General features: G+C 74.1%; 52 protein-coding genes and 1 pseudogene (2 of these 53 only partly in view). 28 read left to right on the plus strand and 25 right to left on the minus strand.

All coding sequences use genetic code 11. The features are described 5' to 3' along the window. A protein-coding gene (locus tag IE180_RS17185; protein ID WP_190157753.1) for an asparaginase crosses the window boundary here: on the minus strand, window positions 1-65 show its 5' end (the start). It extends 1,051 nt beyond the left edge of the window; the window shows 65 of its 1,116 coding nt (coding positions 1-65); the start codon lies at window positions 63-65; the stop codon falls past the left edge of the window. A 118-nt stretch (window positions 66-183) separates the two neighbouring features. Between IE180_RS17185 and IE180_RS17190 the strand changes: the two genes are divergently transcribed. The 6 genes from IE180_RS17190 (at window position 184) to thpD (ending at window position 5,291) form a co-directional block, all read left to right on the plus strand. Further along, complete coding sequence (locus IE180_RS17190; protein ID WP_190157754.1) at window positions 184-648, plus strand: Lrp/AsnC family transcriptional regulator; 465 nt, start codon at window positions 184-186, stop codon at window positions 646-648. A 198-nt stretch (window positions 649-846) separates the two neighbouring features. Then, a complete protein-coding gene (locus IE180_RS17195; RefSeq protein ID WP_190157755.1) occupies window positions 847-1,650 on the plus strand; it encodes an endonuclease I family protein in 804 nt (267 codons plus the stop codon). Between the two features lie 330 nt (window positions 1,651-1,980). Then, a complete protein-coding gene (gene ectA / locus IE180_RS17200; RefSeq protein WP_190157756.1) occupies window positions 1,981-2,511 on the plus strand; it encodes a diaminobutyrate acetyltransferase in 531 nt (176 codons plus the stop codon). A 109-nt stretch (window positions 2,512-2,620) separates the two neighbouring features. Next, window positions 2,621-3,886, plus strand: a complete 1,266-nt coding sequence (gene ectB / locus IE180_RS17205) for a diaminobutyrate--2-oxoglutarate transaminase (protein ID WP_373302795.1) — start codon at window positions 2,621-2,623, stop codon at window positions 3,884-3,886. Between the two features lie 37 nt (window positions 3,887-3,923). Further along, window positions 3,924-4,340 carry an ectoine synthase gene (locus tag IE180_RS17210; RefSeq protein WP_093877667.1) on the plus strand — a complete coding sequence of 139 codons (417 nt, stop codon included), beginning with the start codon at window positions 3,924-3,926 and terminating at the stop codon, window positions 4,338-4,340. Between the two features lie 54 nt (window positions 4,341-4,394). After that, window positions 4,395-5,291: an ectoine hydroxylase gene (thpD, locus tag IE180_RS17215; RefSeq protein ID WP_190157758.1), complete on the plus strand. Its 897-nt coding sequence runs from the start codon at window positions 4,395-4,397 to the stop codon at window positions 5,289-5,291. Between the two features lie 246 nt (window positions 5,292-5,537). On the opposite strand, the pseudogene IE180_RS17220 reads toward thpD, so the two are convergent. After that, a pseudogene (locus IE180_RS17220) lies at window positions 5,538-6,379 on the minus strand (sigma factor). A 218-nt stretch (window positions 6,380-6,597) separates the two neighbouring features. Between IE180_RS17220 and IE180_RS17225 the strand changes: the two are divergent. After that, window positions 6,598-7,026 carry an ATP-binding protein gene (locus IE180_RS17225; protein ID WP_190157759.1) on the plus strand — a complete coding sequence of 143 codons (429 nt, stop codon included), beginning with the start codon at window positions 6,598-6,600 and terminating at the stop codon, window positions 7,024-7,026. 59 nt (window positions 7,027-7,085) lie between these two features. Here the strand turns inward: IE180_RS17225 and IE180_RS17230 are convergent, their stop codons facing one another. Then, window positions 7,086-7,652: an HPP family protein gene (locus IE180_RS17230; protein WP_190157760.1), complete on the minus strand. Its 567-nt coding sequence runs from the start codon at window positions 7,650-7,652 to the stop codon at window positions 7,086-7,088. A gap of 190 nt (window positions 7,653-7,842) precedes the next feature. Here IE180_RS17230 and IE180_RS17235 point away from each other — a divergent pair, with 190 nt between their 5' ends. The 6 genes from IE180_RS17235 (at window position 7,843) to IE180_RS17260 (ending at window position 12,678) form a co-directional block, all read left to right on the plus strand. Next, window positions 7,843-8,730 carry an N-formylglutamate amidohydrolase gene (locus IE180_RS17235; RefSeq protein ID WP_190157761.1) on the plus strand — a complete coding sequence of 296 codons (888 nt, stop codon included), beginning with the start codon at window positions 7,843-7,845 and terminating at the stop codon, window positions 8,728-8,730. Window positions 8,731-8,740: 10 nt separating this feature from the next. After that, window positions 8,741-8,998, plus strand: a complete 258-nt coding sequence (locus tag IE180_RS17240; protein WP_190157762.1) for a DUF6296 family protein — start codon at window positions 8,741-8,743, stop codon at window positions 8,996-8,998. A 120-nt stretch (window positions 8,999-9,118) separates the two neighbouring features. After that, window positions 9,119-9,844, plus strand: coding sequence for a flavodoxin family protein (locus IE180_RS17245; RefSeq protein ID WP_190157763.1), 726 nt, complete (start codon window positions 9,119-9,121; stop codon window positions 9,842-9,844). A 112-nt stretch (window positions 9,845-9,956) separates the two neighbouring features. After that, window positions 9,957-10,514 (plus strand): hypothetical protein, encoded by a 558-nt coding sequence (locus IE180_RS17250; RefSeq protein ID WP_190157764.1) that lies wholly within the window; start codon window positions 9,957-9,959, stop codon window positions 10,512-10,514. A gap of 62 nt (window positions 10,515-10,576) precedes the next feature. Then, window positions 10,577-11,851 (plus strand): VWA domain-containing protein, encoded by a 1,275-nt coding sequence (locus IE180_RS17255; protein WP_190157765.1) that lies wholly within the window; start codon window positions 10,577-10,579, stop codon window positions 11,849-11,851. Further along, window positions 11,851-12,678 carry a hypothetical protein gene (locus IE180_RS17260; protein ID WP_190157766.1) on the plus strand — a complete coding sequence of 276 codons (828 nt, stop codon included), beginning with the start codon at window positions 11,851-11,853 and terminating at the stop codon, window positions 12,676-12,678. The genes IE180_RS17255 and IE180_RS17260 overlap by 1 nt, the downstream gene beginning before the upstream one ends. A 75-nt stretch (window positions 12,679-12,753) precedes the next feature. Here the strand turns inward: IE180_RS17260 and IE180_RS17265 are convergent, their stop codons facing one another. Beyond that, window positions 12,754-13,980 (minus strand): MFS transporter, encoded by a 1,227-nt coding sequence (locus IE180_RS17265; RefSeq protein ID WP_190157767.1) that lies wholly within the window; start codon window positions 13,978-13,980, stop codon window positions 12,754-12,756. A gap of 62 nt (window positions 13,981-14,042) precedes the next feature. Here IE180_RS17265 and IE180_RS17270 point away from each other — a divergent pair, with 62 nt between their 5' ends. Continuing rightward, window positions 14,043-14,423 (plus strand): MerR family transcriptional regulator, encoded by a 381-nt coding sequence (locus tag IE180_RS17270; protein WP_190157768.1) that lies wholly within the window; start codon window positions 14,043-14,045, stop codon window positions 14,421-14,423. A 55-nt stretch (window positions 14,424-14,478) separates the two neighbouring features. On the opposite strand, the gene leuA is transcribed toward IE180_RS17270, so the two are convergent. Next, window positions 14,479-16,218: a 2-isopropylmalate synthase gene (gene leuA / locus IE180_RS17275; RefSeq protein WP_190157769.1), complete on the minus strand. Its 1,740-nt coding sequence runs from the start codon at window positions 16,216-16,218 to the stop codon at window positions 14,479-14,481. Window positions 16,219-16,399: 181 nt separating this feature from the next. Between leuA and IE180_RS17280 the strand changes: the two genes are divergently transcribed. Continuing rightward, window positions 16,400-17,092 carry a FadR/GntR family transcriptional regulator gene (locus tag IE180_RS17280; protein ID WP_190157770.1) on the plus strand — a complete coding sequence of 231 codons (693 nt, stop codon included), beginning with the start codon at window positions 16,400-16,402 and terminating at the stop codon, window positions 17,090-17,092. Between the two features lie 565 nt (window positions 17,093-17,657). Here IE180_RS17280 and IE180_RS17285 read toward each other — a convergent pair. From IE180_RS17285 to IE180_RS17295, 3 genes are all read right to left on the minus strand, one after another. After that, window positions 17,658-18,137 carry a (2Fe-2S)-binding protein gene (locus IE180_RS17285; protein ID WP_190157771.1) on the minus strand — a complete coding sequence of 160 codons (480 nt, stop codon included), beginning with the start codon at window positions 18,135-18,137 and terminating at the stop codon, window positions 17,658-17,660. A gap of 14 nt (window positions 18,138-18,151) precedes the next feature. After that, a complete protein-coding gene (locus tag IE180_RS17290; protein WP_190157772.1) occupies window positions 18,152-20,533 on the minus strand; it encodes a molybdopterin cofactor-binding domain-containing protein in 2,382 nt (793 codons plus the stop codon). A 247-nt stretch (window positions 20,534-20,780) separates the two neighbouring features. Continuing rightward, window positions 20,781-21,266, minus strand: a complete 486-nt coding sequence (locus IE180_RS17295) for a hypothetical protein (protein WP_190157773.1) — start codon at window positions 21,264-21,266, stop codon at window positions 20,781-20,783. A gap of 631 nt (window positions 21,267-21,897) precedes the next feature. Here IE180_RS17295 and IE180_RS17300 point away from each other — a divergent pair. Then, window positions 21,898-22,335, plus strand: a complete 438-nt coding sequence (locus IE180_RS17300; protein ID WP_030689015.1) for an OsmC family protein — start codon at window positions 21,898-21,900, stop codon at window positions 22,333-22,335. A 49-nt stretch (window positions 22,336-22,384) separates the two neighbouring features. Here IE180_RS17300 and IE180_RS17305 read toward each other — a convergent pair whose 3' ends face one another. Both IE180_RS17305 and IE180_RS17310 read right to left on the minus strand, forming a co-directional pair. Next, the gene (locus IE180_RS17305) at window positions 22,385-23,077 is read right to left on the minus strand and encodes an RraA family protein (RefSeq protein ID WP_190157774.1); all 693 of its coding nucleotides are present in this window, start codon (window positions 23,075-23,077) and stop codon (window positions 22,385-22,387) included. 385 nt (window positions 23,078-23,462) lie between these two features. Then, on the minus strand, window positions 23,463-24,905 hold the full coding sequence (locus IE180_RS17310; protein WP_190157775.1) for a carboxylesterase/lipase family protein: 1,443 nt from the start codon (window positions 24,903-24,905) through the stop codon (window positions 23,463-23,465). 188 nt (window positions 24,906-25,093) lie between these two features. Here IE180_RS17310 and IE180_RS17315 point away from each other — a divergent pair, with 188 nt between their 5' ends. Next, entirely contained in the window at window positions 25,094-25,486 is a 393-nt protein-coding gene (locus IE180_RS17315) for a hypothetical protein (protein ID WP_190157776.1), read from the plus strand. 152 nt (window positions 25,487-25,638) lie between these two features. Here IE180_RS17315 and IE180_RS17320 read toward each other — a convergent pair whose 3' ends face one another. Continuing rightward, on the minus strand, window positions 25,639-26,010 hold the full coding sequence (locus tag IE180_RS17320; protein WP_190157777.1) for a cupin domain-containing protein: 372 nt from the start codon (window positions 26,008-26,010) through the stop codon (window positions 25,639-25,641). 439 nt (window positions 26,011-26,449) lie between these two features. Here IE180_RS17320 and IE180_RS17325 point away from each other — a divergent pair, with 439 nt between their 5' ends. From IE180_RS17325 to IE180_RS17335, 3 genes are all read left to right on the plus strand, one after another. After that, the gene (locus tag IE180_RS17325) at window positions 26,450-26,809 is read left to right on the plus strand and encodes an SPW repeat protein (protein ID WP_229860532.1); all 360 of its coding nucleotides are present in this window, start codon (window positions 26,450-26,452) and stop codon (window positions 26,807-26,809) included. A 212-nt stretch (window positions 26,810-27,021) separates the two neighbouring features. After that, complete coding sequence (locus IE180_RS17330; RefSeq protein ID WP_190157779.1) at window positions 27,022-27,378, plus strand: DUF805 domain-containing protein; 357 nt, start codon at window positions 27,022-27,024, stop codon at window positions 27,376-27,378. Between the two features lie 185 nt (window positions 27,379-27,563). Beyond that, window positions 27,564-28,844: an ATP-binding protein gene (locus IE180_RS17335; protein WP_190157780.1), complete on the plus strand. Its 1,281-nt coding sequence runs from the start codon at window positions 27,564-27,566 to the stop codon at window positions 28,842-28,844. Here the strand turns inward: IE180_RS17335 and IE180_RS17340 are convergent. The 3 genes from IE180_RS17340 to IE180_RS17350 form a co-directional block, all read right to left on the minus strand. Next, window positions 28,822-29,760 carry a carbohydrate kinase family protein gene (locus tag IE180_RS17340; protein WP_190157781.1) on the minus strand — a complete coding sequence of 313 codons (939 nt, stop codon included), beginning with the start codon at window positions 29,758-29,760 and terminating at the stop codon, window positions 28,822-28,824. The genes IE180_RS17335 and IE180_RS17340 overlap by 23 nt on opposite strands. Window positions 29,761-30,173: 413 nt before the next feature. After that, window positions 30,174-30,734, minus strand: coding sequence for a GNAT family N-acetyltransferase (locus IE180_RS17345; RefSeq protein ID WP_190157782.1), 561 nt, complete (start codon window positions 30,732-30,734; stop codon window positions 30,174-30,176). 105 nt (window positions 30,735-30,839) lie between these two features. Then, complete coding sequence (locus tag IE180_RS17350; RefSeq protein ID WP_190157980.1) at window positions 30,840-32,105, minus strand: hypothetical protein; 1,266 nt, start codon at window positions 32,103-32,105, stop codon at window positions 30,840-30,842. Window positions 32,106-32,548: 443 nt separating this feature from the next. Here IE180_RS17350 and IE180_RS17355 point away from each other — a divergent pair, with 443 nt between their 5' ends. After that, complete coding sequence (locus IE180_RS17355) at window positions 32,549-34,033, plus strand: PP2C family protein-serine/threonine phosphatase (protein ID WP_190157783.1); 1,485 nt, start codon at window positions 32,549-32,551, stop codon at window positions 34,031-34,033. Between the two features lie 186 nt (window positions 34,034-34,219). On the opposite strand, the gene IE180_RS17360 is transcribed toward IE180_RS17355, so the two are convergent. After that, window positions 34,220-35,710, minus strand: coding sequence for a DNA-binding protein NsdB (locus IE180_RS17360; protein WP_190157784.1), 1,491 nt, complete (start codon window positions 35,708-35,710; stop codon window positions 34,220-34,222). Window positions 35,711-35,943: 233 nt separating this feature from the next. On the opposite strand from IE180_RS17360, the gene IE180_RS17365 reads away from it, so the two are divergent. The 3 genes from IE180_RS17365 to IE180_RS17375 all read left to right on the plus strand — a co-directional run bounded on the left by IE180_RS17365 (window position 35,944) and on the right by IE180_RS17375 (window position 41,702). Next, entirely contained in the window at window positions 35,944-37,071 is a 1,128-nt protein-coding gene (locus tag IE180_RS17365) for an aminoglycoside phosphotransferase family protein (protein ID WP_190157785.1), read from the plus strand. 353 nt (window positions 37,072-37,424) lie between these two features. After that, window positions 37,425-39,344, plus strand: a complete 1,920-nt coding sequence (locus tag IE180_RS17370) for an N-acetylmuramoyl-L-alanine amidase (protein ID WP_190157786.1) — start codon at window positions 37,425-37,427, stop codon at window positions 39,342-39,344. 159 nt (window positions 39,345-39,503) lie between these two features. Continuing rightward, window positions 39,504-41,702: a terpene synthase family protein gene (locus tag IE180_RS17375; RefSeq protein ID WP_190157787.1), complete on the plus strand. Its 2,199-nt coding sequence runs from the start codon at window positions 39,504-39,506 to the stop codon at window positions 41,700-41,702. A gap of 124 nt (window positions 41,703-41,826) precedes the next feature. Here IE180_RS17375 and IE180_RS17380 read toward each other — a convergent pair whose 3' ends face one another. The 7 genes from IE180_RS17380 to IE180_RS17410 form a co-directional block, all read right to left on the minus strand. Continuing rightward, window positions 41,827-42,192 carry an RNA-binding S4 domain-containing protein gene (locus IE180_RS17380; protein ID WP_190157788.1) on the minus strand — a complete coding sequence of 122 codons (366 nt, stop codon included), beginning with the start codon at window positions 42,190-42,192 and terminating at the stop codon, window positions 41,827-41,829. 14 nt (window positions 42,193-42,206) lie between these two features. Continuing rightward, complete coding sequence (locus IE180_RS17385; RefSeq protein WP_030688984.1) at window positions 42,207-42,707, minus strand: hypothetical protein; 501 nt, start codon at window positions 42,705-42,707, stop codon at window positions 42,207-42,209. A gap of 349 nt (window positions 42,708-43,056) precedes the next feature. Next, on the minus strand, window positions 43,057-43,467 hold the full coding sequence (locus IE180_RS17390) for an ACT domain-containing protein (protein ID WP_190157789.1): 411 nt from the start codon (window positions 43,465-43,467) through the stop codon (window positions 43,057-43,059). Window positions 43,468-43,496: 29 nt separating this feature from the next. After that, window positions 43,497-44,666, minus strand: coding sequence for a thiolase family protein (locus tag IE180_RS17395; protein WP_190157790.1), 1,170 nt, complete (start codon window positions 44,664-44,666; stop codon window positions 43,497-43,499). Then, window positions 44,656-45,711 carry a thiolase family protein gene (locus tag IE180_RS17400; RefSeq protein WP_190157791.1) on the minus strand — a complete coding sequence of 352 codons (1,056 nt, stop codon included), beginning with the start codon at window positions 45,709-45,711 and terminating at the stop codon, window positions 44,656-44,658. Before IE180_RS17400 ends, IE180_RS17395 begins: the two co-directional genes overlap by 11 nt. Next, complete coding sequence (locus IE180_RS17405; RefSeq protein ID WP_190157792.1) at window positions 45,708-46,679, minus strand: Zn-ribbon domain-containing OB-fold protein; 972 nt, start codon at window positions 46,677-46,679, stop codon at window positions 45,708-45,710. Before IE180_RS17405 ends, IE180_RS17400 begins: the two co-directional genes overlap by 4 nt. 461 nt (window positions 46,680-47,140) lie before the next feature. Beyond that, window positions 47,141-47,941 (minus strand): crotonase/enoyl-CoA hydratase family protein, encoded by an 801-nt coding sequence (locus IE180_RS17410; protein ID WP_190157793.1) that lies wholly within the window; start codon window positions 47,939-47,941, stop codon window positions 47,141-47,143. 172 nt (window positions 47,942-48,113) lie between these two features. Between IE180_RS17410 and IE180_RS17415 the strand changes: the two genes are divergently transcribed. Both IE180_RS17415 and IE180_RS17420 read left to right on the plus strand, forming a co-directional pair. Next, window positions 48,114-49,742, plus strand: a complete 1,629-nt coding sequence (locus IE180_RS17415) for an acyl-CoA synthetase (RefSeq protein WP_190157794.1) — start codon at window positions 48,114-48,116, stop codon at window positions 49,740-49,742. A 375-nt stretch (window positions 49,743-50,117) separates the two neighbouring features. Then, a complete protein-coding gene (locus IE180_RS17420) occupies window positions 50,118-50,933 on the plus strand; it encodes a pentapeptide repeat-containing protein (protein WP_190157795.1) in 816 nt (271 codons plus the stop codon). Window positions 50,934-51,204: 271 nt separating this feature from the next. Here IE180_RS17420 and IE180_RS17425 read toward each other — a convergent pair whose 3' ends face one another. Both IE180_RS17425 and IE180_RS17430 read right to left on the minus strand, forming a co-directional pair. After that, window positions 51,205-51,981, minus strand: a complete 777-nt coding sequence (locus IE180_RS17425; RefSeq protein ID WP_190157796.1) for a GNAT family N-acetyltransferase — start codon at window positions 51,979-51,981, stop codon at window positions 51,205-51,207. 57 nt (window positions 51,982-52,038) lie between these two features. Beyond that, complete coding sequence (locus IE180_RS17430; protein WP_190157797.1) at window positions 52,039-53,460, minus strand: family 2B encapsulin nanocompartment shell protein; 1,422 nt, start codon at window positions 53,458-53,460, stop codon at window positions 52,039-52,041. A 295-nt stretch (window positions 53,461-53,755) separates the two neighbouring features. Between IE180_RS17430 and paaK the strand changes: the two genes are divergently transcribed. Both paaK and IE180_RS17440 read left to right on the plus strand, forming a co-directional pair. Next, on the plus strand, window positions 53,756-55,042 hold the full coding sequence (gene paaK, locus IE180_RS17435) for a phenylacetate--CoA ligase PaaK (RefSeq protein ID WP_190157798.1): 1,287 nt from the start codon (window positions 53,756-53,758) through the stop codon (window positions 55,040-55,042). 24 nt (window positions 55,043-55,066) lie between these two features. Further along, the gene (locus tag IE180_RS17440) at window positions 55,067-55,447 is read left to right on the plus strand and encodes a VOC family protein (protein ID WP_190157799.1); all 381 of its coding nucleotides are present in this window, start codon (window positions 55,067-55,069) and stop codon (window positions 55,445-55,447) included. A gap of 106 nt (window positions 55,448-55,553) precedes the next feature. On the opposite strand, the gene IE180_RS17445 is transcribed toward IE180_RS17440, so the two are convergent. Further along, window positions 55,554-55,852 carry the 3' portion of a fatty acyl-CoA synthetase gene (locus tag IE180_RS17445; RefSeq protein WP_190157800.1) on the minus strand. 1,210 nt of this gene lie beyond the right edge of the window, so the window shows 299 of its 1,509 coding nt (coding positions 1,211-1,509); the start codon falls outside the window, past its right edge; it ends in the stop codon at window positions 55,554-55,556.

Here is a 55,852-nt window from a genome sequence, read left to right on the forward strand (position 1 = left end):
GCGATCGTGCCGCCGGTGCTGATGACGACGATCCGGCGTGCTCCTCCGTCGTTCGTCCGCTTCATGCCTGCCGTCCTCACTCCGTGCCCAGGTGTTCTACGCTCGCAACGGTAGGGCAGGGGGCGCGCAAGGCGATTGCGAAATCAGCCGCCTTTCTGTTTCTTTGTGGTGGATAATTGCGCCATGGACCGAATCGATCTCCACATCTTGCGCGAGCTCCAGAACGACGGCCGACTGAGCAACCAGGAGCTGGCCCAGCGGGTCGGGCTCAGCCCCTCCCCCTGTCTGCGGCGGGTGCGCCAGCTGGAGCAGGACGGGGTGATCCAGGGGTACCGGGCGGTCATCGACCCGGAGGCGGTGGGGCGCGGCTTCGAGGTCCTCGTCTCGGTGGAGGTGAAGCGGGACCGGAAGACGGTGGAGGCCTTCGAGGAGGCGCTCCAGGAGGTGCCGGACGTGATCGAGGCGTACCGGCTGTTCGGGAGCCCCGGCTGTCTGCTGCGGATCGCGGTGGCGGACCTCGCGGCGTACGAGCGGCTGTGGATCGAGCGGCTGACGACGCTGGCCGGCGTCACCGAGGTCAACTCCCAGATCATCATGAAGCGGATCAAGGAGCCGAAGGGGATGCCGGTGGACGTGCGGGGCTCCTGAGGCCCCCGCGACTCCCCCGGGGGCGCGCGCGGTTGCGCCATATGCGAGAACGTCACGGAACAGCCTCCTCCCCGTTACATGACAGGTACCTGACGTGTGCCACTCTCCCGGTGACACGAAGTCAACACGCGTAGACAACGGCGGCGTCGAGCCGCCGTCCGTCGTCCCGCGCGTGCCGTCCCCGGGAAAGGGCCCCCCATGTCCGTTGTGCGGACCGGCAGATGGAAGGTGTGGGCGACCGCCGTCGCCGCCACCCTCGTCGGCGTCACGCTCCCCGCGGTCACCGCGACTCCCGCGAGCGCCACGACCACCGCGTACGACACCACGTACTACAAGAACGCGATCGGCAAGACCGGCACGAGCCTCAAGTCCTCGCTGCACACCATCATCAGCAGCCAGAGCAAGATCTCGTACGACGCCGTCTGGAACGCGCTGAAGACGACCGACCAGGACCCGAACAACACCGGCAACGTGATCCTGCTCTACAGCGGCGTCTCGCGCAGCAAGTCCCTCAACGGGGGCTCCGTGGGCGACTGGAACCGCGAGCACACCTGGGCCCAGTCCCACGGGAACTTCGGCACCTCGGCCGGCCCCGGCACCGACCTGCACCACCTGCGCGCCTGCGACGTGCAGGTCAACAGCACCCGCGGCAACAAGGACTGGGACAACGGCGGCAGCGCGGTCAGCGGCGCGCCCGGCAGCTACACGGACGGCGACTCCTTCGAGCCGCGCGACGCGGACAAGGGCGACGTGGCCCGCATGATCCTCTACATGGCCGTGCGCTACGAGGGCGACGACGGCTGGCCGGACCTGGAGCCCAACGAGTCCTCCACGAACGGCAGCGTCCCCTTCCACGGTCGCCTCTCGGTCCTGAAGCAGTGGAACGAGCAGGACCCGCCGAGCGCCTTCGAGGAGCGCCGCAACGACGTCATCTACACCAGCTACCAGCACAACCGGAACCCGTTCATCGACCACCCGGAGTGGATCGAGGCGATCTGGTAGCCCGAGCGCCGCGGACGTGACGGAGCCGGGCCGGACGCGTCGCGTCCGGCCCGGCTCCCCCATGCCGACCCCTACGCATGACCGCTTCCGTGGCCCCCAAACGCGAAATCGCGGATCGTCTCACGTTTTTGAAAGAGCGACTCCGACAACCCAAATGCGTTACCTAGCCGTTATAAACGGTCACTTTGACCACTTCTGATCGAATTTGCCATGCGCCTGGGAGGTGATTCCCGGCACGGAGGCCGTCGGCGCACCTATCACGCCACCACCGCACCGAACAAGCCCTTCGACCCAGGAAGTTCCGCGGGCCGCTCGGTAGCTTCGGCGCCCATGACCACTGCCCCCCTGTCACCCCTGGTCGGCGGCCTCTCCGTCGGCCCCGCCGAGATCACGGACGGCGCCGAACTCTGGCGGATCGCCCGCGGCTCGGGAGAACTCGACCTCAACTCGCCGTACAGCTACCTGCTGTGGTGCCGCGACTTCGCCGACACGTCCGCCGTCGCCCGTGACGCCTCCGGACGACCCGTCGGCTTCGTCACCGGCTACCTGCGTCCCGAAGCGCCCGGCACGCTCTTCGTCTGGCAGGTCGCCGTGGAGGGTTCGCACCGCGGAAGCGGGGTAGCCGGGCTCCTGCTCGACGCTCTGTCCGCCCGAGTGGCGGCCGAGCACGGACTCGACCGGCTGGAGGCGACCGTCACACCGGGAAACCTGGCGTCCGACCGGCTCTTCCGGTCCTACGCCCGCAGGCACGGGGCGGACCTGACCCGCGAGGTCCTCTTCCCGTCCGCCTCCTTCCCCGTGGCGGGGCACGAGGCCGAGGTGCTCTACCGCATCGGCCCCCTCGCGCCCCCGACGTCCTGAGCCGCCCCGGCGCCCCCGGCCGCCCCGGCCTCCCGGGCCGGCTCCGGCGCCCTGAGCCGGCTCCGCACCACTCCCCCGCATCACACCCTGGAGAAGAGACTCCGTGACCCTGACCGACATCGCCGCCCCCTCCGTCTTCGAGACCGTCGAATCGGAGGTCCGCAGCTACTGCCGTGCCTGGCCCGTCGTCTTCGAACGCGCCAGCGGGAGCCGGCTGTACGACGAGGACGGCCGTCCGTACCTCGACTTCTTCGCCGGGGCGGGCTCGCTCAACTACGGCCACAACAACCCGGTGCTCAAGCGCGCCCTCCTCGACTACCTCGCCGACGACGGCATCACCCACGGCCTCGACATGTCGACGACCGCCAAACGCACCTTCCTGGAGACCTTCCGCTCGACGGTCCTCGAACCCCGCGCCCTGCCCTACAAGGTGATGTTCCCCGGCCCCACCGGCACCAACGCCGTGGAGGCCGCCCTCAAACTCGCCCGCAAGGTCACGGGACGCCAGACGGTCGTCTCCTTCACCAACGCCTTCCACGGCATGTCGCTCGGCTCGCTGGCCGTCACCGGCAACGCCGCCAAGCGCGCCGGAGCGGGCGTCCCGCTGCACCACGCCGCCCGGATGCCCTTCGACGACTACCTCGACGGCCAGCTCACCGACTTCCTCTGGTTCGAGCGGCTCCTGGACGACGCCGGCTCCGGCCTCGACCACCCCGCCGCCGTGATCGTCGAGACCGTCCAGGGCGAGGGCGGCATCAACGTCGCACGGGCCGAATGGCTGCGCGCGCTGGCGGAGCTCTGCCGCCGGCACGAGATGCTCCTCATCGTCGACGACATCCAGATGGGCTGCGGACGCACCGGCGACTTCTTCTCCTTCGAGGAGGCGGGCATCACGCCCGACATCGTCACCCTGTCCAAGTCCATCAGCGGCTACGGCCTCCCCATGTCCCTCTGCCTCTTCCGGCCGGAACTCGACCTGTGGGAGCCCGGCGAGCACAACGGCACCTTCCGCGGCAACAACCCCGCCTTCGTCACCGCCACCGCCGCCCTCGACGCCTACTGGCGCGACGGCGCCCTGCGCGAGCGCACCCTGAGCCGGGCCGACCGGGTCGAACGCGCCCTGCTCGACCTGTGCGGCGACGACGGCCGCGCGGGCCTGGCCGCACGCGGGCGCGGCCTCGTGTGGGGCCTGGAGTTCGCCGACGGGGAGCGCGCCGCGGCCGTGTGCCGGCGGGCCTTCGAGATCGGCCTGCTCCTGGAGACCTCGGGGCCGCGCGGCGAGGTGGTCAAGCTGCTGCCGCCGCTGACCGCGACGGACGACGAACTCGACGAGGGCCTCGGCATGCTGGCCCGCTCCGTGCGCCACTGCGCCTGAGACCGCACCCACAGATCCACCCGAAAGGCCATCGCCCATGATCGTCCGTACCTTCGACGAGCTGGAGAACACCGAGCGGCACGTCCGGGCCGCGTCCGGGACCTGGGAGAGCAAGCGGATCGTGCTGGCCCGCGAGCGGGTCGGCTTCTCCCTCCACGAGACCGTGCTGTACGCGGGCACCGAGACCTCCATGTGGTACGCCCACCACGTCGAGGCCGTCGTCTGCACCGCCGGCGAGGCCGAGCTCACCGACCACGAGACCGGGCGCACGTACACGATCCTGCCCGGAACGATGTACCTGCTCGACGGGCACGAGCGCCACACCCTCAAGGTCAAGCAGGACTTCCGCTGCCTGTGCGTCTTCAACCCGCCCGTCACCGGGCGCGAGGACCACGACGAGAACGGCGTCTACCCGCTCCTCACCGAACCGGAACCCGACCACGGCCAGGCCTGAGGTCCGCCCGTACCCCGCCGACCACCCCGTACGCGAAAGGAAGCGCCCCGCCCCATGACCTCCGCACCCACCCGCCCCGTCGACCTCTACCCCACCCGCGGCTCCCGGGAGGAGCTCATCGGCCGCAAGGACCCCGTCGTGTGGTCCGAGCCCGGCACGCCCGGCCCCTTCTGGGCCCGGGAGCTGGAGGAGTACGACCGCGACGGCTTCGTCACGGTGGAGGAGCTCGTCACCCCGGACGAGGTCGACGAGCTCCGCGCCGAGCTGGACCGGCTCGTCGCCGACCCCTCCGTCCGGGCCGACGAGCGGGCGATCGTCGAGCCCCGCTCCCAGGAGATCCGCTCCGTCTTCGAGGTGCACCGGATCAGCGAGGTCTTCCGCAGGCTGGCCGAGGACCCCCGGATCGTGGGGCGGGCCCGCCAGATCCTCGGCTCCGACGTGTACGTCCACCAGTCGCGGGTCAACGTCAAGCCCGGCTTCGGTGCCAGCGGCTTCTACTGGCACTCCGACTTCGAGACCTGGCACGCCGAGGACGGGCTGCCCCGGATGCGGACCGTCTCGGTCTCGATCGCGCTCACCCCGAACCACACCACCAACGGCAGCCTGATGATCATGCCGGGCTCGCACCGCACCTTCCTCGGCTGCGCCGGCGAGACGCCCAAGGACAACTACAAGCAGTCGCTGCGGATGCAGGACGCCGGGACGCCGTCCCACGAGGCGCTCACCACCTTCGCCGACGCCTGCGGCATCCGGCACTTCACGGGCCCGGCGGGATCGGCCACCTGGTTCGACTGCAACGCCCTGCACGGCTCGGGCGACAACATCACCCCGTACCCCCGGAGCAATGTGTTCCTCGTCTTCAACAGCGTCGAGAACATGCCCGAGATGCCCTTCGCCGCCCCGGTCCGGCGCCCCTCCTTCATCGCCGCCCGCCCGGAAGAGCGGGCGTGAGCGGCTCCGTGCCGCCCGGCCGCCGCCGCTTCCCCACCGGAGCGTCGCTCCTCGCGGTCTCGCCCTGACGGCCGCTCGAACCGCGACGAGGTGACGTCCGCGCTCGATCTCCGCGCTCGATCCGGAACTGGTCGCGGAGGAGCTCCTGCGGTCGCCCACGCACGCGCGTTCCCCGGTCCGGCCCGGTGAGTCCGACGGCCGGCGGCTGACCGGGGGCACGCTCCGGTCCACCGGGCGTGCCCCCGGTCAGCCGCCGGCCGTCGTCCCGGCCATGCCCTTCCGCAGCCGCCCCGGGCTCCGGGCCAGGAGGCGCGAGACGCGCGTCCGGGACGCGCCCGGACACTCGCATGTCTGCGTCCGGGCCGGCTCCTCGACGCCCCGCGGGTGCGGCAGCAGCCGGCCGCGCTCGCCGAGGGTCTCCACCAGCGGGGCGAGGGCGTGGAAGTCCTCGACGCGGCCCTCGCCGACCTCCTCGCCGAGGAGGTCGGCGAGGGCCGCGTCGTCGTCCTCGTCGTCACCGCTGCCGACCGCCGCGTCCAGGGACGTCGACCGGTAGCCGTTCGAGGCCGGCTGGGCCTCGAATCACCTGCGTCCCGGACAGCCCCGTGACGGGCGCCGGCTCCGAGACCCGGGGCGCGCGGCCGAGCCGCGGGCTCAGCCCGTCGGTCGCCCGCGCCAGTTCCCCGCGCCTCCTGGAGCCGGCGCGGAACGTGGACCGCCCAGACGGTGTCGCGGAAGAACCGCTCGGTCTCGCCCCCGGTGCAGGGCGGGGCGAAGGTGGTGACCCCCACCTCGCGGGACAGGTCGAAGCGGTCGATCGCCTTGATCGGACCGATCAAGCCGACCTGGACGATGTCCTCCCGCTCCTCGATCCGTGCGCGGAGGCGGCCCGCCGCGTGGCGCACGAGGGGCGTGTTCCTCTCGATCAGGGTGTTCCGGGCGTACTGGTGCCCGGCCGTTTCCTCCTCCCGTTCCGCGAGTTCGCGGAAGAACGCCCGCGACAGGGTGCGCGCGGCCCGGGGAGCCACCGCGTGGGGCACCTCCAGAACGGGAAGGCCCCCTCGCACCGCTCGTCCCGTACGTCGCACCGCTCGTCCCGTACGTCGTCGCCCCGGCCCCCTCGGCCCACACGGGGACGCTTTCTCCCGATGTGCCCGTTCGGCGGCCCGCCCGCGTACCCCCTCCGCGCGGGCCCACCCCTCAGCCGAACGAACCGCTCCGGAAACGGGCGGAAAGGTATCAGACCGACATGTCCGGGCAGGCGATCCCCATCAGCCTTCGACACATCAGAAAGGAGGGACCCGGGATGAACAGCCGGAGCGCAACCCGGTCCCGTACGACCGCCGGGGCCTCTCCGGCCTCCGCCGGGAGGGCCGGACCCTCACTGCTCCTCACCCCGGCGCAGGCCCGGCGACTGGTCAGCCGCACGCTCGCGGCCCTCGGCCCGCTGCGGCACTCCCAGGTCGACGACCTGCTGCTCGTCACCTCGGAACTGGTCACGAACGCCCACCGCCACGCGGGCGGCCTGACCTCGTTCGGGATCGCCGTCGGTGGTGACCGGGTGACCGTCTCCGTGGCCGACGCCAGCGGGGATCCGCCGCGCCACGAGCCCCGCGGGGAGCTGCGGCCCGGTGGCTTCGGCTGGCCGATCGTGCTGCGGCTGTGCCGCGAGGTGTCGGTGGACACGCGGCCGGACGGCAAGACCGTCCACGCGGCGGTGACGGTCGACCGCTGAGGCCGGACGCCCGGGCGGCCGCGGGGCAGGATCGATTCGCCCGACCGCACCCCCTGGGCTCACCACCAGTAGGCGGGGTAGCGCGGTGCCGCGCGACGGATGCGGGAGGCGGCGAAGGCGGTCAGCACCAGCAGGACGGTGGCGCCGAGGAGCAGGGGGACGAAGCGGCCGGGGGCGGGGGCCTGGAGCACGATGACGACGGAGGTCGCACAGGCCGGCGAGTGCGGGGTGCGGGCCAGCGTGGTCAGCGCCAGGGTGACTCCGGCGGCGAGGGCGGCGGCCCAGGCGCTGCCGTGCGCGGCGACGGCCGCCACGGCGTATCCGGCGGCGGCGCCGAGGAGGTGGCCGACGATCACGCTGCGGGGCTGGGCCAGGGGCAGCGCGGGGGCGCAGTGGACGAGCGCGGCGCTGGCGGCCAGCGGGGGTATCAGCACGGGCTCGTGGATGAGGGCGCCGATGGCGACGAGGCCGAGGAGGGCGGCGGTGGCGGCGCTGACGCTGTGGAAGGCGGCGCCGGGCGCGGGCCGGGCCGGCGCCCGGCCCGCGATCCACGGCAGGCGCGGTTCCCGGGGGGCGGCGGTCGGTTCGGGGGCGGTGTCGGGACGCGGGGCGGCGTCGGTGCTCATGGGATGCGAGGTTTCCGGGACAGGCGGCCGTGGCCGGGCGGTCGGGGACGGGGTGGGGCGGTCGTTACGGGTCCCTGTGGTCGACAGTCGGCCCGGTCTCACGCCCTGCCTGGTGCGGCGGCGTGGCCTCGCACCACTCTAACCAGCGGTTTCGCCGCGGCGCGGGCGGGGTCGGAGGCAGGATCTCCTCATGACCGACACTCCCTCCGCCACGTCCCGCGCCACGCCCGCCTCCGCCCCGCCCGCCTCCGCCCCGCCCGCCTCCGCCGCGCCCTCCTTCCGGCTTCTCCCCGGGGCCGCGGACTCCCCCGTCCTCCTCCACGTGCCGCACTCCTCCCGCGAGGTGCCCGCGGAGGTGCGCGCCGGGATCCTCCTCGGCGACGGGGATCTGGACCGCGAGCTGGACCACATCACGGACTCCCACACGGCGGAGATCGCCGCCGTGGCCGCGGCGGCGGCCGGCACGACGCCCTGGCGGTTCGTCAACGGGCTCTCGCGGCTCGTCGTCGACCCGGAGCGCTTCCCGGACGAACGCGAGGAGATGCTGGCCGTCGGGATGGGCGCGGTCTACACCCGGACCACCCACCGCGCGGCGCTGCGGCCGGCCGGGTTCGACGCGGCGCCGCTGCTCGACCGGTACTTCGTCCCGTACGCCCGGGCCGTGACGGAGGCCGTGGCGGAGCGCCTGGCCGTGGCGGGCCGGGTGGTGATCGTCGACGTCCACTCGTACCCGACCGAACGGCTGCCGTACGAGCTGCACGGCGACGGCCCGCGCCCGCCGGTCTGTCTCGGGACGGACGCCTTCCACACGCCGCCCGCGCTGCTCGACGCGGCGCGGGAGGCGTTCGGCGGGTTCGGGGGCGTCGGGACGGACAGCCCGTTCGCCGGGACGTACGTGCCGTTGGAGCACTACGGCCGGGATCCGCGGGTGAGCGCCCTGATGGTCGAGATCCGCCGCGATCTGTACATGAGCGAGCCGGGCGGGCCCGCGGGACCGGGGGTCGAGGCCCTCGGGACGGCCCTGGCCGCCCTGGTCGACGCGGTGACCCCGACGGGTGGACGTGCCCGAAAAGCGTAAAATCGGACAGATGAACCCACTCCGATACGAGCTGGTGTTCTCCGACGACACGGGGACGGCGGAGGACGTCGTGGTCGTGGAGCGCACGCCGCTCACGGGGTCCGGCGGCCATCCGGTCTACGCCGACCCCACCGGCATCATCCGGGCCGAGATCAGCGACCGGAACGAGGTGCGCATCCTCGCGACCGGGGCACATCAGCAGATCTCCCGGCAGGTCCGGGCCCGCGCCCTGCCCGATCCGGAGGATCCGTCCTCCGCGGCCGCCTGAGGCCACGCGCCCGCCCCCTCATGCGTTCGGTCGCACCGGACTGGCCCGGGGCCCGTCCGGTGCGCAGGCTGGGGACGGGCCCCGGGCCGGGGCCGCCCCCGGAGCGAGGAGACCCCGCCGATGACCGCGCCCGCAGCACCCCCGTACCGGTACGACGACCTCAGCGCGCTGTACCTCAACTGCACGCTCAAGCGCTCCCCCGAGGTCAGCAACACGGAGGGGCTGATCGAGCGCAGCCGGTCGGTGATGGAGGCCCAGGGCGTGACGACCTCGCTGGTGCGGCCGGTGGACCTGGACATCGCGACCGGGGTGTGGCCCGACATGACGGAGCACGGGTGGGCGTCGGACGCCTGGCCCGAGCTGTACGGGCGGGTGATGGCGGCCGACATCCTGGTGCTGTGCGGGCCGATCTGGCTCGGCGACAACAGCTCCGTGATGAAGCGGGTGATCGAGCGGCTCTACGCCTGTTCGAGCCTGCTGAACGACGCCGGGCAGTACGCGTACTACGGCCGCGCCGGGGGCTGCCTGATCACGGGCAACGAGGACGGGGTGAAGCACTGCGCGATGAACGTCCTCTACAGCCTCCAGCACCTGGGGTACACGGTGCCGCCGCAGGCGGACGCGGGCTGGATCGGCGAGGCCGGCCCGGGGCCCTCGTACCTGGATCCGGGCTCGGGCGGTCCGGAGAACGACTTCACCAACCGGAACACGACCTTCATGGCCTGGAACCTGATGCATCTGGCGGGTCTCCTGAAGCGGTCCGGCGGCGTCCCGGCCCACGGGAACCAGCGCTCGGCCTGGGACGCCGGGTGCAAGCCCGGGTTCCCCAATCCGGAACACCGCTGACCGGCCCTTCCGGGGGCCGGGACGTACACCGCACGCACTTGACGTGCACACAAGCGACACTTAGCTTCGCCTTACCTAAGTTATGCCGTCCTCACGTCCGGAAGACCACCGCATGTCCAGAACCGCGCAGGAGCTCAGACCCGCGCAGGAGCTCACCCCCTCCTGGCTCCTCACCGCCCTCGGGCTCGTCGCCACCGCCGGCATCGCGGCGGCCTGCTGGACCGCCGGACACGTCCACGCGGACGCTCCCCTGCTGACGGTGGCCCGCTTCTTCCACGTCGCCTTCCTCGTCGTCGGGCTCGGTTCGGTGCTCGCCGTCGACTGGCTCGCCGTGCTCTGGCTGACCCGGAAGCGGCCGCTGGCCGCCGTCCTCGACACGGCCGTCGCCCTCCAGGCGCCGATCTGGGCCGGGCTCGGCGGGCTCGTCGTCTCCGGCCTCTTCCTCCGCCCCGACCTCCACTCCCCGCTGACCCTGGTCAAGTTGGGCCTCGTCGTCGCCGTCACCCTCAACGGCCTGTGGGCGCACCGGATCGGCCAGCTCCTGGAGGGCCACCGCGCCGGCACCGTCCCCCGTCGGCTGCTCGTCCTCTCGGGCCTCGCCGCGACCATCAGTCAGACCGGCTGGTGGGGCGCCTGCCTCATCGGCTTCCTCAACAGCCAGGGGACGTGAGCCGGGGTCATCGACCCCACCCCGGTTTTGGTTTGTCGGACGATCGTCAATACGATCCGGCGATGATCACGAGAAAACGGCTGGCGACCGGGGCCTGCGCGCTGCTCGCCGCCCTGAGCGCCGCGCTCCTGCCGACGAACGCGGCCGCCGACGAGCCGGTGGCGAAGGAATCCCCCAAGGTCGAGCTGGTCCTCGACGTCAGCGGCTCCATGCGGGCCAAGGACATCGACGGCAAGTCCCGCATGGCCGCCGCGAAGCAGGCCTTCAACGAGGTCCTCGACGCGGTGCCCGAGGAGGTGCGGCTCGGCATCCGCACGCTCGGCGCCGACTATCCGGGCCAGGACCGCAAGCGGGGCTGCAAGGACACCCGGCAGCTCTACCCGGTGGGCCCGCTCGACCGCACCGAGGCCAAGACCGCCGTGGCCACCCTGGCCCCGACCGGCTGGACCCCGATCGGTCCGGCGCTGCTCGGCGCGGCCGACGACCTCGGCGAGGACGGGGCGACCAAGCGGATCGTGCTCATCACGGACGGCGAGGACACCTGCGCCCCGCTCGACCCGTGCCAGGTGGCGCGCGAGATCGCCGCGAAGGGCATCCACCTCGTCATCGACACCCTGGGCCTGGTGCCGGACGCCAAGACCCGGCAGCAGCTCACCTGCATCGCGGAGGCGACCGGGGGCACGTACACCTCGGTCCACCGCACCGAGGAACTCTCCCGCCGCGTCAAGCAGTTGGTCGACCGCTCGGCCGACCCGGTCGTCACCCCCGTGGCCACGCAGGGCGCGGTGCGGTGCGACAAGGCGCCGCAGCTGAAGCCCGGTCTCTACACGGACCGCGAGTCCTTCGGCGAGCACCGCTGGTACCGGGTGGACCTGCTGCCCGGCCAGGAACTGCGCGCCTCCGTCAGCGTGTCGGCCGACCGGGCCGTCAACAACGACTACGGGGTGCTGCTGCGCGCCGTCACGCTCCACGGCCGGGAGATCGTCCGCGGCTCCGAGGCGGGCGACGGGCGCACGGACGTGATCTCGACCGGGCTGCGCTACCCGAAGCCGGAGGCCGACGACGGTCCCGGGGACGCCAAACCCGCCGCCGAGACGGTCTGCCTCCAGGTCAGCAACTCCTTCTCCGCTCCCCCGTCGGTCAAGACGACGCCGGGCATGCCGGTCGAGCTGACGGTGGACGTCGTCGACGGCCCGTCGAGCGCGTCGGACGTCGCCTCGTTCGGCCTCGGCCGCGGCTGGTGGCTGCTCGGCGCGCTGGTGCTCGCCGGCTTCCTGGCCGGTCTGCTCTGGGGCTGGCTGTCCCGCTGGCGCTTCGCTGTCTGGAGGACCAACTGATGCGTACCGTACGCATGCTCGCCACGGCCGCGCTCGCGGGCGCCGCCCTGCTCGGCCCCGTGGCCCCGGCCGCCCTCGCCGACTCGCCCGGCCCCTCGGCGTCCTCCTCCGAGGAGGCCGGCCCCACCGAGGCCGGCACTACCTTCCGCACCGCCGCCCGGTTCCTCCCGGGGCAGCAGGCCACGGCGCAGGCCGCCACGGGTGACTACCTGTACTGGGTGTTCCCCGCGGACACCGGGGAGCGGCCGACCGTGAGGGCCACGGTCACGCTGCCCGACGCGGCGCTGCGGCACGGGCCCGCCACCTGGCGGATCGACGTGTACGACGGGCTGCGGCGGCGTCAGCCGTGCATGTACGGGATGCAGTCCCGTACCGCGGCGAAGGAGGCCGCGACCGTGGAGCTGGCCTGTGTGCTGCGCCCGGTCCGGGCCTCGGCCGACGCCTGGGCGAACGACCCGCTGCCCGGCAGCTACTACGTCCGGCTGACCGTCGCCGGCGGCCCGGACGAGGACCTGGGCCAGCCGTTCACCGCGCGGATCGGGACCGACGTCCTCGACGAGGGCGGCGCTTACGCCACGGACGGTTCCCTCGCCGCGCCGCTCGTCCCGGGGGCGACCACCGCCGACCGGGCGAAGGCGGACGAGGACGCCGGCCGGACCACCGCCGTCGAGGCGGCGGCCCCGGAGGACGGCTGGTCCTCCGGCTGGTGGTCCGACCGCTGGATCTGGACCCTCGCGGGCGGCGTCCTGGCCGCGCTCGCGGGCATCGGCGGCTACGTCCTGACGCGCGGCACGGGCCGCCCGTCCCGGGTGCCGCCGGCCGTCTGACCGGCGCGTGACGCACGGAGGCCCTCCACCGTTCGCGGTGGAGGGCCTCCGTGCGCGCGGCGGGACAGCGGCCGGTCATCCGCGGGCCGGGAAGCCGTGGGCGCGGGCTCCGGTCACCACGGCGATCACCGGGACGAGCAGCGCCAGGACGCTCCAGGGCAGGGCTCCGGCGCCGAGCCCGCCGAGGAGGAGGCCGCCCGCGACGCCGCCCGCCGCCATGGCCGCGTTCCAGAGGCTGACCAGCATCGTCTGGGCGGTGTCGGCGTCGTCACCGCCCGCCTCCGCGACGGCCGTCTGCAGGAGGGTGGGCGCGCCGCCCCAGCCGAGGCCCCAGAGCGCTGCGGCCACCAGGACCAGGGCGGTGCTCGCGGCGGGGACGGCGAACGCCGCCGCGGCGACGGCGAAGAGGATCGTTCCGGCGAGGGTCAGGGACCGAAACCCGTGGTCGATGCGACGGCCCGTGAACCAGATCCCGGCGAGCGAGGCGGCGCCGAAGACCAGCAGGACGAGGCCGGTGGAGCCGGCGAGGCCGAGGTGGTCGAGATAGGCCGCGACGTAGGTGTAGAGGACCGTGTGGGCCAGGACGAGGGCGACGGTCACGGCGAGGACGGGGAGGACGCCCGGGGTCTTCAGGGTGCGGGCGACCGGGGCGCGCCCGCCGCGCGGTTCGCCCGGCAGGTCGGGGACGGCGAGGGCGATCCAGCCGAGGAGCACGACGGCGATCACGGTCATGGCGGTGAAGGCGACGCGCCAGCCGACGGCCTCGCCGAGGAAGCTGCCGGCCGGGACGCCGAGGGAGAGCGCGAGCGGGATGCCGGTCATCGCGACGGCGACCGCGCGGCCCTGGAGGTGCGCCGGGGCGAGACGACGGGCGTAGCCGGCGAGCAGGGCCCAGGCGATGCCCGCGGCGACCCCGGCGAGGAACCGGGCGCCCATGGTGAGGGCGTACGAGGAGGAGACCGCCGTGACCGTGTTGGCGGCGGCGAAGCCGGCCGTCGAGGTGAGCAGCAGGCGCTTGCGGCGCCAGCCGGCGGTGCGGGCGGCCAGGGGGACGGCGGTGAGGGCCGTGCCGAGGGCGTAGCCGGTGACCGACTGGCCCGTCGCGGCCTCGCCGACGCCGAGGTCGGCGCTCATGCCGGGCAGGACCCCCGCCGGGAGGGTCTCGGTGAGGCTGGTGACGAAGACGGCGGTGGCGAGGGCGAGCAGCGCCGGGAGGGGCAACCGGCCGGAGACGGGGGCGGGTTCGGTGCGTACGGGCGCGGAGGTGGCGGAACCGGCCGCCACTGTCGTGTCGTGGGTCATGTCCGTATGCTCGAACCCTCACATCGATGTGAGGGTCAAGCGATTCCCTGGAGGGGCTTCCCATGCGGATCGGCGAGCTGTCCGAACGCACCGGCACGCCGCGCAGACTGCTGCGGTACTACGAGGAGCAGGGTCTCATCGTCGCGGACCGGCTGCCGAACGGCTACCGGGTCTACGACGAGTCGGACGTGGACCGGGTGGCGCAGATCCGGGGCCTGCTCGACGCCGGCCTGCCGACCCGGATCATCAAACAGATCCTCCCGTGCCTGGACAAGCCGAGGGTCATCCACTTCCCCGACGCGACCCCGGAGATGCTGGAGACCCTGGAGAACGAGCGGGACCGGATGACCGCCCGGATCCGCTGTCTGACGCGGAACCGGGACGCGGTGGCGGAGTACCTCTCCGTGGTGCGGGAGAAGTTGGCGGCGGGCCCGTCGGCGTAGACCGGGCGGCCGGCGCGGTGCGCACGGGCGGCCCGGCCGGGTGGAGGAGTCGGCTCTACGCCTCGTACGCCCGGTTCACGGCGGAGAGGACGGCCTGCACGGAGGCGGTGAGGACGGAGGTGTCCAGGCCCGCGCCCCAGGCGGTGCGGTCCCCCACCCGGCACTCGGCGTAGGCGGCGGCCTCGCCCGCGCTGCCGGTGGTGACGGCGTGTTCGGCGAAGTCGAGCACGTCGACGGTGCCGGGGACTTCGGCCCGCGCGAGGGCGTCGGTCAGGGCGGCGAGCGGTCCGTTGCCCCTGCCCTCCGCCGGTGCGGTGCGCTCGCCGACGCGCAGGACGCAGCGGAAGCGGTGCCCGCCCGACGCGTCGCGGTCGGTGCTCCAGGACTCCAGGGCGACGGGGCCCGCGCCCCGGCCGGGCTCCAGGTAGACCGTGCGGAAGATCGCGCGCAGGTCGTCGGGGGCGGCTTCGCGGCCCGTGTCGTCGGTCACCGCCTGGACGGCGCGGGAGACGTCCGGACGCATCCGCTCCGGCAGGTCGAGGCCGTGGTGGGTGCGGAGCAGATGGGCGACTCCGCCCTTGCCGGACTGGGAGTTGACGCGGATGACGGCCTCGTAGCCGCGTCCGAGGTCGGCGGGGTCGAGGGGCAGGTAGGGCACGTTCCAGGGGGCGAGTTCCGGCGGGATGCCGGCCTCGGCGGCGTCCTTGGCGTGCCGGGCGAGGCCCTTGCTGATGGCGTCCTGGTGGGTGCCGGAGAAGGCGGTGTGGACGAGCTCGCCCGCGTAGGGGTGCCGGGGGTGGACGGGGAGCCGGTTGCAGTACTCGACGACGTCCCGGACGGCGTCGATGTCGGAGAGGTCGAGCATGGGGTCGACGCCCTGGGCGTAGAGGTTGAGCGCGAGGGTCACCAGGTCGACGTTGCCGGTGCGTTCGCCGTTGCCGAAGAGGCAGCCCTCGACGCGCTGGGCTCCGGCGAGGACGGCGAGTTCGGCGCAGGCGACGCCGGTGCCGCGGTCGTTGTGGGGGTGGACGGAGAGGATCACGGAGTCGCGGCGGGCGAGGTGGCGGTGCGCGTACTCGACCTGGTCGGCGTAGACGTTGGGGGTGGAGATCTCGACGGTGGCGGGCAGGTTGTGGGTGACCGGCCGGTCGGGACTCGCGTCCCACAGGGCGGTGAGGCCGTCGCAGAGCTCCAGGACGTAGTCCGGTTCGGTGAGGTTGAAGGTCTCCGGGGAGAACTGGAAGCGGATGTCGGCGTCGGGGCGGGCCTCGGCGAGCCGCGCCATGAGCGTGGCGGCCTCGTGGACGGTGTGCCGGACCTCGGCGCGGTCGCGGCCGAGGACGGTGTCGCGCCAGACGGGCGAGGTCGCGATGTAGAGGTGGACGACGGCCCGGGGCAGGCCTTCGAGGGCGGCGAAGGTGCGTTCGACGAGTTCGGGGCGGGCCGGGGTGAAGACGACGGGGGTGACGTCGTCGGGGACGGCTCCGGAGGCGACGAGGCCGGCGAGGTGGCGGACGAAGTCGAAGTCGGCGCGGCTGGCGGAGGGGTAGCCGACCTCGATCTCCTTGAAGCCGGTGCGGACGAGCAGGTCGAAGAAGCGGTGCTTGCGGTCGGTGTCCATGGGTTCGGCGAGCGCCTGGTTGCCGTCGCGGAGGTCGACGGGGACCCAGAGCGGGGCGCGCTCCAGGCGGGCGGCGGGCCAGCGACGGTCGAACTCGGGGACGTGGACGCGGTCCTGGAAGGGGCGGTAGCGGTGGTACGGCATGGGGCCGGGGCGCTGGGGGTTGCGGATCATGGCGGGTACCGTACCCACTCCTCAGCTCCTCAGACAAGTACTCCTCAGACAAGTTCGTCGACTTCGGGTACATTCCTGGCAGCGTCCCCGCGATCCGGCGGACGCGTCCACGGTCCGGACCGCGCGCCCGCGGCCCGGACCGGCGGAGAAACACCGGACCGTCAGAGAATCAGGTGACCCCATGCCGCTCGATGCCCTGCGCCCCAGCCCCCTGGTCGAACAGGCGGCCGAGCGGCTGCGCGAGCAGATCGTCCGGGGCCACTGGCCGGTCGGCACGAAACTCCCCGGCGAGACGACGCTCGCCAAGGAGCTGGGCGTGGGGCGCTCCACGGTCCGCGAGGCGCTGCGGGCCCTGGCGGGCGCGGGCCTCGTGCAGCCCCGGCAGGGGGCGGGCGTCTTCGTGACCGCGACCCGGCCGACGGAGGACTGGCCGGCCCGCCTGCGCAGGGCGGCGGTGACGGACGTGTACGAGGTGCGGATGCTGGTCGAGGTGGAGGCGGCGCGCCTCGCGGCGCTGCGCCGGACCGAGGCGGACGTGACGGCGATGCGGGAGGCGCTGGCGGGGCGGCGGGGGGCCGCCGAGGGCGACGACGCGGCCTTCGTGGACGCCGACATCGCCCTGCACGCGGCGATCGTGGCCTCGGCCCGCAACCCGGTCCTGACCGATCTGTTCGGGGAGTTCGCGCCGGTGCTCCGCGAGGGCCTGATCGAACTCCTGGACCTGCTCGGGCTCCGGGGCACGGACCTGCGGCACGGCGAGGACGCCCACGCCGACGTGGTCCGGGCGGTGGAGGCGGGCGACCCCGAGGAGGCCGCGCGCCTGACGCGGAAGGAACTGGAGTCCACGCTCGCCCTGCTCCAGTCGGCGCCCTGAGCCCGCGAGGCGGTACGGGAACAGGCCGGGCCGACGAGGACGGCCGGCGAGGGGCGCCGGCCGATCGGGCCGGGCCGACGGGGACGGCCGGGGCCCCGCCGTCCTGGACGACCCGGTCGAGCAGAACGGCCGGCCGCTCGCGCCGGCGCGTCGAGCCCGGCGGGCAGCTCCGCCCGGCGGGCGGCCCCTCGACGCGCCGGGCGGGTCTCCGTGGAGAAGTCCTCGGCGACGCGCGCCCCGTCCCCGGTGGGCGCCACCCGCACGGCCCGGCGGTCCTCCGGACCGGGTTCGCGACGGACGGGGCCGAGGCGGGAGGTGCGGCCGGTGCGTCCGGTCGGGCTGGGCTCGGCGAGCCTCGGCTCGGTGCCGGGCCCGTCCCGGACGGGCCCGGCACCAGGACTCGGAGCGGCCGGCCCTGCCGCGGCGTCAGCCCCCGCTCCCCGCCCGCCTCGCCGTGGACCGCGTCCCCGCGGAACGCGCCGCGCACCGGCGCGGTGCCCGCGCTCGTCCTCCCGCCGCCGTCCCTCGCCACGCGGCGAGAACGCCTTCGCGGTGCGGACCGGTCTCATTCCATCCGGCGCGCGCCCTCCAGGACGGCCTGCCGGATGCGGTGGTAGGTGCCGCACCGGCAGATGTTGCGGATGGTGTCGAGGTCGGCCTCGGTGACCTCGCGTCCCGCCTCGCGCGCCCGGCGGACGGTGGCCACCGCGGCCATGATCTGGCCCGGCTGGCAGAAGCCGCACTGGGCGACGTCGAGGTCGAGCCAGGCCTCCTGCATGGGGTGGAGCGCTGCGCCGACGGTGTCCGGCAGGCCCTCGATGGTGGTGATCTCGTCGGTGGCGGCCACGTCGTCGACGCGCACGGCGCAGGGGGTGAACGCCTTGCCGTTGAGGTGGCTCGTACACGCCCGGCAGACGCCGACCCCGCAGCCGTACTTGGGGCCGGTGACGCCGAGGACGTCCCGGAGGACCCAGAGGAGCCGGACGTCGCCCTCGACGTCGGCGGTGACGGCCTTGCCGTTCAGGATGAAGGTGTGCTGCGGCACGGGGGCTCCAGGTCTCAGATGGTGCGGTCGCGGCCGTCGGTGGGCGAGGCCGGGACGGGCGGGACGGTCGGCAGGGGCGTGAAGGCGAGCGGCTCGGCGTGGTTGACGGGGAAGACCGTCGGCATCGTGCCGGTGGCCCGGCCGTAGGCGCAGGCGACGGCGGCCATGGCGCCGGCGACCGCCAGCTCCCCCGCGCCGCCCGGCTTGTCGCCGCTCGGCGGCATCACGATGATCTCCAGCTCGGGCGGGGTGTTCCACTGCCGGGTGTAGAAGTACTGGTCCCAGCTGCCTTCCAGGAAGTGCCCCTCGCTCAGGTGGAGTCCGGACGTCAGCGTGAGGGCGATGCCGTCGGCGATGCCGCCCATCATCTGGGCCTCCAGGCCGCGCGGGTTGACCGCGAGGCCGACGTCGACGGCGCAGACGACCCTGGTCACGCGCGGCCCGGTGTACGCGCCCGGGATCGTGCGTCCGGTGGTCCCGGGCCGGCAGTCGATCTCGGCGAGGATCGCGACGGCGGAGTGGTACTCGGTGTGGACGGCGATGCCCTGGCCCGTGCCGGCGGGCATGCTCCGGCCCCACTTCCCCGCTTCGGCGACCTTGTCGAGGACGGCGCGGGCCCGCGCGTCCTTGAGGAGCCGGCGCCGCATCGCGTACCCGTCCTGGCCCGTCCTCCCGGCCAGTTCGTCCATGACGAGTTCCTGGGCGCAGCGGACGTTGGGCGAGTAGATGTTCCGCATGGAGCCGGTGTTGAAGCCCTTGTCGGTCTCGGCCAGGAGCTGGGTGGTGACGCCGAGGTGGTAGGGGCTGACCTGGGTGAGCTGGAACATCGTCTCGGAGAAGCCGGCGTCGGCGACGGGCAGCCGGGCCGCCTCCGCGGTGAGGACCTCGCCGACGCCGTGCCCGAAGTCGGTGGCCACGGAGGTGTGGCGCTGCTCGTACGTGAGGACCTCGCCGAGCGAGTACGTGGCCCGGACCCGGGAGAGGGACATCGGGTGCGTACGGCCCTGGCGGAAGTCGTCGGTGCGGTGCCACATCAGCTTCACCGGCTTGCCGAGGGCCTTGGAGATCTCGGCGGCCTCGTGGGCGGCGTCGGAGAACAGCTTGCGGCCGAAGGAGCCGCCGCCCTCGGTGACGTGGACGCGGACGGCGGTGGGCGGCAGGCCGAGCTTGAGGGCGATCCGCTCCTGGGCGACGATCGGCGCCTTGAGGGAGGCCCAGATCTCGGCGGAGTCCCTCCGCACGTCCGCGATCGCGCAGTTGGTCTCCAGGGCGGCGTTGCTGGCGAAGTGGAAGGTGAAGCGGGCGTCGACCGCCTTGGTGAGGAGCGGCAGCGGCGGGACGACGAGCGGGAGTTCGGCCCGGCGGAGCTTCTCCAGGACCGTGGCGTCGGAGGCCCCCTCGGCCGTGCCCGGTCCCCAGTCGACCCGGAGGGCTCGGACGGCGTCGACGCACTGGCCGAAGGTGCGGCCGCGGACGGCGACGCCGGTGGAGACGGTGACGACGTCGGTGATGCCGGGCATGGCCAGGACCTCGGCGAGGTTGGCCACGGAGCGGACCGTGCCGTTGATGGTCGGCGGCCGGCAGACCATGGTGGGCAGCGCGTCCGGGACCTGGAGGTCCATGGCGAACTTCTTGCGTCCGGTGACCGCTTCGAGGGCGTCCACCCGGCGCTGCCCGGTGCCGATGACGCGGAAGCGGTCCGGGTCCTTGAGCGTGACCTCCACCGCCGCGTCGGTGAGGGCGGCGGCCTTGACGGCCAGTTCGCCGTAGCCGAGGAGCGCGCCGGCCGGAGAGAGGACGACGCCTGCCTTCGTGGTGAGGGTCCCGACGGCCTCGCCGAGGACGAGGGAGGCCGCGTGGAGGAGCCGTCCGCGGGCAAGGGCGGCGGCGACCCGGAGGGGGGTGTAGGTGGAGTAGGTGGTGTTGGAGCCGCCGGTGAGCTGGTTGAAGAGCAGCTCGGGCCGGGCGTCGGCGAGGGTGACCTTCACCTTGTCCAGGGGCAGGTCGAGCTCCTCCGCGACGATCATGGCGCTGGAGGTGGTGACGCCCTGGCCGACCTCGGCGCGGGGCAGGGCGAAGTGGGCGGTGCCGTCGGTGTCGACGCGGATGGTGATGAGGTTGCTGGTGGGCAGGGCGGCGATGGTGAGCAGCTCGTTGAGGTCGAGGAGTTCGGCCGGTCCCGGCAGCGAGGGGACGAGGGCCGGCGTCGCCGCGGCGGCCGGGCGCGGGGCGAGGACCTCGGCGCCGAGCCGGGCGGCGACGGTGAGGGTGGGCGCGGCCAGGACGTACCCGAGGAACCGGCGCCGTCCGATGTCGGGTCCGCTCCCGCCCGCGGGACTTCCCTCCCCGGTGCCGCTCGTGTGGTCGTCGTCCCGCGCGGAGTGCCGCCTCGCCATTCGGTGCGCCTTTCGCCGTGAACCGGGCAGGCTGCTGCCGGGTGTCCTCAGAGGCGACGATCATCGCTCATGTGCGGTGCCCCCGGGAGCCGTTCGGAAGTGGACGTCCTGCGGAGACGTCTCGCGAGGGGCGCCGGGCGGGTACGCGCCGGCCGTCTTCCAGAGGGCGGCGAGGGGGTGCGGCCGGAGCGTGCGGACGGGCACGAGGTCGCCCTCGACGTGTACCCCGGCCGGCGTGCGCCGCTGGTCACCCGACCGTCTCGCGGCCCTGCCGGGTGCGGCGGGTCCGGCCGGGCCGGCCCGTCCCGTACGGGAGTCGGGCTCCGGGGAGGAGACGCCGCAGGCCCTCCTCCCGGCGCGCGGGCCGCGCGGCCGAGCCGGAGCGCGCGAGGGTCGCGTCCGCGCCGGGGCGCGCGACGGAGCGGAGTCGCCGGTCCGAGCCGCGTCGTGCGCCCCGCTCCCGCCGTGCGACCGAGCCGGGTCGCGGAACGGCCCCACGGCTCCGCGGGCGGGCCCGGGGCCGCAGCCGGGCGCCCGAGCGGAGCTGGGCGCGGGAGATCCGGGCGCGCTGGCCGCCGCCGGCGATGAGGGCGTTGACGGAGGCCATCGGGTCCCCGCCGACCGACCTGGCGAGCAGCGCGCCGAGGACCAGCGGACCGAGGGCCACCGCGAGGGCCGAGCCGGTGGCGGTGACGTGCTGGAGGCGGCGGCCGCGCCGGGCGTCGAAGGTCATGGCCCCAGTCCACCAGCGGGCTTCGGCCGCCGTATCGGTCGGCGTACTCAGCCGCCCGTGCCTCGCTACTCAGATGGCCTCCCGCACCGCTCCTCAAGGGCTCCCGCACCGGTGCTCCTTCGGCGGTCCTCGGGGGGCCGGGCGCGCCCGGGCGTCCCGGGCTTCCCGGGCTTCCCGGTGCAGGACGTGGGGGCGGGGCGACCGTGACGACGGGGACGGGAAGGGCCGGTGCGGCCGGAACTGGAGCGGCGGAGCACGACGGGCCGGCCGTGCTCGTCGTGCGGCACGAGGAGGACGCCGGTTCCGGTCCGGTCGGCGGGCGCCTCGTACGGACCGGGCTCCGTCTCGGCGTGATCCGCGCCCGGGAGGGCGAGGCGCCCGCGGAGCCTCTCGGCGGCCACGCAGGGCTGCTCGTCCTCGGTGGGCCTGCCGACTGCGAGGACGACGGGGCCGCGCCGTGGCTCCCCACGGGAGGCGGAGCCGGAACTCCGCGCGGTCCGGGGTCAGGTGTCCGGGGCGTGGGGTACGGCCGTCCGCGCCCACGCGGACGCGCGGGGCCTCCGAGAGCGGGGCTCCCGCCCCGGCGCGTACCGTACGGGAACACGCACGTGAACGAAGGAGCCTCACCGTCATGGCCGACTACCGGATCGAGACCGTCCGCACCGGGTACCGGAACTGGACCGCCCGCAACGACCGGGGCGCGGAGGTCCGGATGGCCGCCGCCGACGACGCGGACGCGCAGCCCTCGTTCACGCCCGTCGAGCTGCTGCTCGCGGCGATGGGCGGCTGCGGCGGCCTCGTCGTCGACCGGACGGCCCGGGCGGTGGACCACGACGACCTGCGGATCGTGGTGGAGTCGGTGTCGGGGCCGGAGGACGACGGCAGGGTGGGCCGGATCCGGGTGAGCTACGAGTTCGACCTGCCGGACAACAATCCGAAGGCGGCCGAGGTGTTCGCCCGTGGGGTGCGGCTGACGCACGAGAAGTTCTGCACGGTGAGCCGGACCGTGGAGCACGGCGCGCGCGTGGAGGCGATCCTGCCGGACGGCACGGTCGGCTTCGAGGGCTGAGCCGCGGGCGGCGCGGGCGGTTTCGAGGGCCGGGCCGCGGGCGGCCCGGTCACTCCTCGATCGCGCCGCCGGTCCGGCGCAGGTGACGGCGGAAGGTGTAGGAGGGGTCCTCGGCGCGGCCCGCGAGGTACGCGTCGAAGCGGGTCTGGGCGCGCAGGGTCTCCCCCGCCCGGATCCGGCGGGCCTGCTCCCGCTCGGTGCGGAAGAGGGCCCGGGCGGTTTCCAGGACGGCGTCCGCGCGGTCGGCCGCGACGAAGAGCACACCGTCGTCGTCGCCGAGGACCACGTCGGCGGCGGTCACCTCGTGGTCGCCGAACCGCGCGGTGGTCAGCGCGTCCGGGTCCTGGTCGTCGAGGCGGACGGGGCCGGGGGCGTGGCGTCCGTACGAGAAGACGGGCAGTCCGATCTCGATCAGGTCCGGGGTGTCCCGGTGCAGGCCCCAGACGACGACCCCGGCGACGCCCGCCGCTTCCGCCTCCAGGACGGCGAGGTCACCGATGCAGGCCTCGTCGCGGCGGCCCGCGTTGTCGATGACGAGGACGTCCCCGGGCGCGGCGCGCGTGAAGGCCTCCAGGAAGACGTCGACGCTTCCGTAGTGCCGGGCGGGCAGCACCCGGCCGGCGACGCGCTGCCCGGCGACGACGGGCAGGATCCCGGCGGGCGCGGCCCGCAGCGGCTCCCCGAGCCGTACGCAGGCGTCGGCGATCAGCGGGGTGGAGAGGCCGGCGAAGTCCTTGATCATCTGGCGTTCCGTTCCGTCCGTGTCGGGTGCGGCGGGCCGAGCGCGCGGCGGTGGCCCTGCGCACGGCGGTGGGGCGGCCCTGCGCCGGGGTGTGCGGCGGGCTCCGTCCAGGAGGGAGTCCAGCAGACCGGGAACAGCACGTCCAGGCCGTCGCGGCGGAGCCGCACCGGATCCGCCCGCACGCGCGGCGCCCCCGCCCCGGACCGCCCCGGTGGCCGGCCGGGACGCCTCACGCGTCGTTTCCCCTCCGGCGGCTCGGCGCCCCGTCCACGCGTGGGCACGGGGGCGACCGCCCGCGGACCGGTGCGGGGTCGGCCGCCTCCTCCGGCGCCCTTCCGGACGACCGCCCCCTACGGCCGTCGCGGGCCCGGAGCGGTCGCCCCGGTCAGTCGAGCCAGAGTTCGCGGACCCGTCGAAGGGGGTCCACGGCGATCCCGGGTTCCGCGTCCCAGATCTTCGTGGCGCGCTCCGCGGCGGTGTAGCGCGGCCAGTCGGCGCCCGGGTCCTGGTCGGTGACGAACGCGACCCACGCCCGGTGCAGGGCGTCGGCGAGCGCGCGCGGCGGCTCGTCCCCGGTGACGGCCGCGACGCCTTCGGCGTCGAGGAGGTCGAAGGCGAAGGGCAGGTCCAGGCAGTGGAAGGCGAGGCCGGCGGCCGGTGAGCGCCAGCGGAACTCGTAGAACCAGGTGGGGCGTTCCCGGGCGGCGCGGGCGTCCGCGACGGCGAGGTTGGGGACGCGGAAGACCGTGTCCGTCAGCGCCTGGCCGAAGTACCGCTCCTCGCCGCCCGCCGCGTACGCCTCGGTGAAGGCCCCTGCCCTGGCGGGGTCCAGGCCGAGCCCGCCGAGGAGGACGGGCAGCGGCGGGGCGCCGGGACCGGGCGGCGGGAACATCGTGAACTCGTCCTCGGTGAAGCCGAGCACCAGCGGTACGTCCGCGCCGGCCCCGCCCGTCGTCAGGGCCTCCAGGACGGGTACGGGGATCAGCTCGCCGTCGGCGAAGGGGGCGAGGGCCGGCATCGGCGACAGGCCCTCGCGGTCCGGGCCCGGCGCGGACATCCGGTCCTGCAGGTCGAGGAGTTCGTCGTCGGTCAGGTCCCGCAGGGCGGCGGCGGTCACCGGGACGCCGGTGCGGGACGTGAACAGCCGGGCCGCGGCGCGGGCGACCTCGGGGCCGTCGGGCCGCAGGAGGGCGCCCGAGACGGAGAGCGCGCCCCGGAACAGCCCCCGTGCCGACGGGACCGCGAGCAGCGTCTGCACGGCGCCGCCGCCCGCCGACTGACCGGCGATCGTGACCTTCGCGGGATCGCCGCCGAAGGCCGTGATGTTGTCCCGTACCCACTCCAGGGCCGCGATCCAGTCCCGTACGCCCCGGTTGTCCGGCGCGTCCTCCAGGTGCAGGAACCCCTCGATCCCGAGGCGGTAGCCGATCGAGACGAGCACGACGCCGTCCCGGTTGAACGCGGTCCCGTCGTACCAGGGGCTCGCCGCCGAACCCGCCACGTACCCGCCGCCGTGGATCCAGACCAGCACCGGCAGGCCGGCCTCCGGGTCCGCGGCCGGCGTGAACACGTTCAGGTTCAGCACCCCGGCGCCCGGGATCGACGGCTCCGGGATGGTCGTGACCTCCGCGAACGGGCGGCGCTGGGCCGTCGGCCCGTACGCCGTCGCGTCCAGCGGCTCCGACCAGGGCTCGGGCGGCACGGGGGCCGCGAAGCGGAGATCGCCGACGGGCGGCTGCGCGTACGGGACGCCGAGGAAACGCAGGCTGCCGTCCGCACGGCGCTCGCCGCGCACGGGTCCTCGGGCGGTGGTGACGGTGGTGCTCATGGGGCGCTGCTCCTTCTGCGCGGGCGCACGGGGCCGGAGCAGGAGCGTGTCACCGCCCACTTACACGTGTCAATCCCCGTCTCCCGGTGCCGACACCCCACCTCGGCCCCGGGCGCGACGCGTAGGCGGCGCCCTAGACTCGGAGGCTCGACAGAGGCCCTCGGGCCCGGGGGAGAGGCGGCGGGGCGATGAAGTGGGACGCCGGGGCCGTGGGGTGGGCGCTCTGGTTCCTGTCCGGGGCCGGCGTCATGGCCGCCGGGGTGGTCTGGAAGGGACGGGCCGTGCGGCCGTTCGCCGCCTCCCGGGCGCGGTCCGTCGCCCGGCGGGAGTACGCCAGGGACCTCCGGCGAGCGGCCGACCACGTGATCGCGGAGGCCCGCCGGTCCGCCGGCGAGGGCGAGCCGGCGATCGTCACCGTCGGGGCGGTGATGCGGATGGCCGAAAAGCGGTACGGCCGCACGGAGGTGGAGCGGTGGCACGCGGCGGCGGCGCTCCGCCAGAGGTTCGAGCACTGGCGCTGCGCCGCCGACTGCGTCACCGACGCCTACGAACAGGACCCGCCGGGCGCCCGCCCCGGGTAGGTTCCGGCGGGCGTCCGTCCCCGGGTGGAGCCCGACAGGGGCCCGTCCCGGGCGGAGCCCGGCAGGCATCCGTCCCGGATGGAGCCCGACAGGGGCCCGTCCCCGGGCCCGCCCCGAGGGCTTCCGGGGCGGGGTCGGGGGCGGAGCGACCGTCAGGAGGACGACGGCATGGCGTAGTTCGTGAACCCCGTCCAGTCGATGGCCACGCAGGGCTCGTCGCCGAGGACCCAGGCGTCGTGTCCGGGCTTGATCTCCATGTAGTCCCCCTCGCCGAACTCCTCCGTCTCGCCGTCGTCCATGACGACCTTCATCCGGCCGCTGAGCACGTACCCGACGTGCGACGCCTGGCAGCTGTCCGTACCGGCGAGGGGTTTGATGTGCTTGGTCCACTGCCAGCCCGGCTCGAAGACGGCCCGCCCCACCGAGCCCCCGTCGCCGTTGATCAGGTCGAGCCTGCCCTTGCCGTCCTCGAAGGGACGCGTCTCGTCCGCTGAGTCGAAGCTCTTTCGTACGATGCCGGCCATCGCGCACTCCCGGCGGTGGGAAGGGTCCGGTCCCCGAGTCCACTTCCAGGCTACGCCGGGGCGGCACGGCCCACCGGGCGGAGCGGCGCGCACGTCGACGCGCACGCGTCGGGACGCGCGCGCCGGGACGCGTGCACCGGCGTCGGTGACGCTTCGGCGTCGGTGACGCTTCGGCTTCGCACCGCATCTCCGCCGGACGGAGATGCCCTTGGTGGATCCCTTCATGTCGATCACCCCTTTTCTGTATACATCCCTTATGGGGCAGACCTACACATAAAGCCCATATAAGCGCACAATGAAGCAGCGGCCAGATGGTCGCAGTGCGGCCAGACACGCAGGACGCCAGAAGGAGGCGAGTCACATGGCCGACGTTTCCCACCGGCACGGTGATATCGCGGGACACCCCGACGCGCCGGAAATGCGGGACCGATATGCCCGCATGCTCCAGACCAGAGGTGTCGCGGCCGTCGAGGAGCTCGTGATCCTCGCCGGCGTGTACGCCGCGATCTCCGCGTGGACGGTCCACTTCTCCGCCGCCCGGCCGGAACTCGCCATCAGCAACCTGATCGTCGGCATCTCCCTCGCGGTGCTCGGCCTGTGCATGTCGATGGTTCCCGAGCGGTCGCAGGACCTGAACTTCGTCGTCCTGCTCATGGGCGCGTGGCTGATCGTCTCCCCCTGGGTGGTCTCGCGGCACCCCGACACGGGCACGGTCCTCAGCAATGTGATCACCGGCGCGTGCGTCTGCCTGTTCGCCCTCATGGCCGGCGGACTGCTCATGTCCAAGAGAAGGACGTGACGCCCTGACCCCCGCCCCCGAACCCCCGTCGACCCCCTCCCCGAACGGCGGCGCCTCCTCTCGGAGACGCCGCCGTTCACCGCGTTCCGGGCGTGAACTGCCGCCACCTGACATCGAATTGACCCACGCGCTTTCAGCTGCGTACGTTCTGCGCGAAGCCCGCTCCACCAGGACGGGCTCCCGCTCGCGCATCCGGTCCTCGGGGGGACGAAGTGAACTGGTACCTGGACGTTCTCAAGAAGTACGCGGTGTTCGACGGCCGTGCGCGCCGCACGGAACACTGGATGTTCTTCCTGTTCAACGCGATCGCGGTGATCGTCGTCGCGGCGGTCGACCTGGCGATCGGAACTTTCCCGCTGCTCTACCCGATCTACTTCCTGGCCGTGCTCCTTCCGCACGTGGGCGTGATGATCCGACGCCTGCACGACACCGGCCGCTCCGGCTGGTGGGTCCTCGTCTGTCTGGTCCCGGTGGTCGGCTGGATCGTCCTGGTCGTCCTCCTCGCCACCGAGGGCGAGCCGCGCCAGAACGCCTACGGCCCGAACCCGAAGCCGGCCCGGGCCCACTGACGGCCCGCGTCCCTCCGCCCCGCCCCGGAAGGTCCGCTTCCGGGGCGGGGCGCTTCCCGTGAGCACGTGCATAGAGCCGGTACGGAGTGAGGGGCCGCGCCGCCTTGTGCACGGTGGCACAGGACCCGGCCCCGCCGCCCCGCCTAGCCTCGCCGCAACAGCACGAACGAGGGGCGGTACCACCGGTGAACTGGCACATCCACGACTACCGCGAGAGCGATCTCGCCTCCGTCGTCCATCTGATCGACACCACCGCCGAGCTCGGACAGGAGTCCGTCTTCTCGCTCGCCGAGTGCATCGGCGCCCTCACCTCCCGCCAGCCGGCCGTGGTCGCCGTGCACCAGGGCGCCCCCATCGGGGCGGCGCTCGCCTGCGTCTCCGGCGAGCGGGCCTGGGTCATGCGGATCGCGATCTCCTCGGCCTGGCGCGGCCGCGGCCTCGCCAGCGCCCTGCTCGTGGAGCTGGAGCGGCGGCTCGTCGCGGCGCGCGTCGGACGCATCGCGTACGTCCTGCCGGAGGAGGAGCTGCTCGGCGAGGGCCTGCTGAACGCCGGGTACACGCGCCAGCCGGCCGTCGCGTACTTCGAGAAGGTGGAACCGCTGCACGGCCCCGCCGCCGGGCTCCTCGACGACCTGGGCGGCCGGCTCCTCCCGGGCGACCTGTGGGCGAAGGTCGCCGGCATGGAGCGGGAGAAGGACCTGATCGAGCGCCGGGTGGTGCTGCCGCTCGCCGAGCCGGAGCGGGCCACCCGGCACGGGGTGCGGCCGCCGCGCGCGGTCTGCCTGTTCGGCCCGCCCGGCACCGGGAAGACCACGTTCGCGCGGGGCATCGCCTCCCGGCTCGGCTGGCCCTTCGTGGAGATCCTGCCGTCCCGCCTCGCCGACGAGGGGAACCTCGCCGCCGCCCTGCGGTCCGCGTTCGCGCGGATCGCCGAGCTGGAGCGGGTCCTGGTCTTCATCGACGAGGTCGAGGAGATCGCCCCGGTCCGCTCGGAACCCGCCCAGCCCGGCGGCATGCACGGAGTGACGAACGAACTCCTGAAGCTGATACCGGGCTTCCGGGAGCGCGACGAGCGGCTGCTCGTGTGCGCGACCAACTCGATCCGCTCCCTCGACCCGGCGTTCCTGCGGCCCGGCCGCTTCGACTACCTCATCCCGATCGGTACGCCGGACAAGGCGGCGCGGGCCGCGATCTGGTCCCGCTACACCGACGGACGGCCGGACGTCGACATCGACGAACTGGTGCTCGCGAGCGAGCTGTTCACCCCCGCCGACATCGAGCACGCGGCGCGGATCGCCGCCCAGGCCTCCTTCGAACGGGACCTGGTCGCGGTCGGCGGGGACGACCCGGCGCCGGGTGCGAGCACCGCGGACTACCTGGAGGCCATCGCCGAGTGCCGCCCGACGGTCACGCCGGAGATGGTCGAGCAGTTCGCCTCGGACATCACGACACACGCCCGCACCTGAGGGCGAACCGCTCCCCGGCCGCGTCCAGTTCGGCCCGGTCGGGCGGCTGGGCGCCGGCCCGGGAGACGGTGACGGCCGCCGCGGCGGTCGCCCTCCGCAGCAGCCCCGTGAGGTGCTCGGCGCCGATCCCGGCGAGGGCCTCCCGCTCCCACCCGGCGAGGGCGTCGAGGACGGCGGACATGAACGAGTCGCCGGCGCCGACCGTGTCGACGACCGTGACCGGCGGCGCCTCCGTCCCGACCGTCTCCCGCCCGGTGAAGGCGAGCGATCCCGCGGCGCCCCGGGTGACCAGGACGACGGACGGGCCGAGGGCCAGCCAGCGGGCGGCGGCCGTCCGCGGGTCCTCACCGGGGTACAGCCAGGCCAGGTCCTCGTCGCTCGCCTTCACCAGGTCGCTGAGCGCGACGCAGCGCTCCACGCGGGCGACGGCGGCGGCGTGCTCCCCCATCAGGGTCGGCCGCACGTTCGGGTCGTAGCTGACCGTGGCCCGCTCGCGGAGCCGCTCGACCTCGGCGAGGACGGTGGCCGCGCCGGGAGCGGTGACGGCGGCGATCGAGCCGATGTGCACATGGGCGGGCGTCTCGGCCCGCGGCGCGCCGGTCTCCAGCGTCCAGGCGATGTCGAAGGCGTACGTGGCCCGGCCGTGCGCGTCGAGCCCGACGACCGCCGACGGGGTGCGCACGGGAACGCCGCCGATCTCCACCCGTACCCCCGCGCCCTTCAGGTGGTCCGCGATCAGCCGCCCGGCGGGATCGTCGGCGAGCTGGGTGAGCAGGGCGACGTCCCGGCCGAGACGGGCGAGGCCGTGGGCGACGTTGGCGGGACTGCCGCCCGGGTGGACGCGGTCGGCGGCGCCGGAGCCTGCGGGGGCGCGGACGATGTCGGCGACGCACTCGCCGATCACCAGGAAGGACATGGGTCGGAGCTCCTCGGGAAACCTGGACACGGGTGCCCTGGTGGACGGTCCGCAGATCGTACGGGGCGCCGCCCGGCTTCCGGCACTCTCCCCGTGCCGTTCCCCGGGGACGTCCGACGGCGGGGAGGGGGTCCGGTGGAGACGGTCGAGGGGCTCGCGGCCGCGGCGTTCAGCGGCGGGGAGGAGCCGGAGGAGGATCACGGGGACGCGGCCGTACCGGCCGGCCCGGCCGCGGCGCAGGCCGCCGGGCCGGGGGCCGCGAAGGCCTTCGAGGCCCTGGACAGGACCGACCGCCATCCGGTGGTCCTCGGTCTCCGGCAGCCCGCACCGCGAGGACCCGGGCGGCACGGCTGGAGCGGGCGGTGGCGGCGGCGAGAGGGCCGCGGCGGAAAGCCCGGGGGACGTCCTGCCGGTCAGGCCGCCGGGCTCGCGGCGCCCGGCGCCGGGCGTCGCCGCCGGTAGAGCACCTGGTGGGCGTCCCACTCCACGAAGGACTCCGCGTGCGTGAAGCCGAGGGCCTCCAGGAGCCTTCGCGAGGGGGCGTTCGCCTCCTGCGTGAGCGCGAGCACGCTCGGCGTGTCCTCCAGGACCCGGGCGACGACCGCGCCGACGGCCTCGCGCGCGTACCCCCGTCCCCAGTGCTCGGGCAGGAACTGGTACGAGACCTCCGTCTCCCCGTTCCGCGCTCCGTCCTCCACCGCGACGAGGCCGAGCAGGACGCCGTCCTCGGCCCGGACCACCGCGTGGGAACCGGGCGCCCCGACGATCCGCCGCTGCCGGATCCGGACGACGGAGTCGATGACGGGGCCGCCGAGGTGGTGGCGCACCCGGTGGTCGGTCCACAGCCGCGTCAGGGCCGGCACGTCGGCGTTCCGGACGGGCCGCAGCACCAGCCGCTCGGTGACGAGCGGCGGCCGCTCCCCCCGGACGGGCGGGGAGGCCGGGGCGGGCTCCGGGAGCGGGACGGCGGACATGCCTCCCATCATCGCAGCCCCGGAGCCGGGATCGGCCGGGATCACCGGTCCCCCGAACGGGGCGACCGGGCCGGCGCCGGGAGGGCCCCGTGGACGTCCGGGCCGTCAGCCCATCCGGCGGGTGAGGGCGGCCAGTGCGCCGGGCCTGCGGCCCGGGACCCGTCGGCGGAGGCCGACCAGGGTGGGTCCGAGGGCTCGGGCCCGGTCGGGGTCGCCGATCTGCTCCCACTGGTGGTGGGCCCGGTCGACGGCCCCTTCGACGTCGGGGTCGTCCGTCCGCTGGCCCAGCCCGAGCCGGGCCTCGGCGGCGGCGAGCCAGAGTTCGCAGCTGCGGGCCGGTTCCCCGGCGAGGCGGGCGAGGTCGGCCCGCACCTCCGTCCAGTGGACGGCCTCCATCGACCGGGGTCCGTGGCGTCGCAGGGCCTCGCGCTCCCAGGCGGCCGCCATCGTCGCCGCCTCCCCGTGCCGCCCGGCCATGGCGGCGGCGAGGATCGCGGGGTGCGGGTCGTCCACGGCCGCCGACCCGCCCGCACCGGGGGGCACGGGCGCCGGAGGCGTCACGGGCAGGGGCGCGGGGCGGGTCACGGTCACGGGCGCGGGCGGAGGTGCGGGGCGGAACGTCGCCGGGGGCGCCGGAGGTGCCGGGCTCGTGGCGGGAACCCGTGCCGGGGCCGCTGCGGGAACCGGTGCCGGGCCCGCCGCGGGCGTGGGAGCCGGTGGAGGCGCGAGCCCGGGGGTGAGGAAGACCGGTTCCGGTGCGGGTGCCACCGCCATCGCCCGCGCGGCGGCCTCCGCGTGCGCCGCGGACGGCGTCAACCGGGCTCCGGAGCGCCAGAGTTCGGCCCAGGCGCGCAGGTACTCGGGGGTCGTGGGCTCGCCCCTGCGCGGGGCGGGCACCACGCGCCCGTAGAGGAGGGGGCCGGGCCCCAGGTGCAGCAGTCCGGGCGCGGCGGTGAGGCGCTGCCAGACGTCCGGGTCGGCCGCGAGGTCCGCGACGACGGTCGTGGCGCCGGGCGGCCGTGCGCCGAGTTCGCCGGCGAGCCAGTGCCAGGGCAGCGCGGTGTAGCGGAGGGTCGCCGGCGTGGTGCGGGCGAGGGCGAGGTGGGGCAGCTGCTGGCGGCGGTCGAGGTGGAGCTGGCCCGCGAGGCACACGACCAGGGGGCCGGGGCTCGCGGCCGCCGCTCGGAGGCGCGTGAGGACGGTCTGCGGGTCGAGCGGATCGGCGAGTTCGACGACCGTGGCGGCCGTGGTGCCGGTGAGCACCCCGGGCGGTACGGCGGCGAGCACCGGAAGCACCGAGGCGGCGTCCATCGCGCGGCCCCGGCCGGCGGGCGCGGCGGCCAGCAGGACGGCGGTGCCGACCGCGCCCATGGCCGCCGCGCCCCCTTCCGCACGCACGGCCGGACCGCCCACCGCCGCGCCCGGACCGCCCGTCACGACACCGGCGCCGGTACCGGCGCCCGCACCCGGGCCGCTCGCCGCGGCGACCGTGCTCGCTTCCGACGTCCGAGCGTCGGGGGCAAGCCCGTTCGACCTCCCCGCCCCCACACCCGTACGCGCGTCCGAACCGCCCGTGACCACCCCGCCGGGGGCCGTCGTCCCCGCGCCCACCGTGCCGTTCCCGTCGTCGTTCACCACCCCAGCACCGTAACGGGTCGCGCCCTGTCCGATAATCGCCGGGCCTTTGACATATGCCAGAAGCACCACCGGATCGAGTGTTGCCAAATCGCTTACGGGCCGTCCCGGGCTGTGCGACAGTCGTCCACGGGCCTCCTTCCACACCTGGCCGCGCCGCGCCTGTATCGGAGTACGACATGCCGTCCCATCTGTTCGCGGACCGCCCCGCCCAGCCGCCGGAGCCGGGCGCGGTGGACGCGCTGATCTCACAGACCCGCCGCCTGCGCGGCGAGGTGGACGCCGTCCGCCGGGACGCCGTGGCGGACGAGGACGATCCCCGGCAGCGGTGGCAGCGGGCCCTGTGCGATCTGGCGGTACACCAACTCGACGATCTGGGTGCCCAGTTGGGCCAGCTCCGGGCCGGAGTCCCGGCGAGCGCGGTCCCGGAGGACGGGACCGGGGACATCGACGCCGTCGCCGACACCGCGCTCGCGCCCGCCCCCGGCACCGCGTACGGCGTGACCGCCCCGCCCCGGACCGGTTCGCTGCTCTCCCGGGTCGGCAGCGCCGAGTGGAACCTGCTCACCGACGAGGTCAGCTGGTCCGAGGAGCTGTTCCAGATCTTCGGACGTCCCCCGGAGAGCGGCCCGATGTCGCTCGACGAGATGCCCACGATGGTCTTCCCCGATGACCAGCCCGTCCTCCAGGGCATGGTGACGGACTGCCTGATCGACGGGAAGCCGATCGACGGCGAGTTCCGGATCGTACGGACCGACGGCCGGGTGCGCACGGTGCACATGACCGGCGAACCCGTGCTCGACACCGACGGCTGCACCGCCTCCATGTGGGCCGTCCTGCGCGACGTCAGCGAACTGCGGCGCAGCGAGCGGGCGGTCCGCGAGAGCCGGGACAGCCTGGAACGCAGCCGCCACATCGAGCTCACCGAGCGGCGGGTCGCCGTCGAACTGCAGGAGGCCGTCCTCCCGCCGTGGCGCGGTTCGCTCCGCTTCGCCCACGACGGCCCCGCCCCGCTCGACGTGGCCGCGCACTACCTGCCGGCCGCCAGCACCGGTCTGATCGGCGGCGACTGGTACGACGCGCTCGCCCTGCCCGACGGGGACGCCCTGCTGACCGTCGGCGACCTGACGGGCCACGGGGTCGCCGCGACCTCCTCCATGGCCATGCTCCTCGGCGCGCTGCGCGGCATGGCCGTCGCCGGCATCCGGCCCGGCGCGCTGATGGGCCACCTCAACCAGCTCCTGGAGACCTCCGTACAGCCCGCCCTCGGCAGCGCGATGTGCTGCCGCTACGACCCGGTGGCCCAGACCCTGGCCTGGGCGCAGGCCGGCCACCCCGCCCCGCTGCTCTTCCGCGACGGGACGGGGCACGCGCTCCGACGGCCCGACGGCGTGCTGCTCGGGGCGACGGCCGGCGCCGTGTACGACGAGGCCGAGACCCGGCTGCTCCCGGGCGACCTGCTGGTCCTGCACACCGACGGGCTGGCCCGTGGCGGTGATCCGGACGACGACACGGGCGCGCGACGGCTGCTCGCCCTCGGCCCCCGGTTCGCGGAGGCACGGGACGCGCAGGACGGCGTGCGCGCGGTGGTGGAGGAGTTCGGCGAGGAGCCGCGCGAGGACGACGCCTGCGTGATGGTGGTCCGGGTCGCCCGCCCGAGCTGAGACCCCCCGCACCGGAGCCCGGGCCACCCGCGCGCCGGTACTCGAACCACCCGCGCCGGAGCCGGGACCGCCTGCCGACGAGCCTTCCGAGCCCTCGTCGCACTCGCTGACGAGCCCTTCCCGAGCCCTCCTCCCACCCGCCTGACGGGCCCTTTCGCGCCTCCCCGTCCCACGGGCCGGGGAGGCTCAGGCCTGCCCGGCCCTGGGGCTGTTGACGGGCGACCTGGGGAGGGCCAGCTCGATCTCCTCGCGCAGGGTCTCGACGCTCGAGTGGCCCGCGTACTGGCCGGTGAGCCGGTACATCTCCCTCAGCCGGTCCCAGGTCCGGTGGGACGAGGTGTTCCCCATGGACACGAGGGCGAGCCGGGCGTACCGGTCGGCCTGTTCCGGGTCGTCCGCGATGAAGCAGGCCGACGCCATCGAGATGTGGTCGAAGAGCTTGGACCGGTCGTGCCCGCCGTGCCTCAGTTCGAGGGCCAGCTTGGCGTGGCGCTGCGCGGGGATCGCCGCGGCCGGGTCGTGCTCGGCGAGGGTGCGGTAGGCGAGGGCCTGCATGCCGTGCATGTCGGCCTCGTCGAAGTTCTGCATCCAGTCCGGCTTCTCCTCGCCCGTGTCGGAGACGAAGAGGTCCTCGGCCTCTCCGAGGGTCCGCCGCATGGCCTGGCCCCGCCCCATCGAGGCCTGCGCCCAGGCCTCGATGGTGTGGAACATGGCCCGGGTGCGGGGCAGGACCCGCTCGCCCGAGCCCACCTTGGCGAGCTTCATCAGATCGAGGGCGTCGTCGGGCCGGCCCAGGTGCACCATCTGGCGGGCGGCCCGGGACAGCGCCTCGCCGGCCCGGGGCCGGTCGCCGCCCTCGCGGGCCGCGTGGGCGGCGATGACGAAGTACTTCTGCGCCGTCGGTTCGAGGCCGACGTCGTGGGACATCCAGCCCGCCAGGACGGCGAGGTTGGCGGCGACGCCCCACAGGCGCCGCTGGAGGTGGTCGGCGTGGCGGTAGGCGAGCATGCCGCCCACCTCGTTGAGCTGGCCCACGACCGCCTTGCGCTGGAGGCCGCCGCCCCGGGAGGCGTCCCAGGCGCGGAACACCACCACGGAGTGCTCCAGGGCCTCGATCTCCTCCGACCCGATGGGGGCGGCCTCGTAGCGGTCGAACCCGGCGGGGTCGGCGTGGAGGGGATCGGTGGCACGCTGGGCGACGCCCTTGCGTGCGGGGTCGGTCTGCAGCCAGTCGTGCATGGCGTTGCTGAGTACGGAGCCGGCGGCAAGCGCGGCACCCGCGCCCACCAGGCCGCGTCGGTTGAGCATGAGGTCCATTCCCGTGAATTCGGTGAGGACCGCCGCCGCACGATCGGGGGGCCAGGGCAGCCCGTCAGGGTTGTCCGTCTTCCTGACGTCCTGCTTCTTTCCGGCACGCCCGTGTCGTACGAACCCGAGGTCCTCGATGGTCACGACACGGCCGAGTCGCTCGGTGAACAGTGCTGCCAGCACCCGGGGGACGGGATCGCGCGGGGTCTCGCCCCGGTCGATCCACCGCCGCACCCGCGAGGTGTCGGTCGCCAGCTGGGGGTGGCCCATGGCCGCCGCCTGCCGGTTGACGAGCCTCGCGAGTTCGCCCTTGGACCAGCCGGCCAGGCCGAACAGGTCTGCCAGGCGGGTGTTGGTTTGTCCGGTCACGTCTAAGCCCCCAGGTTCTCGGCTGAGTTGACAGTAACCCCCTGTCATAGGCCTGGCGACAATTCGCCAGGGTTCGCCAGGGTGCGCTGGATGTTCCGCCACCCGCGCCCGGGTGTCAGGTAGGAACGCGCCACCCCGCCCCGCCGACCGGCCCTCATTCCCCAGGGTGCGGACCGGGGGCGGGCGGGGCGACGCACGCAACTCGTCGGCGCACGAAGGGATCTGTCACCTCCATGTACACAGCATCGTCCTCCGTGTCCGCCCCGCCCCGGCCGCAGCACCGCATCGTCCCGGCAGGCGCCGGACCGTACCTCGCCCCCGCTCCCCAGGCCGTCCGGCCGAGGCGCTGGGCGGGCGGCACCGGCACCCAGCCGGTCAGCGGGAGAATCGACCTGTCCGGCCCCCAGGGGGCGCAGCTGAAGACGGCGATCGCGTCGGTCCACCGGATCTGCCCGGAGTTCAACCCGGTGCAGGTGCTGCGGCGCAGCGGCCGTTCCGTACTGATCGTCGGGACGACGGGGCGGACGACGGCGGTCGCCAAGTGTTTACTGGACCACTCCCCCGCCTGGGTCGAGCGGTTCCGGCACGAGATAGCTTCCTACCGTTCCTTCGTCCGTCACCGTCCGCCGGTGCGGGCGCCGCGGCTGATCGCCGCGGACCCGGAGAACTGCACGCTGGTGATCGAGCGGATGCCCGGGCGTGCGGCGGCGCTCTCGCGCCACCCCGTCGAGGCTCCACCGCGGGCCGACGTGCGGGCCGCGCTCGGCGCGATCGCCCGGCTCAACGCCTGGCGGCCGCCGGCCGGGACCTTCGACGCGCCGCTGGACTACGGCGCCCGGATCGCCCGCTACCACGAGCTCGGGCTCTTCACGGACCGGGACCGGGACGACCTGCAGAAGCTGCTGCACGGTCTGGCGCACGCGGGCGGCCGTCAGGGCATGGGCCAGTTCTGTCACGGCGACGCCCTGCTCTCCAACATCCTGCTCTCCCCCGCCGGGCCGGTGCTCGTCGACTGGGAGCACGCGGGCTGGTACCTGCCCGGCTACGACCTGGCGACCCTGTGGGCGGTGCTCGGTGACGCGCCGCTGGCCCGGCGCCAGATCAGCCAGCTCGCCCAGCAGGCGGGCCCGGCCTCCCGGGACGCCTTCCTGGTGAACCTGATGATCGTGCTGACGCGGGAGATCCGCACCTACGAGACGGCGGTGCAGCGCACCATGAAGGAGGCCCCTCCGGCCGGTTCGGTGCCGGTGCCCTCGGGGGCGCTCGCGCCCGGCGAGGAACAGCGGCTGCTGCTGAGGCGGCTGCACGACGACTGCGCCATGGCACGGCGGGCCGTGCGCGCGGCGGTCGGGACGCGCTGAAGGGCGGTCCGGCCGACCACACGGGGGGGGTGCGCCGCGTCCCGGTGCCGACACACCGGGACGCGGCGCACCGGCTTGTCCGCGCCCCTCCACGAGCCCCTTCCATTGGTCCACTCCGGTGACGGCTCCCAGGCCCGGGACCCGTCGCCGCGAAACTCCGCCACATGGCCTCCTTTTCCGCCCTGACGTGGGAACTTCCTTTCGTGCAGGCGTGATTGACGGGACGTCCGGGAGCCGATACCCCTGTACGGGTTCGGCCCCGCACGCCCCCGTGTCACCCCCTGCCCCTGGAGGCCGCCTTGCTCCGTCCCGCGTCGCGCAGACGTCCATCGCCGATCCGTGTGCCGGGGGCGGTGGGCGCCCTGGCGTCCGCCGTCCTGCTGCTTCCCCTGCTGTCCGCCGCCCCGCCCGCCGGCGCCGACGTGCCCGAGGCGGGTGTCCTGCAGGAGCAGTTCGCGCGGGCGGCCGAGCGGCACGGCGTGCCCGAGAGCGTGCTGCTCGCCGTCTCGTACCTGCAGTCGCGGTGGGATGCCCACGGCGGTGCGCCCAGCGTGACCGGCGGCTACGGGCCGATGCACCTGACGGACGCGGTGACGGCGCTGGCCCGGACCGCCCCGCACCACTCGGAGGGCGGGGAGGACGCGCGCGGCGACGGCTCCCGCCCGGCCCGCACGGGCGGTGACGTCCCGGTGCCCGCGCCCGAGGAGCTGCCCGAGCGGCTGCGGACCCTGGAGCGGGCGTCCGCGCTGTCCGGGATCCCGGCCGAGGAGCTGCGCACCGTGCCCGCCGCGAACATCGAGGGCGGGGCGGCGCTGCTCGCGGCGGCGCAGCGCGAGGCCGGCCTTCCGGCGAGCGCGGACCCGGCCGACTGGTACGGGGCGGTGGCGCGGTACTCCGGCGCGGACGACTCGGCGACGGCGGCGGCGTACGCGAACGACGCGTTCGACGTGATCCGGACCGGGGAGACCCGGACGACGGACAGCGGGCAGGTGGTGACGCTGCCGGCCGCCCCGGCCGTCACGCCCGAGACCGGTCAGGTGGCGGCCCTGGGCCTCCGCCGGCCCGTCGCCGGGCCCGTGGAGTGCCCGTCGTCGGTGGCCTGCGAGTGGGTCCCGGCGCCGTACGAGGAGTTCGGCGACGGCGACTACGGCAACCACGACAAGGCGGACCGGCCCGCCTCCCAGTCGATCGACTACATCGTGATCCACGACACCGAGGCGGACTGGAAGACCACCTTGAAGCTGGTGCAGGACCCGACGTACGTGTCCTGGCAGTACTCGCTGCGCTCCTCCGACGGGCACATCGCGCAGCACGTGCCGCTGAAGGACGTGGCCTGGCACGCGGGGAACTGGTTCGTGAACGCCAAGTCGGTGGGTCTGGAGCACGAGGGCTTCCTGACCTCGCCGGACTCCTGGTACACGGAGGCGATGTACCGGTCGTCGGCGCGCCTGGTGCGGTACATCGCCGCGCGGTACGGCATCCCGCTGGACCGGCAGCACGTCCTGGGCCACGACAACGTGCCGGGCACGACGGCGTCCACGATCAGGAACATGCACACGGACCCGGGGCCGTACTGGGACTGGGCCCACTACTTCCGGCTGCTCGGCCGTCCGATCACTCCGAGCGCCGGTCCGCACGCGGGCGTGGTGACGGTCCGGCCCGACTACGAGTCCCACCGGCCGGTCTACACGGACTGCGCGACGGCGGGGCAGGCGTGTGTGCCGCACGGCAGCGGGGCGGTGCGGCTGCACACCGCGCCGAGCTCCGACGCGCCCCTGGTGAAGGACGTCGGCCTGCGGCCGGGCGGCCAGGACTCCACGACCGGGGTCAACGACACGGGGGCGCGGGCCTCGACCGGGCAGAGCTTCGCGGTGGCGGAGCGACGGGGGGACTGGACGGCAGTCTGGTACCTCGGGCAGAAGGCGTGGTTCCTCAACCCGGTGGAGGAGCCGACGGCGGTGAACGCGCGGGGGCGGGTCCTCACGCCCCGGGAGGGCCTGGCGGAGGTCCCGGTGTACGGGCGGGCGTATCCGGAGGCCTCGGCGTATCCGGCGGGCGTGCCGGTGCAGTCGGTGTCGCCGCTGCCGTACAAGCTGCTCGCGGGCCAGCGGTACGTGGTCGGGGGCAGCACCCCGGGCGAGTACTACTTCGCGCCGGTGTTCGACCCGAGCGGGCACACCGTGGTCCGGGGCCAGGAGCAGTACTACCAGATCCAGTTCGGCCATCGGGTGGCCTTTGTGAAGGCCGCTGACGTGCGGGTTTCCCAGGGCTGACGGAGGTCTGGCCGAAAGGCGCGGGGTGGTGCCGGCCGTGGGGTCCGGCACCACCCCTTCGGCGTTCATACGACTATTCGGGAGACCGCGTGCGCCGTCCGGGCGACGGGTAAGGCTGGGCCGGTCACCGCCCCCGCTCACCGGAAGGCCCTCCCGCACATGCCTCAGCCCTTCGTTATGCCGGATTTCTATGTTCCGTATCCGGCACGGCTCAATCCCCATCTGGAGTCCGCCCGCACGCACACGCGTGACTGGGCGCGGGAGATGGGGATGCTGGAGGGCTCGGGGGTCTGGGAGGAGCACGACCTCGCGTCCCACGACTACGCGCTGCTCTGCTCGTACACCCATCCCGACTGCGACGAGGAGGCGCTGAACCTCGTCACCGACTGGTACACCTGGGTCTTCTTCTTCGACGACCACTTCCTGGAGGTCTTCAAGCGCACCCAGGACCGGGCCGGCAGCAAGGCGTACCTCGACCGGCTCCCGCTGTTCATGCCGGCGGACCCGGCGGTCGGCGTGCCCGGGCCGACCAACCCCGTCGAGGCGGGTCTCGCCGACCTCTGGCGGCGGACGGTCCCGTCGATGTCCGAGGGCTGGCGGGTGCGGTTCGCGGAGGCGACGGAGCACCTGCTGTACGAGTCCCTGTGGGAGCTCGACAACATCAACGACGGCCGGGTCGCCAACCCCCTGGAGTACATCGAGATGCGCCGCAAGGTGGGCGGCGCGCCCTGGTCGGCCGGGCTCGTGGAGTACGCGGCGGGGGCCGAGGTCCCCGCCCGGGTGGCGCACTCCCGGCCGCTGCGCGTCCTCAGGGACGCCTTCTCGGACGCCGTGCACCTGCGCAACGACCTCTTCTCGTACCAGCGCGAGGTGGAGGAGGAGGGCGAGAACAGCAACGGCGTCCTCGTCCTGGAACGGTTCCTCGGCTGCACGACCCAGGAGGCGGCGAACGCCGTCAACGACCTGCTGACCTCGCGGGTCCAGCAGTTCGAGAACACCGCGCTCACCGAAGTGCCGCTGCTCGCCGCCGAGAAGGGGCTGAGCCCGCAGGAGTGCGCGGCGGTCGCGGCGTACGCGAAGGGGCTCCAGGACTGGCAGTCCGGCGGCCACGAGTGGCACATGCGCTCCAGCCGTTACATGAACGAGGGCATGGTCGGCGGGCCCTCGCACCTGGACGGGGTCATCGGCACCTCCGCGCTCGACGTCCGGACCCTGTTCGGACGGCCGGCGGCGGCCCGGCACCGGGCGTTCACCCATGCGCCGCACCAGCACGTGGGGCCCTCGCTGCTGCCCGAGTTCGGCCTGCCGTACCCCCTCACGCTCAACCCCCACCACCAGGAGGCGAAGCGGCACACGGTGGACTGGGCCGAGCGGACGGGCCTCCTCGACGACCTGTGGGACCGGCCGATGGCGGAGGGCTTCGACCTCGCGCTGTGCGCGGCGGGCCTCGACCCGGACGCCTCCCTGGAAGACCTGGAACTCAGCTCCGACTGGCTGACCTGGGGAACCTACGCGGACGACTACTACCCGGCCGTCTTCGGGCGGACGGGCGGCCTGGCCGGCGCGAAGGAGCAGACCGACCGGCTCAAGGCGTGCATGCCGCTCGACGAGCCCGCGGCCGGAGCGGCGCACGCGGTGAACCCCCTGGAGCGTGCGCTCGCCGACCTCTGGGAGCGGACCGCCGCCCCGATGGCGCTCTCGGCGCGGTCCCAGCTGCGGACCGCGCTCGACGTGATGCTCGACAGCTGGATGTGGGAGATGCACAACGTGGTGCAGCACCGGGTGCCCGACCCGGTCGACTACATCGAGATGCGCCGCAGCACCTTCGGCTCCGAGCTGACCACGCTGCTGTGCCGGCTGCGGCAGGACGCGACGCTGCCGCCGGAGCTGTTCCGATCGGGGACGGTGCGCAGCCTGGAGAACGCGGTGATGGACTACGGGGCGCTCGTCAACGACCTCTTCTCGTACCAGAAGGAGATCGAGGTCGAGGGCGAGGTGCACAACGGCGTCCTGGTGCTCCAGAAGTTCTTCGACTGCGACTACCCGACCGCGGTGTCGATGGTCGACGACCTGATGCGGGGGCGGCTGCGTCAGTACGAGAACCTGAAGCAGCGTGAGATCCCTTTGCTGTACGAGGAGTTCGGTCTCGACGCGGCGGGGCGGGAGGCCTTCCAGGCGTACCTGCGGGAGCTGGAGGACTGGCTCGCGGGCGTCCTCAACTGGCACCGGAGGGTACGGCGTTACGGCGCGGAGGACGTGCGTGCGGGCAGCGGCAGCGCCCTGCTGCGGCGCGGGCCGACGGGACTCGGCACCTCGGCGGCGCGGATCTCGGAGCTGCTCGGCGCGGGGCCCCGCTGACGCACGCCGAAGGCCTCCGGGAGGAGTCCCGGAGGCCTTCGGGCCGTCGGATCAGGGGCGCGCGTCGTCGGCGCACCACTGGGGCGCCCGTCGCCGGCTCGCCTCGGAATGTCGGCCGCTCGCCTCAGGGGCGTCGGCCGCGCAGTTCGTCGAGCTCGCGGCGCTCGCGCTTGGTGGGGCGTCCCGCGCCCCGGTCGCGCACGGCGGCGAGGGCGGCGTGCTCACGCGGCGGCGGGGGCGGGCTGTTGTCCACGTACGCCTCGACGGCGACCGGCGGGCCGACCCGCTTGGTGTGGAGCTCCTTGATCTCGACGATCCGCTCCCGGCCGCCGTGGAAGATCCGGACCTCGTCGCCGGGCTTCACGGCCTGGGCGGGCTTGACCCGCTCGCCGTTGACCTTGACGTGCCCGGCGCGGCAGGCGGCCGCGGCCTGGGAGCGGGTCTTGGTGAGGCGGACCGCCCAGATCCAGGCGTCGACGCGCGCGCTCATCGGCTCCGGCCCCGTCAGCCCTGCTGGAACAGCTCGGCGGGCAGCGGCTTGAGCAGCGCGTACAGGTCGTCGGTGATCGGCCGGTCCCAACTGGCGATCGTCACGAGGACGTTGTCGCTGCGGTCGAACTGGACGCAGGAGATGCGGCTCTCGGAGAGCTTGAGGCGGCGCACGATGAGGAGGTTGTCGCCCTGCATGACGGGCATGTCCTCGGTGTCGAGGACCTCGACCGGCTCGTCGTTCTCCAGGGCGGCGAGGAGCTGCGCCACCTCGAAGGGGATCTGGCCGTCGGCGAGCTCGCGCGCCGGGGAGCCCTCGGGGAGGTTGCCGATGATCATCGCGGGTCCGCGGCCGCCGAACAGGTCGTAGCGGAGGAACACGCCCTGACAGGAGCCGTCGGGCGCGGGCAGCAGACCGGCGCCGAGATTGCCGGGCCAGTCCCCCGGATCCATGGCCAGGACGTCGAAGTCCGGGCCCGCGGGTGTGGCGGCGCTGCGGCGGCGGAGGAAGGACATACGGCCATGGTACGTGCCCCGGCGCACCACGCGACGCGCCGGGCGCCGCCCCGGGGCGGCGCCGCTCACCGGGGCCGCCGGTCCTCCGCGGGGGCGGGACCGGTCGGTCCGACCGGGCCGCCACGGGTGACCGGCCGGTCCGGCCGGCGGACCCCTGCGGACGCCCCGCCCGCGCGGCGGCCCGGAGGGATCCGACGGTCACGGGGGGCGCCCGCCCGGTCACGGACGGTCCGCCGCGCGGACGGCCGTCCGGGCGGGGGCGCCCTCCGCGCTCGGGGAGGGGCCACCCGTGTCCCCCGTTCGGCCGAATCGGCCGAACGGGGGACACGGCCGACGCGACCGACGCGACCTAATCGGCTGAATCGGCCGAGCGCTGCGAGAGCCCGTTCAAGAGCTCCAACGCCCGCCCCGCGCGGTCGTGTTCGACGAAGAGGTGGTCGTGATGGAAACCGGCCACCACGTTGCAGCTCAGACCCGCGGCGGCGAGCTCGCCCGCGACGGCCGCCGTGAGGCCGACGGCGTCGAGCGCGGAGTGCACCCGGAGCGTGATCCGGCCGGCCACGTAGTCGTACGGAAGGCCGGCGACGTCCGCCTCCTCCTGCCGTACGACGAGGGTGAGGCCCTCGGGTTCGGCGACCGTGACGACGGGGACGACCCCGGCCGGGACGGGGCCGTCCACCGTGGTGAAGACGTAGCGGCCGGCGTCGAGTTCCGGGCGCATCCCGGCGAGGAGCCGGGTGAGGTCGCGTTCCGCGTTCATGCCGGCCAGGGTAGGCCCCCGCGCGGGGCTCAGCCGGTGGGCGGGGTGTCTCCCACCAGCCACATGGAGAAGAACTGGGCGCCGCCCCCGTAGGCGTGGCCGAGGGCCCGGCGGGCGCCCCCGACCTGGTGCTCGCCGGCGTCCCCCCGCACCTGGAGCGCGGCCTCGGCGAAGCGGATCATCCCGGAGGCTCCGATGGGATTGGTGGAGAGGACCCCGCCCGAGGGATTGACGGGCAGGTCGCCGTCGAGCTCGGTCACCCCGGCCTCGGTGAGCTTCCAGCCCTCGCCCTCCTCGGCGAAGCCCAGGTTCTCCAGCCACATGGGTTCGTACCAGGAGAACGGCACGTACATCTCGACGGCGTCGATCTGCCGCCGGGGGTCGGTGACGCCGGCCTGCCGGTAGACGTCGGCGGCGCAGTCCCGGCCGGCCCGCGGGGAGACGAAGTCCTTGCCGGCGAAGAGGGTGGGTTCGCTGCGCATCGCCCCGCCGTGCACCCAGGCGGGCGGCCGTGGCGCGCGGCCCGCTCCGGCGCGGTCCGTGAGGACCATGGCGCAGGCGCCGTCCGAGGAGGGGCAGGTCTCGGAGTAGCGGATGGGGTCCCAGAGCATCGGGGAGGCCTGGACCTTCTCCAGGGTGAGGTCGTGCTCGTGGAGGTGGGCGTACGGGTTCTTGAGCGCGTTGCGCCGGTCCTTGTACGCGACGAGGGAGCCGATCGTGTCGGGGGCGCCGGTGCGGCGCATGTACGCGCGCACGTGCGGGGCGAAGAAGCCCCCGGCGCCGGCGAGCAGGGGCTGCTGGAAGGGGACGGGCAGGGAGAGGCCCCACATGGCGTTGGACTCGGACTGCTTCTCGAAGGCGAGGGTGAGGACGGTCCGGTGCACGCGCGCGGAGACCAGGTTGGCGGCGACGAGGGCGGTGGAGCCTCCGACCGATCCGGCGGTGTGGACCCGGAGCATGGGCTTGCCGACCGCGCCGAGGGCGTCGGCGAGGTACAGCTCCGGCATCATGACGCCCTCGAAGAAGTCGGGGGCCTTGCCGATGACGACGGCGTCGACGTCCGCCCAGGTCAGCTCGGCGTCCTCCAGGGCGCGCAGGGCGGCCTCGCGGACGAGTCCGGCGATGGAGACGTCCCTGCGGGCGGCGACGTGCTTGGTCTGGCCGATGCCGACGACGGCGACGGACTCTTCACCGGGCACGGGTCTCCCCTTCCAGGACGGCGACGAGGTTCTGCTGGAGGCAGGGACCGGAGGTCGCGTGGGCGAGGGCGCGGTCGGACTCGCCGCGGTGGATGCGGGCGGCGGCCTCGCCGAGCCGGATCAGTCCGGCGGCCATGACGGGGTTGGCCGCGAGGGCGCCCCCGGAGGGGTTGACCCGCACGCTGTCGTCGAGACGGAGGGCCTTCCTGAGGACGACCTCCTGGGAGGTGAAGGGGGCGTGGAGTTCGGCGGTGTCGACGGGCCCGTCGAAGGCTCCGGCTCGCTCGGCGGCCAGGCGGGTGGAGGGCGAGTCGGTGAGGTCGCGGACGCCGAGGGAGTGCGCCTCGATCCGGTGGTCCATGCCCCGGATCCAGGCGGGGCGCTCGCACAGCTCGCGGGCCCGGTCGCCGGCGGCGAGGATCACGGCGGCGGCGCCGTCGCCGACGGGCGGGCAGTCGCCGGTGCGGAGGGGCCGGACGGCGTACCCGCCCTGGGGGCGGGCGCCCGGCAGCTGGGCGTGCGGATTCGTCCTGGCGTCCTCGCGGCTGCGGGCGGCGATCGCGGCGAGGGCGGGCTCGTCGGTGTCCCCGGCGTCGACGAGGGCCTGGGCCTGGAGGGCGGCGAGGGCGACGGAGTCGGGCCAGAGCGGGGCGAGGTAGTAGGGGTCGAGCTGGCGGGTGAGGACGTCGCGGACGGAGCCGCCCGAGGACTTGCCGTACGAGTAGACGAGGGCCGTGTCGGCCTCGCCGGTGAGGAGCTTCACCCAGGCCTCGTAGAGCGCCCAGGCGCCGTCCGTCTCGACGTGGGACTCGGAGATCGGCGGCCAGGCGCCGACGCCGTCGAGGGCCATGGTGAAGGAGAAGGCGCGCCCGGCGAGGTAGTCGGAGGAGCCGGAGCAGGTGAAGCCGATGTCGGCGGCCTTCAGGCCGGTCCGCCGCTGCACCTCGTGGAGCACGGGCATCACCATCTCGACCTCGGAGAGGTCGTCGGTGTGCCGTCGGTGGTCGCTCTGGGCGAAGGCGACGATCGCCACGTCCCGGCTCACAGCAGCTCCTTGTACGTGTCGTAGTCGGCGTCGGTCTCGCCGGTGGGCCGGTAGTGGTCGGGGTAGCGGCCGTCCTCGCTCCACACGGGCTCGACGCGCAGGCCCATGCGGACCTCGTCGTACGGGATGCCGGCGATGCGGCCGTGGAGGGCGAGCCCGGCGCCGTCGAGGGCGATGTGGGCGTAGACGTACGGGACCTCGATGTCGAGGTTCTTCGCCTTGATGTTGACGATGCAGAAGGTGGTGACGGTGCCGCGGGGGCCGACCTCGACCCGGTCGGTGGTGGCGACGCCGCAGGTGGGGCAGGCGCCGCGGGGCGGCACGTACACCTTGGCGCAGGAGGGGCAGCGCTCGCCGACCGTGCGGCGCTCGGCGAGCCCGTGGAGGTAGCGGGTCTGGGCGCGGCCGGGGCTGTACGTGTAGTCGAGGCGGGCGGGGGCGACGATGCCGGTCACGGGCTCCTCGAACCCGCCTTCGTGGGGGGCGGGTTCGCGCTCCCGCGTGCTCTCGTCGCCCTCGTACGGTTCGAAGCAGGCGATGTCCGTGATCGCGCCGGAGCGTTCGGCGGCCCAGCGGATCCGCACCCGCAGGCCGGTGCGGACGGCTTCGGGGCCGGGCGCGTCGAGGGCGTGGAGGAGGGCGGTGTCGGCGCCGTCGAGGCGCACGAGGACCCAGGCGAAGGGGGTCTCCAGGGGCTGTCCGCGGCGGGGCTCGGGGTTCCAGGCCCAGGTGGTGACGGTGCCGGTGGGGGCGACCTCGACGAGCTCGCGGAGTTCGGCGGCGGTCACGGGGTCGTACTCGACGGGCGGGACGAGCACCCCACCCGCCTCGGTGCGCACGCCGAGGACGGTGCGCTCGCGCAGCCCGGTGAGGAAGGCGGACTGGACGGGGCCGAGGGAACGGGTGAAGGGGAACTCGACGACGAGGGGTGCGCGGAGGGCTTCCGGCGGGGGTGCGGCGGCTGGCATGGGACGGCTCCTTCATCGGGGAGGAAAGGGGTGGGGTGGGCACGGGGTGCGGGCGGGCGTGGGGTGCGGGCGGGGCGGCTGCACGGGGCTCCCTCCCCCGCCCCGCCCCTTCCCGGAACCGGGGAGCCGCCCCGGCCCCCGCGCCCCGGGCTCCCCTGCGCCTGGCGGCGCGGGGGGCCTGGCGGTCCCGAACTCCCACCCGCCGGGCGGGATCTCCCCCCGCCCGGCGCCCGAGGGACGGCCACAGGCCGCTCGGGGCCCGGCCGGGCCCCGAGTTCGAGGGCCGGGGCGGAGCCTCGGTCCGGAGGCCGGGGGCGGAATCCGGGCCCGGGTTCCCGGGACAGGGCCCCGAGACCGGAGGGCCGGGGCTCCGGCACCGGAGCCCAAGCCCACGGGATCCCCGCGGTCGGGGGGCGGGGGCGGAACCCCCGGTTTCCGGGAGGGGCGGGGTGGGGGAAGCGTCACTCCCGGCGGTACACCGGCGTCCGCTTCTCCGCGAACGCCCTCGCCCCCTCCTTCGCGTCCGCCGTGTCGAAGATCGGCCACCCCCGCTTCAGTTCGGCGGCGAGCCCCTCCGTCTCGGGCAGTTCGGCCGTCTCGTACACGGAGGCCTTGACCGCCTCGACGGCGAGCGGTCCGCAGGCGTTGACGCGCTCGGCGATGTCGAGGGCCGCGTCCAGGGCGGTGCCGTCGGGGACCACCCGGCCGACGAGGCCGATGGCGGCGGCCTCGTCGGCGCCGTACGGGCGGCCGGTGAGGAGCATTTCGAGGGCGTGGGTGCGGGCGATCTGGCGGGGCAGGCGGACGGTGGATCCGCCGATGGGGAAGAGGCCCCGCCGGACCTCGAAGAGGCCGAACGTGGCGGAGGCGGCGGCGACCCTGATGTCGGTGCCCTGGAGGATCTCGGTGCCGCCGGCGACGCAGTGGCCCTCGACGGCGGCGATGACGGGTTTGCGGGGGCGGTGGTGGCGGAGCATCGCCTTCCAGTGCAGGTCGGGGTCGGCCTTCAGCCGGTCCCGGTACTGTTCGCCCGCCATGCCCTTCCCGGCGAGGGCCTTGAGGTCCATGCCGGCGCAGAAGGAACCGCCCGCGCCGGTGAGGACGACCGAGCGGACGGTGTCGTCGGCGTCGGCCTCCAGCCAGCCGTCGTACAGGCCGACGAGCATCGGCAGCGAGAGGGCGTTCTTGGCCTCGGGCCGGTTCAAGGTGAGGACGAGCGTGGCGCCTTCGCGCCGGACGCTGAGGTGTTCGGTGCCGCCCATGGGGGCCTCCCGTCTCCAGTTCTGGAACAGGTTGCAGGAGCCGGGGGCCCAGTTCAATAGTTTTCTGACACTCAGTCAGATTCTTCTGCGCATCCCCTTCCCCCGTCGACCGGTCGACGCTCTAATGACCGCCACGTCCATGTGAACCGGCGAACCGGGGTCAGGAGGAACGGTGGAGTACAACCTTGCCGACCTGTTCGAATCGGTCGTCGACGTGGTCCCCGACCGCGAGGCGCTGGTGTACGTCGACCACCCGGGCACGGGCGAGGAACGACGGCTCACCTACAGCGAACTCGACGCCGCCGCCAACCGGATCGCCCACCACCTGATCGGCGCGGGCCTCCGGCCCGGCGAGCACCTCGGCCTCCACCTCTACAACGGCGTCGAGTACCTGCAGACCGTCCTCGCCTGTCTGAAGGCGAGGATCGTGCCGGTCAACGTGAACTACCGGTACGTGGAGGAGGAGCTCGTCCACCTCTACCGGGACGCCGACCTGGCGGCGCTCGTCTTCGACGCCGAGTTCACCGGCCGCGTCGCGGCGGCCCTGACACAGACGGAGAAGCTGCGGCACCTGGTGCGGGTGGGAGCCCCTCCCGCGGACGCCCCGGCGCTCGACTGCGTGCCGTTCGCCGAGGCGGAGGCCTCCGGTCCACCGGGGCGCGGCTTCGCCCCCCGCTCGCCCGACGACCTGTTCATCATCTACACCGGCGGCACCACCGGCTTGCCCAAGGGCGTCCTGTGGCGCCAGGAGGACCTCTTCTTCGCGGGCCTCTTCGGGGGCGACCCCTCGGGCGAGCCCGTGAAGAGGCCCGAGGAGCTGGCGGAGCGGGTCGCGGCCGGCGGCGCCGGCATCACCTTCTTCCCCGCGCCGCCCCTCATGCACGGCACCTCCACCCTGACCGCGTTCATCGCCCTCAACTACGGGCAGCGGGTCGTCCTGCACCGCAAGTACGTGCCCGAGGAGGTGCTGCGCACCCTGGAGAAGGAGAAGGTGTCCAGCATCTCCCTCGTCGGCGACGCGATGCTGCGCCCGCTCGTGGACGCACTGCGCGGGCCGCTCAGGGGCACGGACCTGTCCGCCCTCTTCAGCCTCTCCTCCTCCGGGGCGATCATGTCCGAGACGGTACGGGCCGAGCTCCAGGAGCTCATGCCGAACGTCCTGGTGCTCAACAACTTCGGCTCCACCGAGTCCGGTTCCAACGGGCGCGCGACCGACGACTCCGGCCCGGCCAGGGGCTTCCGGCTGCACGTCAACGAACGCACCCAGGTCGTGGACCCGGCGACCCGTGCCCCCGTCGCGCCGGGCGAGACCGGCCGGCTCGCCCAGCGCGGCCACGTCCCGCTCGGCTACTACAACGACCCGGCCAAGACCGCCGAGACCTTCTTCGAGCGGGACGGGGTGCGGTGGGTGCTGCTCGGCGACATGGCGACCGTCGACGAGAACGGGGTGGTCACCGTCCTGGGCCGCGGCTCGCAGTGCATCAACACCGGGGGCGAGAAGGTCTATCCGGAGGAGGTGGAGCAGGCCCTGAAGTCCCACCCCGACGTGTACGACGCGCTGGTCGCCGGGGTGCCGGACGCCAGGTGGGGCAGCCACGTCGCCGCCGTCGTCCAGCTCCGGGACGGGGCGGGGCCGCTGGACCTGGAGTCCCTCCAGGCCCACTGCCGACGGCAGCTGGCGGGCTACAAGGTCCCCCGCCAACTGGTGCTCACCCACCGCGTCCAGCGCTCCCCCAGCGGCAAGGCCGACTACCGCTGGGCCCGCGCGGTGGCGGTGGAGGCGGACGCCGAGGCCCCCTGAGGGGCCGGCCGGCGCGCCGCGGCGGACGGTGTCGCCGTCGAAGGTCCGCCAGGTGCCCTCGCCCAGCGGCAGCACGGGGGGCGACCCCGACGCCCGGCGGATACGTGACCTCGGCCCACGGCCGCAGGTCCACGGCCGCAGGCCCACGGCGTCGAGCAGGGAGCGACGGGATCCCCCTCCGCACGGGACCTCGCCCACGGGCACGAGGACCCGTGCGTCGTCGGGGAAGCCGGGCCGCCCCGTGGACCACCGCGACGGGTTTCGCCGGGAGCACGGCGACGGGGCACGGGGTCACGGCACCGGGCAGGCCGCGCGGTGCCGTGGGCGCGATACGGTGGGAGGACCGTCCCCGAACCGCGAAGGAACCGTTCCACCGTGCCCGACACCCGGGAATCCGCGCTGCGCGGCGACTGCGCCAACTGCTTCGGCCTGTGCTGCGTGGCGCTGCCCTTCGCCAAGTCGGCCGACTTCGCCGTGAACAAGGCGTCGGGCGAGCCCTGCCGGAACCTCCAGGAGGACTTCCGCTGCGGCATCCACACCAGGCTGCGGCCGAGCGGCTTCCAGGGCTGCACGGTGTACGACTGCTTCGGTGCCGGCCAGCGGGTCTCCCAGGTGACCTTCGGCGGCGTGTCCTGGCGCGAGGCTCCGGAGACGGCCCGGCAGATGTACGAGGTGTTCCCCGTGGTGCGCCAGCTGCACGAGCTGCTGCGCTACCTCACGGAGGCCCTGGCGCTGCGGGCCGCCCGCCCCGTCCACGCCGAGCTGCGGGCCGCGCTGGCCCGGGTCGAGGAACTCGCCGGGGACGCTCCGGACGCCCTGGAGGAGCTGGACGTGGCCGCGGTGCGCGCCGAGGTCAATCCGCTGCTCCTCAGGACGAGCGAGCTGGTCCGCGCCGCGGCCGGCGGGCGGCCGAAGAGCCGGCGCGGGGCGGACCTGATCGGCAAGCGGCTGCGCGGGGCGAAGCTGCGGGGCACGGACCTGCGCGGGGCGCTGCTCATCGCGGCCGACCTGACCGGGGCGGACCTGTCGCTCACGGACCTGATCGGCGCCGACCTGCGGGACGCCGATCTGTCGGGCGCGGACCTGACCGGTGCGCTGTTCCTGACGCAGCCCCAGCTGAACTCGGCGCGCGGGAACGCCGCGACCCGGCTCCCGGAGGGCTTCGACCGCCCCGCGCACTGGACGGCCTGATCGGCAGGACACCCCGGGGCCGAAACCGGGACGGGGCGTCGGGAGCCCGCTGACGGCTCCGTGGAGCAGCGCGGTTCCACCGGGGGCGACGGACCTGACGAGGCCGGTGGGGCCGGCGACCGCGTCGAGGACGAGGTCGGCGCCGCGCCCGCCCGTGAGGTCCCGCACGCGCTCGGCGACCTCCTCCTCGTCGGTGACGATCGCCTCGGCCGTTCCCGCCCTGAGCGGGGCGCCCTTCCCGGCCCGGGCCCGGATGGTGACGGGGCGGGGCTCAGACCTCGTACGCGTACGGCGTCGTGGTCGTCAGCGTCAGGAAGCCGAGGCGCCGGAGGACGGGGCGGCTGGTGTCCGCCGCGTCGACCTGGACGTAGCGGTGGCCCCGGTCGGCGGCGATGCGGGCGCGGTGGGAGACGAGGGCGCGGTAGAGGCCGCGGCCGCGCCAGCCCTCGACGGTGCCGCCGCCCCAGAGGCCCGCGAAGTCCGTGCCGGGGTACAGCTCCAGACGGGCGGCGCTGACGGGTTCCCCCGCGGCGAGGGCGACGACGGCGGTGACCGCGTCGGGGTCGGTCGCGAGCCGGTCCAGGAGCCGGCGGCCGAGGGCGGAGCTGTCGGTGCCGAAGGCGCGTTCGTGGACCTCGACGACCTGGCGGACCCCGGCCTCGTCGGTGACCGCGCGGAGTTCGACGCCCTCGGGGAGCGGGACCTCCCGGGGCAGGGCCGCGGCCTCGGCGGCCATCAGGGTCTCCGGCTCCTCGGGGGTGAAGCCGGCCGCGCGGAGCCGCTCGCCGAGGTCGGCGGGGGTGTCGTGCCCGTACAGCTTCCACTCGAAGGGCAGGCCGGCGGTGCGGTAGTGGTCGATCTGCGCGGCGATGACGCGGTCGGCGCTCCCCGCGTCGAGCCCGGACCAGAGGACGCCGTTCCAGGCGTGCGCGGGGCCGGTGTGGCGGACGACGCCGTCGACGTGCTCGACGCGGCAGCCGGGCCCGTCGGAGCGCGCCCCGCGGCGCAGTTGGAGGTCGTAGAGGTCACGCAGGTGCTGGGGTTCCATGGCGGTCACTCCAGCACCCGCGTCCGGGCCGGGCAACGGGTTTTGCCCGGCCGGCGGTCAGGCGCGCGGGCGCACCTCGACGTTCTCCAGGATGCCCACCGCGTCCGGCACGAGGATCGCGGCGGAGTAGTAGGTGGAGACGAGGTAGGAGATGATCGCCTTCTCGTCGATGCCCATGAAGCGGCAGTTGAGGCCGGGCTCGATCTCGTCGGGCAGTCCGGTCTGGTGGAGCCCGATGACGCCCTCGTTGTTCTCGCCGGTGCGGACGGCGATGATCGAGGAGCTCTGCCGGTCCGTGACCGGGATCTTTCCGCAGGGGAGGAGGGGGACTCCGCGCCAGGCCGGCATGTGGCGCCCCTCGACGTCGACGGTGCCGAGCACGAGACCGCGCTTGTTGCACTCCTTGCCGAAGGCGGCGATGGCCCGGGGGTGGGCGAAGAGGTAGTCGGTGTCGCGGCGCATGCTGAGCAGGTCGTCGAGGTCGTCGGGGGTCGGCGGGCCCGAGTGGGTCTGGATGCGCTGGTCGAAGTCGGTGTTGTGGAGCAGCCCGAACTCGGGGTTGTTGACGAGCTCGTGCTCCTGGCGCTCGCGGAGCTCCTGGACGGTCAGGCGGAGCTGCTGCTCCGTCTGGTTCATCGGCTGGTTGTAGAGGTCGGCGACGCGGGTGTGGACCTTCAGGACGGTCTGGGCGACGCTGAGTTCGTACTCGCGCGGCCTGAGTTCGTAGTCCGCGTACGCGCCGGGCAGCACGGTCTCGCCGACATGGCCGGCGCTGAGCTCGATGGCGGCCTCGCCGGCCCTGTTCGTGGGACGGCGGTGGCCGTTCCTCCCGGTGCCCTGGACGTGGTCGCGGAGGTTCTCGTACTCCTCGGCCACGGCCAGGTAGGCGGTGCGGGGCAGGGCGAGGAGGGTGACGGCGGTGGCGGCCTTGGCGGTGAAGTCCCACGTCCCGTCCCCGGCGAGCACCTGGCCGCCGAAGGCGTCGCCGTCGCCGAGCAGGCCGAGGAGGGTCTCGTCGCCGTACTGTCCGGTGCCGAGCTTCTCGATCTTGCCGTGGGCGACGAGGTGGACGTGGTCGGCCGGGCTGCCGGCGTTCACGATGACCTGGCCGGGCGCGTACTCCTGCTGGACGAAGCGCTCGGCGAGGGCGCCGAGCGCGGCGGGGTCGTCGAAGCCGCGCAGCAGCGGGAGTTCGGCCAGCTCGGCGGGGATGACCTCGACCCTGGAGCCGCTCTTGACGAAGGTGACGCGGCCGTCGCCGACCACGTACGAGAGGCGCCGGTTGACCCGGTAGACGCCGCCGGGGGTGTGGACCCAGGGGAGCTTGCGGAGCAGCCAGCGGGAGCTGATGCCCTGCATCTGGGGTTCGGACTTGGTGGTGGTGGCGAGGTTGCGGGCGGCGGCGGTGCTGAGGCTGAGCTGCACCTGGCGGAACTCGATGGCGGGCGGGGTGGCCGCCGGCACGGTGTCGACCGACATGGGGGCTCGCTTTCTGGGGCGTTCGCGGACTCGTACGTCACTCTCCGCGCCCAGATGTAACGCACCGTGCCGTACCTCATCCGGGTGCGGCGCGAACGGGTGGGAGTGCCGGGTGGGGGCGGCCGCCCCGCGGGCGCCGTGCGCGCTCCGCCGTCCGGACGGTCACCCGACGGCCACCTGGCGGGAAAAGTTCTCCCGGCCCCTTGCCAAACCCCGGGGGCCTCCGGTTTTACTGGCCCCGGACGGATCAACCGAATGATCGGTTGTCCGTTTTACGACGGCGGAGGAGTGGCGCATGACGGAACTGCTGGACAGCGGCGAACGGCTCGGGCGCGAGGAGCTCGCGGCCCTCCAGCTGGAGCGGCTGCGCACGACCCTGCGGCACGCGTACGAGAACGTGGACTTCTACCGGCGCTCCTTCGACGCGGCCGGACTGGCCCCGGACGACTGCCGTACGCTCGCGGACCTGGCCCGCTTCCCGTTCACCGCCAAGTCGGACCTGCGCGATCACTACCCCTTCGGCATGTTCGCCGTCGACCAGTCCCGGATCCGGCGGATCCACGCCTCCAGCGGCACCACCGGCCGGCCGACCGTGGTCGGCTACACCCAGGCCGACCTGGACATGTGGGCCGACGTCGTGGCCCGCTCCCTGCGCGCCGCCGGGGCGCGCCCCGGGCACAAGGTCCACGTGGCCTACGGGTACGGCCTGTTCACCGGCGGCCTCGGCGCCCACTACGGCGCGGAGCGGCTCGGGTGCACGGTGATCCCGGCGTCCGGCGGCATGACGGCCCGGCAGGTGCAGCTCATCCAGGACTTCCGGCCCGAGATCATCATGGTGACCCCCTCGTACATGCTGACGCTGCTCGACGAGTTCGAGCGGCAGGGCGTGGACCCGCGGTCGACCTCGCTGAAGGTCGGCGTCTTCGGCGCGGAGCCGTGGACGGAGGAGATGCGCGGGGAGATCGAGGAGCGGTTCGCGATCGACGCGGTCGACATCTACGGCCTGTCGGAGGTGATCGGCCCCGGCGTGGCGCAGGAGTGCGTGGAGACCAAGGACGGTCTGCACATCTGGGAGGACCACTTCTACCCGGAGGTCGTGGACCCGTTCACCGGCGAGGTGCTGCCCGACGGGGAGCAGGGCGAGCTGGTCCTCACCTCGCTCACCAAGGAGGCCATGCCGGTGATCCGCTACCGGACCCGTGACCTCACCCGTCTGCTGCCGGGGACCGCTCGGGTGTTCCGCCGGATGGAGAAGGTCACCGGACGCAGCGACGACATGATCATCCTGCGCGGGGTGAACCTCTTCCCCACCCAGATCGAGGAGATCGTGCTGCGGACCCCGGGCGTGGCTCCGCACTTCCAGCTGCGACTGACCCGGAAGGGCCGGCTCGACGTCCTGGCCGTGCGGGCCGAGGCCCGCCCGGACGCGACGCCCGGGGAGCGCGAGGCGGCGGCCCGGGCGATCGCGGCGGCGGTGAAGGACGGGGTCGGGGTCTCCGTGGACGTGGAGGTGGTCGACCCGGAGACGCTGGAGCGCTCGGTGGGGAAGATCAAGCGGATCGTGGACCTCCGGGGCGCGTAGCCTGGGGGGAAGGAGGTGGTTGCGATGCTGTCGGACTCCCCCATAGCCGCGATCATTCCGGTCAACGACATGAACCGGGCCAAGCGGTTCTACTCGGAGACCCTCGGCCTCACCCTCACGAAGGAATCACCCGAGGACACCAGGTTCGAGACCGGTGGGACGACCATCGGCCTCTACGAGACGCCCTACGGCGGCAAGGCCGAGCACACCTTGGCGAGCTGGAAGGTCGCCGACCTCGACGCGGAGATGTCGACGTTGCGCTCCAAGGGCGTCACGTTCGAGGACTACGACCTGCCCGGCATCAAGACGGTCGACGGTGTGGTCGAGTCGGACACCATGCGGGGCGCCTGGTTCAAGGACAGCGAGGGCAACGTCCTCTGCGTGATGGAGGAGCGCGAGGGCTGAGTCCCCGCCCCGCGGTGCCGTGAGACGCCGCGGGCCGTGAGACGCCGCGGCGTCCCGAGGCCCCGCGGTGTCACGAGGCCCCGCGGTGTCACGAGGCGCCGCGGTGTCACGAGGCGCCGAAGCGGTCCCTGAGTTCCCGCTTGAGGATCTTGCCGCTGGCGTTGCGGGGGAGCGCGTCCACGAGGAGGACGCGCTTCGGCGCCTTGAAGCGGGCGAGCTTCTCGCGGGCGTGGTCGAGGAGTTCGGCCTCGGTGACCTCCCCGCGCGGGACGACGACGGCCGTGACCGCCTCGATCCACCGCTCGTCGGGGAGGCCGATGACGGCCGCCTCGGCGACCGCGGGATGGGTGTAGAGCGCGTCCTCCACCTGGCGGGAGGCGACGAGCACGCCACCGGAGTTGATGA

Origin of the sequence: Streptomyces litmocidini (assembly GCF_014649755.1) — a bacterium.
GTDB classification, from domain to species: Bacteria; Actinomycetota; Actinomycetes; order Streptomycetales; family Streptomycetaceae; genus Streptomyces; species Streptomyces litmocidini.

Coding starts and splice junctions, on each gene's coding strand:
- IE180_RS17190 (WP_190157754.1), top strand. CDS start 184: ATGGACCGAATCGATCTCCACATCTTGCGCGAGCTCCAGAACGACGGC.
- IE180_RS17195 (WP_190157755.1), top strand. CDS start 847: ATGTCCGTTGTGCGGACCGGCAGATGGAAGGTGTGGGCGACCGCCGTC.
- ectA (WP_190157756.1), top strand. CDS start 1,981: ATGACCACTGCCCCCCTGTCACCCCTGGTCGGCGGCCTCTCCGTCGGC.
- IE180_RS17210 (WP_093877667.1), top strand. CDS start 3,924: ATGATCGTCCGTACCTTCGACGAGCTGGAGAACACCGAGCGGCACGTC.
- thpD (WP_190157758.1), top strand. CDS start 4,395: ATGACCTCCGCACCCACCCGCCCCGTCGACCTCTACCCCACCCGCGGC.
- IE180_RS17225 (WP_190157759.1), top strand. CDS start 6,598: ATGAACAGCCGGAGCGCAACCCGGTCCCGTACGACCGCCGGGGCCTCT.
- IE180_RS17230 (WP_190157760.1), bottom strand. CDS start 7,652: ATGAGCACCGACGCCGCCCCGCGTCCCGACACCGCCCCCGAACCGACC.
- IE180_RS17235 (WP_190157761.1), top strand. CDS start 7,843: ATGACCGACACTCCCTCCGCCACGTCCCGCGCCACGCCCGCCTCCGCC.
- IE180_RS17240 (WP_190157762.1), top strand. CDS start 8,741: ATGAACCCACTCCGATACGAGCTGGTGTTCTCCGACGACACGGGGACG.
- IE180_RS17245 (WP_190157763.1), top strand. CDS start 9,119: ATGACCGCGCCCGCAGCACCCCCGTACCGGTACGACGACCTCAGCGCG.
- IE180_RS17250 (WP_190157764.1), top strand. CDS start 9,957: ATGTCCAGAACCGCGCAGGAGCTCAGACCCGCGCAGGAGCTCACCCCC.
- IE180_RS17255 (WP_190157765.1), top strand. CDS start 10,577: ATGATCACGAGAAAACGGCTGGCGACCGGGGCCTGCGCGCTGCTCGCC.
- IE180_RS17260 (WP_190157766.1), top strand. CDS start 11,851: ATGCGTACCGTACGCATGCTCGCCACGGCCGCGCTCGCGGGCGCCGCC.
- IE180_RS17265 (WP_190157767.1), bottom strand. CDS start 13,980: ATGACCCACGACACGACAGTGGCGGCCGGTTCCGCCACCTCCGCGCCC.
- IE180_RS17270 (WP_190157768.1), top strand. CDS start 14,043: ATGCGGATCGGCGAGCTGTCCGAACGCACCGGCACGCCGCGCAGACTG.
- leuA (WP_190157769.1), bottom strand. CDS start 16,218: ATGATCCGCAACCCCCAGCGCCCCGGCCCCATGCCGTACCACCGCTAC.
- IE180_RS17280 (WP_190157770.1), top strand. CDS start 16,400: ATGCCGCTCGATGCCCTGCGCCCCAGCCCCCTGGTCGAACAGGCGGCC.
- IE180_RS17290 (WP_190157772.1), bottom strand. CDS start 20,533: ATGGCGAGGCGGCACTCCGCGCGGGACGACGACCACACGAGCGGCACC.
- IE180_RS17295 (WP_190157773.1), bottom strand. CDS start 21,266: ATGACCTTCGACGCCCGGCGCGGCCGCCGCCTCCAGCACGTCACCGCC.
- IE180_RS17300 (WP_030689015.1), top strand. CDS start 21,898: ATGGCCGACTACCGGATCGAGACCGTCCGCACCGGGTACCGGAACTGG.
- IE180_RS17305 (WP_190157774.1), bottom strand. CDS start 23,077: ATGATCAAGGACTTCGCCGGCCTCTCCACCCCGCTGATCGCCGACGCC.
- IE180_RS17310 (WP_190157775.1), bottom strand. CDS start 24,905: ATGAGCACCACCGTCACCACCGCCCGAGGACCCGTGCGCGGCGAGCGC.
- IE180_RS17315 (WP_190157776.1), top strand. CDS start 25,094: ATGAAGTGGGACGCCGGGGCCGTGGGGTGGGCGCTCTGGTTCCTGTCC.
- IE180_RS17320 (WP_190157777.1), bottom strand. CDS start 26,010: ATGGCCGGCATCGTACGAAAGAGCTTCGACTCAGCGGACGAGACGCGT.
- IE180_RS17325 (WP_229860532.1), top strand. CDS start 26,450: ATGCTCCAGACCAGAGGTGTCGCGGCCGTCGAGGAGCTCGTGATCCTC.
- IE180_RS17340 (WP_190157781.1), bottom strand. CDS start 29,760: ATGTCCTTCCTGGTGATCGGCGAGTGCGTCGCCGACATCGTCCGCGCC.
- IE180_RS17345 (WP_190157782.1), bottom strand. CDS start 30,734: ATGTCCGCCGTCCCGCTCCCGGAGCCCGCCCCGGCCTCCCCGCCCGTC.
- IE180_RS17350 (WP_190157980.1), bottom strand. CDS start 32,105: ATGGGCGCGGTCGGCACCGCCGTCCTGCTGGCCGCCGCGCCCGCCGGC.
- IE180_RS17355 (WP_190157783.1), top strand. CDS start 32,549: ATGCCGTCCCATCTGTTCGCGGACCGCCCCGCCCAGCCGCCGGAGCCG.
- IE180_RS17365 (WP_190157785.1), top strand. CDS start 35,944: ATGTACACAGCATCGTCCTCCGTGTCCGCCCCGCCCCGGCCGCAGCAC.
- IE180_RS17375 (WP_190157787.1), top strand. CDS start 39,504: ATGCCTCAGCCCTTCGTTATGCCGGATTTCTATGTTCCGTATCCGGCA.
- IE180_RS17380 (WP_190157788.1), bottom strand. CDS start 42,192: ATGAGCGCGCGCGTCGACGCCTGGATCTGGGCGGTCCGCCTCACCAAG.
- IE180_RS17385 (WP_030688984.1), bottom strand. CDS start 42,707: ATGTCCTTCCTCCGCCGCCGCAGCGCCGCCACACCCGCGGGCCCGGAC.
- IE180_RS17390 (WP_190157789.1), bottom strand. CDS start 43,467: ATGAACGCGGAACGCGACCTCACCCGGCTCCTCGCCGGGATGCGCCCG.
- IE180_RS17405 (WP_190157792.1), bottom strand. CDS start 46,679: ATGCCAGCCGCCGCACCCCCGCCGGAAGCCCTCCGCGCACCCCTCGTC.
- IE180_RS17410 (WP_190157793.1), bottom strand. CDS start 47,941: ATGGGCGGCACCGAACACCTCAGCGTCCGGCGCGAAGGCGCCACGCTC.
- IE180_RS17425 (WP_190157796.1), bottom strand. CDS start 51,981: ATGGAACCCCAGCACCTGCGTGACCTCTACGACCTCCAACTGCGCCGC.
- IE180_RS17430 (WP_190157797.1), bottom strand. CDS start 53,460: ATGTCGGTCGACACCGTGCCGGCGGCCACCCCGCCCGCCATCGAGTTC.
- paaK (WP_190157798.1), top strand. CDS start 53,756: ATGACGGAACTGCTGGACAGCGGCGAACGGCTCGGGCGCGAGGAGCTC.
- IE180_RS17440 (WP_190157799.1), top strand. CDS start 55,067: ATGCTGTCGGACTCCCCCATAGCCGCGATCATTCCGGTCAACGACATG.